The following is a 57,671-nucleotide window of genomic DNA, read 5'->3' on the forward strand; positions in this document are numbered from 1 at the left end:
CCCCGTGAACCTTTACTACAGCTTGGCATTGGTTTTTGAGGTAACATGTGTAGGATAGGTGGGAGACTTTGAAGTGGGCACGCCAGTGTCCATGGAGTCACCCTTGAAATACCACCCTTGTTATCTTAGGAATCTAACTGCGGTCCATTATCTGGATCCAGGACATTGTCTGGTGGGTAGTTTGACTGGGGCGGTCGCCTCCTAAAGAGTAACGGAGGCGCGCGATGGTTCCCTCAGGCTGATTGGAAACCAGCCGTAGAGTGTAAAGGCATAAGGGAGCTTGACTGCGAGAGAGACATCTCGAGCAGGTACGAAAGTAGGTCTTAGTGATCCGGCGATTCCGCATGGAAGGGTCGTCGCTCAACGGATAAAAGGTACTCCGGGGATAACAGGCTTATCTCCCCCAAGAGTCCATATCGACGGGGAGGTTTGGCACCTCGATGTCGGCTCATCACATCCTGGGGCTGAAGCAGGTCCCAAGGGTTTGGCTGTTCGCCAATTAAAGTGGTACGTGAGCTGGGTTTAAAACGTCGTGAGACAGTTTGGTCCTTATCTGTTGCGGGCGCAGGATATTTGAGGAGATCTTTCCCTAGTACGAGAGGACCGGGATGGACGAACCTATGGTGCACCAGTTGTTCCGCCAGGGGCATTGCTGGGTAGCTAAGTTCGGCAGGGATAACCGCTGAAAGCATCTAAGCGGGAAGCCCACTTCAAGATGAGATATCCCATGGCATTAGCCATCTGAAGGGTCGTGGTAGACCACCACGTTGATAGGTCAGGTGTGGAAGAGTAGTAATACTTGGAGCTAACTGATACTAATAACCCGTGTGGCTTATCCATATTTTTTGATTAAACTAACTACTGATTATTCTACTATTCGATTATTTAGATACTCTTAGTATTGCAAGAGCCTAGCTCTTGCAACGCTTAGAGAATCGTATCCCACGAGCCACAGGCGAGATGGGATTACATAGTAAAACAGTGCACGGTAGAATGGATACAATCCTCCCCTACCCCAGGCACAAAAAGTTTTACGGCGGTCATAGCAAAGAGGATCCACCCGTTCCCATTCCGAACACGGAAGTTAAGCTCTTTAGCGCCGATGGTACTGCACGGGCGACTGTGTGGGAGAGTAGGTCATCGCCGTATTTTTACACCAATCCCCAATCAGCATTTATGCTGGTTGGGGTTTTTTGTTTTATACAGGTGCAAGTATTGTTTATGCAAACAACCGCATAGCCTAGACAAGTGTCATGGTTACTTTCCTGTTAATTCCGCTCTAATTGAAGTTAAGCTCTCTCGGAGTCTCATTTCATTCGCTTACCGGCACCGAGGTACTGCACGGGCGACTGTGTGGGAGAGTAGGTCATCGCCGTATTTTTTACAAAATCCCCAATTAGCATTTATGCTGATTGGGGATTTTTTTGTTTTATTTATCAGCTTTAAAAGTCTCTTTTGTACTTACAGAGGACACTTCTCTTTCGTATTATTCCCTCGCCTTATAATATTCTTTTGTATTTCCATGTAATGATCCCCACTCTTAACTGTCCTGAGACTCCCCCGAGTTCATGTTATAATATTAAGGAATTCCAATGCTATTTGGTTTATATTAGAAATATTGGTATTATATAATATTGTAATTTTGTTATGAGCTCTTCCTCTAACTTTTTTAGATCATAATGGTGAGCGTATGTCATTTCCGAGTAAATCAGACCAATCGAGTTCAACTAAAACTGTTCTTTCTGTAACTGAGATAGATGATCTGTCAAACCAACTTCTCGAGTTAGATTTAGAGTTGAATTCAAATATCCCGACGACCCTATGGATCAGTGACCTCCACGGTGAGGGAGACCGATTCAAGTCGATTCTACGCGGGCGATTTGGCATGCTATATCAAACCTGCCGTGAAGCACTCCCCAGTACCTTTAGCGCAGAGAAAATTCAATATCTTACAAAGATCATCAGAAAAAAATCATATTTTCTCGATGTTCATATCAAAATGGATATGCAGGATGTTATCCTCTGCCTGGTTGACATACTCAAATACAAACTTGCCAATATAAGGCTTCATAACAATAAGGTTTTTCGTCCTGAATTTCATGATGTAATTAGCCGTCTTATGTCGGGACTTCCCGTTCCTGACCCCATTTTTGAAGAGAAGATCATAGCAGATCGACTTATTGCACACCTTTCTCACACCATACGACAAATACTTCTAGATCGTATTCAAGTTCTTGGAGACGTGTTTGACCGAGGAGATCAACCGGATAAAATATTACGAATACTCTCTTCCCACCACTACAAGAATGGAGTTGACTATGTGTACGGCAACCATGACATCCTATGGATGGGTGCAGCGGCCGGTTGCCCTTCTCTTGTAGCCGAGGCTTTACGCATCACCTGTAGATATGACCACTTCACATTTCTGGATCGTCTTGGCTTTAATACCGATGCCCTCGCTCAGTTTGCTGAAAAAACGTATCCGGTTGATAAGGTCACTGGAAACATAAAAGCTAAAACGGACAAAGGCCGGTCCATGGAGAAAGCTCTCGCTATAATTCAGTTTAAGCTAGAAGAGCAAACCATCCGTGATTTTCCTGAGTATCAGATGAGTAACCGTTTATGGCTTGATAGGCTTGCAGAAATGCTCAAATCTAAAAATGTCGAAGGATTAAACGATGTACACTTTCCAACAATTGATCTGGATGAGCCTGGTGAACTGACGAAAGATGAGGACAAGATTATAAAGGATCTTACCCGTCAGTTTACTACCAATCGAAGGCTCATGCGATTACTCAGCTTTCTCTACACCAGGGGTAAGACCTATCACATTCAAAATAACTTTCTCAACATACATGCTCTGGTACCTTCCACATCCCATGGAGATTTTGAAGAGTTCTTAGGCCGTAAAGGCAAAAATCTATTGAGCTATATTCAGGATACAATCAAAAAGGTTGGACGTAATTATATTGATGGTAAGCCGCAACATCCTGCTGATCAAGCCCTCTTCTTTTACCTCTGGTGCGGACCTAAATCTCCGTTTTTCGGCAAACATGCCATGAAAACATTTGAACGTTATTTTCTTTTGGATAAAGAGACACATGTTGAGAGGAGTCTTTTCTGGAAAGATAACATGCAAACTGACATGTTTAAGAAAAAAATGCAGCAGGAGTTTGGGGTTCAACGGGTAATCTTTGGTCACACTCCTGTTAACTATAAAAAGGGTATTCAGATGGCCAGTGAAGATGGAGTTGCCATTAATGTTGATGGTGGCTTTGCCGCAGCCTATTACAACCGTGGCCACTCCCTTGTTCATACGCCACATCAGCTATACGGAATAATTCTACCCACCCCGGAAGAAATAAAAGAGGCCGAGCAAAAACTTGAGTCGGCACCACTGGACATCGAACTCATTGATGAGTTTCGTGAGCCTATGAAAATTAAAGATACCATTGCTGGTAAAATACTCCAGGAAAAGAGAAATGAGATCATGGATAAACTCCGTGAATCAAGTGAACTCAATGACTACAATGTATCCCCTCTATAAAATAACCAGGTCTCTTTTATGAATACTAACTATGGAATGGAAATCGTCCGAGCAACTGAAATCGCAGCCCTCACTGCTGCTCGAATTCAGGGTCTTGGAGACCACATTGATATTCTCAATCAAACACGCAAAGCAATTGCTAAGACCCTCAATCGTCTTGCAGTTGAGGGGACTGTTATTAACGATCGTTTTCTCAACAGATCTGAAACGTATCAGCTTCCCACTGTCCTTGGTTCAGGTGGTCAAAAAACTGACTTAATGGCCATTGCCCTCGAAGCATATAGATCAGCAGCCGATGGAAAAAGCAATTCCAGTTCTTTTGCAGTAATTGGAAAGGCTGGATCCATTCAGTCTGTACCAAACCTTAATATGTATAAAATTGTAGTGGGACCTGATGTAGGTCAGGTCATTGATATTAATCAGCCACCTATCATCAACGTCAAGCGTGTTGCCAGAGCTCTTAAAAAGTACACAGAAAATGTTACCGTCTGCATACTCAATCAGACCAGACACAAGCAGCTCATCCATGAAATACGAAGCTGTGGAGCGCGGATAAAGCTCATTGATGAAGGCGAGGTGTCAGGATGTCTTTCCGCTATTACCGGTGAAAAAGCAGACATTTACATTGGTTACGGCTACGCACCGGAAGCGGTTCTTGTAGCGGCTGCCATTAGCTGTCTAGGTGGATATTTTGAAGGAAAGATATTCTATGAAAATGATCGTGACAAACAGGCCGCCACTCGACACAGCATCACCAATTTCGAGAAGATCTTTCGCGCCCAGGATCTCATAAAAAGTAAAGAGGTGGCCATAGCAGCCACAGGTATTACAGATGGTGAATTTTTAGACGGTGTTCGCTTTACCCCAAATGGTGCGATTACCCGCTCTTTTGTCGCCCGGGGTGAGTCCCGCACCTACCGTACTCTTGAGACGCGTCACTTTTTTGACTATAAACCTGTTTTCTAAACTATTCTCCATTAATTTCGAGCCAATAATTTTATTATGCCAGTTATTCCACCAAAGAATGCCATTCTTCAACGTGATAAAGAAACCTACGCTATCGTCCCCAGAATACCTGGAGGGTTACTCAAAAAAGAGCATTTAGCCGCAATTTCAAACGTTACTGAAAAATATGATATCCCAATTGTTAAAATAACCTCAGGTCAGCGCATTGCTCTTGTGGGAGTCAAGGAAAGCGATTTAGAAGCCATCTACGTTGACCTCGGTATGGAACCGGGACATGCATCAGAGCTTTGTTTACACTATGTTCAGGCCTGCCCTGGTACAGAGGTTTGTCAATTCGGCATTCAGGACTCCCTCGGTCTTGGAATTAAAATCGAGAACATCCTGTCTCATATTGATCTTCCCGCCAAGTTTAAAATAGGTGTGTCCGGATGTCAGTTCTGTTGCGCCGAATCTTTTGTCCGTGATATTGGTCTAATTGGCAAAAAGAATGGTTGGACCGTCATTTTCGGAGGTCACTCAGGTAACCGCGCTCGAATTGGCGACATTATTGGTACAAACCTTGCAAACGATGAAGCCATAGAGCTTCTTAAAAAGTGTATTGACTACTATTCTGCAAACGGAAAGAAAAAAGAAAGGGCTTCGCGCTTTATTGATCGTATTGGAGTTGAAGAATTTAAACAGCAGGTCCTTTAACTTAATACATCTTGTATAACCCTTCACTTTTTAAGCCGCTCTCAATTTAAGATACTTGCTTCTCTTACAGATTCAGGTGTTTTAGACCAACTCTACAAGCGGCTTATAATTTTGGACACCCAACACAAAGCTGAAACAATCATTGAGGAAAATACGCAGGAAGAATTCAAAACTCTACCTCCCGTACACTCAATCCTCAACAAAGGCAGATTTACCGCCAATGCTGTTTCAATCGAACGCCGAAGTACCAGTAATACTGTATTCCATGTAGATGATACTCCCTTCCAGTCTACTACCCCTGCAGCAACCCACTGGTCTGTAGCATGGTCCGATCTTATGATGACCATGTTTGTGCTTTTTCTCTCTATGTTTGTTTACCAAATGGCCCATGATGATTTTCTTGAGCCAATACGACAGGAAGTGATTGGTGGCGACACCACGGAAGCCTTGCAATCAACAGATGCAAGTGGTGCATCATTTCCATTTGCACCAATTAGCCCGAGCCTTCCCCTAATGACCGCCGGTACAATCAAGAAGGTGGAACGAGTTCCCATCGAAGAGTTTGAAGAGATAACTGTCCCTGTGGAAATCCCTGCTCCCACTGAAGTAGCCGAGCCTGAAAAAGAGATTTCTCTCAATCCGGCGATCCCCACAACTGTAACCAACAGTCTCGCTATTATCATTGAACAGGGTGAAGACATTCCCCCACCTTTGTCGCAGCAACCGCTTCCTATCCCGGGTGATACTATTCTCGAACCACGGCCGCTGATTACCGAAGCACCAGAACCTGTTCCCATGGCTCCCAGCACAGATCATATGCAAAACATTTTCAGACTCAGCCAGGAGGCCCTGGAACAAAATGATTTAAGTAAGTTTGCAACTGTTGATCTGGTACCAGACCAAACCATGAGAATTATCCTTACAGGAGATTTGCTTTTCTCCCTTGGCAACAGCGAACTATCAAAATCTGCTGAAAATTCACTCTACGCACTTGCCACTGTGCTACGTGATACACCATATATGATCAATGTAGTTGGTCACACGGATAATATCCCAATGGCTTCCAGCAGATACCCCAGTAATTGGGAACTCTCTGTTGCCAGGGCCAGTAGTGTTGCCCGCTTTTTAATACATGAAATAGACATGAACCCGGCTCAATTTGTTGTCAGTGGCTATTCCTCATACCGACCTGTGGCTCCTAACAGTTCTGCTGATAGTCGTGCTAAAAACAGAAGAGTTGAAATAATTATATCTAAACGGCTGCCAAAGCCTCTACCTGCAACTCCCGAAAACCTGGACTCTTTATAATGAAAAACAAAAATGTCATCGGTCTTATACTCTGTGGGGCCTTATTTATCGCAGGATTTCTTATCAACGGCAATCTCAGTCTCTATTTCAATATTTCCGGTTTATTTATTGTCATAGGCGGAACGGTATGTGCTTCTCTCATCAGCTTTAGATTTGAACAGATTCACATCGTATTTAAAGTACTGAAAGCTGCCTACAAGAAACCAATCAAAAAAGAGACTGATATTATCAACATCCTTATTGATCTGTCAATCAGATCAAGAATGGAGGGAATTCTCTCACTTCAGAGTCATGAAAATGAGACAACGATATTGTTTTTACGAAGAGCCCTTGGTTGTCTTGTGGATGGATATTCCATAGAACAGATACGCGACATCTTAAATACGGAAATGTACTTCTTTAAGCTACGAAGAGAGGATTCAGAGCGGGTCGTCAGAGCCATTGCAGACTATTTCCCGGCATTTGGTATTATGGGATCTGTAGTTGGTCTCATTACAATGTTAGGCGGCATAGGCGATACATCTGTGATTTTAAAATCCATCCCTATCGCCCTTACATCAACATTATATGGTCTGCTTTTCGCTAATTTCTTTTTTCTTCCCTTTGCTGCAACCATAAAGGAAAGAACTAATCAGGAACTGCTGTTACAGAAAATTATCCTGGAGGGCGTTGTCGCTATCAACTCAGAGATGAACCCAGTTATATTAAAAACAAAACTCGAGTCCTTCCTCACTCCTTCAGAACGGGCAACAGAACTTGTGTCATATGCAAAAATTAAAGATCGGTTTAATATTGCAAAGCAGCAGGAAGAAGAAATGAAGATAGAAGCGTAATTAAGAAGAGATAACTAACTCTGATCAGGCCCCATGGAGTTGTCCATTCGGACAATTCCTTCAAGCAAAAGATGATCGATACGTTCATTAATCAGTATTTCTTCTTTAGATGGATACTGATTACTATAAAAAAAGAACATACCTTCTTTCCAGCTCAGGGTTTCAAAAAAAGCCTCTCTTGCCTGATTTTGCAGCATATCTGAGAGATCTTCAAATGTTACAAAACCCTTCTTCACAAGAATATCACCGAGGCGACGACGTCTACCATGCTGTGCATGAAACTCAAGTCCTTGGGAAAGTTGATATGCACTAATAACACCGGAATCAACAAGCATATCACCAATCTTTTTCTGATTGACACTGAGGGCGCCAAAAATCAGAAGACCCTTCTGAAAAAAGAAGCTGGCATTATTGTCGTCACCTACAACGCGCAATTCTCCAGAAACAGTAGCATAATCGAAAAATTGAAAGATATTATTCAATTCAATGACTGCAATATTTCCCTGAAGAGAGACACCAGTTTTATGGCGGGAATCTAATATCATCTAATAAAATATTCTTAAGAAAACGTTAACAGTAGAAAAAAATCTTTCCACACTCTCAACTTGAAAACATCTATACAAAATGAGGATTATCTTAGTATAGTACGAGCATAAAGAAAACAGAAGGAAATAACATGGAAATCTAACAAATACAATATGAAGAGTGAGAAAGGCGGGTAAAAAATGCCTTTTAGCCGTTTTAATTGGTCAATATCTAAACAAATGGGTCAGGATGATACCCAGCAAACAACAAAAAATGATATCTCACTCACTACACTGGGTAACTATTTAAATACACACCACAAAATTCAACCAAACGAAAAAAAGCAGTATAACGTACCGTTTTTATTCAGCTAACCAAGTCAATCATCAGCCACGAAAATCCAGTGCAAATTGGCCTTGTCTATGCTAATAATCATCTATCCTGAGATTTATTCCTCTACAAAGTGTTCGATATACGTATCCGGTGAACGATAAAAGTGAAAACTTCTCTTCTCTTCATAATACAACTTTGTTGTGCTGTTGCCATCGTGGCCTGTGCTCCGGTATCTCAAAATTATTACGAAAAACAGGGACTGGAGCCACTTAGCACAGAACAGCTGGAGACTGAACTAACTGGTAAAACTCTTCATCTGGAATCCATTGACTTTGATGCACTGGTATCATTTAAAACGAAACACATACTAAAAGCAGAGAGCATTTCAGGCGGCGATGATAGTGGTCGCTGGTTTTTAGAAGGTGATGACACTATCTGTATGGAGTTCTCATCATGGTACTTTGGTGATAAACGATGTTACCGCCTTATAAAGAGTATAAAGGAAGAGAATCAATATATCTTTTTCACCCTCAATGGAGCTCATAGCTACACAGCAACTGCTGCTCCAAAACACAACTCTACAACGGTATCTGGTAAGCAGAAAACTTCACCAAACACCAGCCCGACAGTCGCCAAAAGTACTACAGAAACTACGCAACATGCAGAAACAGCAACGGAACGTAAACAACACTTTATCAGGCTTGCTAAAAATTGTCCCGGCTGCAACCTCAGTGGCCTTGACTTAAGTGGTGGTCAACTTACCCGAGCCAATCTTGCTGGTGCAAATCTTAGCGGGGCAAACCTATCCAATGCTGAACTACGGCAGGCAAATCTCGTAGGAGCTGATTTATCTGGTGCAATTCTGATACGGGCAAACATGCCAGGAGCCGACCTCAGCCGTGCAGATTTATCAGATGCTAACCTGAGTGACTGTAATCTGATACGGGCAAATATTGAAGGTGCGACAACCACCAACACCAATGTAACCGGGGCCCACCTCGAAAGTATACAAGGAACGTTTTAATAATATGAGTGCAGGATTTACCCATCTCCATGTCCATTCCCAGTACAGTCTTCTAGACGGTGCTATCCGAATAAATGACTTACTCGCTAAGTGTAAAGAATTTGAAATGGACAGTGTTGCCATCACTGACCACGGTGCCATGTATGGCTCGCTTGAGTTTTACGTCAAAGCCAAAAAAGCAGGAATCAAACCTATAGTTGGTTGTGAACTCTATATCGCGCCGGACGATATGAAGAAGAAAAAACCGGTTGATGGTCAGGTAGCATTTCACATAGTGCTGCTTGCCATGAACCATACCGGCTATAAAAATCTGATGAAAATGGCTTCCATTGCGCAATTTCAAGGCTTTTACTATAAGCCCAGAATTGATATGGAAGTACTTAAAGAACACAACGAAGGGGTTATTGCTCTCTCAGCATGCCTCCATGGTCAGATCCCCTACCTTATTCATAAAAACGACTTTTCTGCTGCAAGAAAAAAGGCCAAAGAACTCCATAATATTTTTGGAGATCGCCTCTACTTTGAGTTGCAGGAAAACGGCATTTCCGACCAGCAACCTGTCAATGACGGGATGAAAAAATTGGCGAAGGAAATGGGTGTTAAACTTGTGGCCACCAACGACTGTCACTACCTTAACCGTGAAGAGGCGCACGCCCACGAACTCCTGCTTTGTATTCAAACCGGAAAGACAATCAACGACCCGAAGAGGTTTCGATTCTCCACAGACGAGTTCTATTTTAAATCACCGGAGGTGATGAAGAAAAGCTTCGCCCACTGCCCGGAGTCAATTGCCACAACCCAGGAAATTGCTGATCGATGTAATCTTGAAATAAATTTCGATGACTACTACTTCCCCGACTTCCCCGTTGAAGAAGGTGAAACCCTTGACTCCATGTTCCAAAAGGCCTGTTGGGACGGCCTTGAAATTCGTTTTAACGAAATGCGCGCGGCTGGAACCTACAATGAAGATGTCGATAAAGCCTATAGGGACAGACTCAACATGGAGATTGAAGTAATCACCACCATGGGGTTTCCTGCCTATTTTCTTATAGTGGCCGATTTTATCGTCTGGGCCAAGGAAAACGAGATACCAGTCGGGCCCGGACGTGGATCGGGAGCCGGCAGCCTTGCAGCCTTTGCCATGTCCATTACAAATATCGATCCGATCCCCTACGGTCTTATCTTTGAACGTTTTCTCAACATCGAACGTAAGTCCATGCCGGATTTTGATATCGATTTTTGTCAGGAACGACGGGGTGAAGTTATTGATTATGTTCGGAGAAAGTATGGAGGTGCTGAATATGTCGCTCAGATAATCACCTACGGCTCCATGAAGGCAAAGGGTGTTATCCGCGATGTGGGTAGAGCTCTTGATATTCCGTTTGGTGATGTGGATAAGGTCGCTAAACTCGTTCCGGACGAGTTGAAAATGACCCTCAACAAGGCGCTCAAAGAGGAGCCGAAACTCCAGGAAGCCGCTGACTACGATCCACGTATTGAAGAATTACTTTCGGTCTCCAAAACCCTGGAGGGTCTTGCCCGTCATACCTCCACCCATGCTGCAGGTGTTGTGGTCTCCCCGACCCCAATGACCGATTATCTGCCCACCTGCAAGGGAAGCAACGATGAAACCATAACCCAGTATGATATGACCCATACTGAAATGACCGGGCTTATTAAATTTGACTTTCTGGGCCTAAAGACTCTTACGGTCATTGATAAAGCGGTTAAACATGTAAAACTGGATAATGGTGTTGATCTCAATATTGACACCATCCCCATGGATGATGCCAAGACCTTTGAGCTACTCTGCAGCGGAGATGCGCAAGGGGTCTTCCAACTTGAAAGTTCCGGTATGCGTGAGCTTCTCGTTAAAATGGCCCCGGAGGTTTTCAGTGACCTTATCGCCCTTGTTGCACTCTACAGACCTGGACCACTTGATTCCGGTATGGTTGATGATTTCGTTGAAACCAAACATGGAAGGAAAGAGGCATATTACCCTCTCATGGAGATCAAAGACGTTCTGGAAGAGACATACGGCGTTATTGTCTACCAGGAACAGGTAATGAAAATAGCCAACATCCTGGCAAGTTACTCTCTTGGTGATGCTGATATTCTCCGTAGAGCCATGGGAAAAAAGAAGCCTGAGGTTATGGAACAGGAGAAAATAAAATTTCTCGCAGGCGCCAAAAAAAATAATTTACCTTCTGACAAGGCAGAATATATTTTTGACCTGATGGCAAAGTTTGCAGGCTATGGTTTTAATAAATCCCACTCTGCAGCCTATGCCCTTGTCTCGTATCAGACAGCGTATCTCAAAGCCCATTTCATGCCTCAGTTTATGACTGCTCTTCTGTCCTGTGATATGAACAACACAGACAAGGTGGTCCTCTACATCAATGAGTGTAGTGAACATGATATTGAAGTGCTGCCACCTGATATCAATGAATCTGTCAAAGACTTTAGTGTAATTGATGACCGGATACGTTTTGGCCTTGCAGCTGTTAAGAATGTTGGTGAAAACGCACTGGATTCCATTGTTGAAGAGCGAGAAAAAAACGGCAAGTACACATCACTCAGTGATTTTTGTAACCGCGTCGATTCACGAAAAGTGAATAGTCGGGTTATAGAAAGTCTGATTAAATCCGGTTCTTTTGACTCTCTTGGATATAAGCGGTCCCAATATATGGCGGTACTCGACCAGGCGATGGAACAGGCAAAAGCCGTGCAACGGGATCTTCAAAGTGGTCAAATGTCACTTTTTTCAGTGGCCCCCGAAGCAGATAATCAGACAGAAATATCCCATATCCCCATGCCCGATATTCCCGAATGGGAAGAACGCAAAAAACTCATCCACGAAAAAGAGACCGTGGGGTTTTATATTACCGGCCACCCGCTCGACGAAGCAATCCATGAGATCAATACGGTTGTCGACTGTCCAATTCAGGGCCTTGCTGAATGGGGGGAGGAAAAGCCTGTACGCATTGGTGGACTCATCCGCAGTTGTAAGAAATTAAGAAGTAAACGGGGAGACCCAATGGCCTTTCTCTCCATAGAAGATCTTGCAGAAGCTGTTGAAGTAGTTGTTTTCCCAAATACCTATGCTGAATGCGAGGAAATTTTATCCTCACCTGATCCAATAATCATACAAGGAACAGTCCAGCAGGATGAGCGAGGCCCAAAAATCATCGCAGAGGCCATCGATTCGCTTCAGGATGCAAGAGAAAAGTATACCGATTCGGCTAAGATTAAACTGAACTCAGAGAGACTTTCCAGGCAAAAGCTGGAAAAGGTGAAAAAAACCCTCTACCAATTCCACGGGTCCTGCCCGGTTCGACTCACCCTGCACTTTGCTGATCGCGGTGATGTTGATATTGATGTGCTTAAAGACCTGACAATTCGTCCATGCCGTGGTCTTACCGACACCATGGAAGAGATTCTGGAATATAAGGCTATCACCTTTTCAAAAAAGCCAATCATTGTGCGCCAGAGGAAAAAACGCTGGGAAAATAAGGCAAAACCGAACTGATACGAGCCTAAGAACAATATCGTTTAACCTTATGGGGTTATTCAAGCCTCAAAAGAAGGCAACCTGCTGTGAGACTGCTAAGGACCAAGTACGAATAGACATGGTCCTTAGCTCACATTCTATTTATCCAACAACAGCTCTCTTAAGCTATTCTGGTTCTGAAATTTAATCGTCAAATAATACACCTGAGCCAAACACTCCTTCCGGGTCAAAGCATTTTCGAACCTCTCGCATAGTACCCAGAATTTCCTTGGAATATTGAATTGTAAGCATCTCTTTCTTCATCCTGCCAATACCATGCTCTGCTGCGACCGCGCCCCCCATTCGGACAACCTCTTTCGCCCAATGGCCATAGAGTTTCTTAGCCTCAACAAGCTCCTCCATATTTTTAGGTAGTAGATTCACATGGACATGGTTGTCGCCAATATGGCCGAAAATAACACTGTCGATACCAGATTGTTCTAAACCTTCACGGTACATAGTGAACACATCAAGAAGTTTATCATCCGGTACGGCCATATCTGTCCCAACCTTATGAAGACCGGGATGCTCACGTTTTCTTTGTCCTATTATTGAGTTAACTGCTTCAGGAACTGCGTGGCGAAATAAACGCTGGGCGGCCATTTCACTCGGCTCCATGGCAGCCCAAGTATCATCAAGACTCAAGCCAAAACCTTCCAACACCTCTTCTAGAGGCAAACATGCCTCTTCCGTTTCTTCTTCGGTGCCTGAAAATTCGAGATAGATTCCACAGCCATCCCAATTGGGGATATCTGGAATATGACTGCCAGCTCCATCCATTTCCTTTTTATCTTTTAATAATCGCAAGGCTGCAGAGTCGAAAAATTCGATGGCATCAAAACGTAAAGAATCATTGGTACGCAAGGCATCAACCAAGCTTAGGGCAGTCTGCTCTTTCGAAACAGTCACTAAAACCCCGATAACCGATGGGGATCTAGAAACAATTTTCAGCTCAACAGCTACAATGATACCAAGCGTTCCTTCGCTACCAATAAAGAGATCGATTAGATCCATATCCTGCTTTAATGGATACCCGAGGGTGGTCTTGGTCTTAGGCATGGAAAAATCGGTAACCGTTACTTCAGTCACTGAACCATCAGGTTGTTCAAGCTTAAAAAGCCCGTTTTCTGCAACTACTTCCCCACGGCGAACGGTGACCTTTCGGCCATCGGCAAGAATAATATTGATTGAACGAACCCAATCTCTGGTCGCTCCCCAGCGAAATGTTCTTGCACCGGAGGCATTGGTTGCTACAATTCCTCCAATATGAGCAGATGTTTCAGTGGGATTCACAGGAAACCAAAGCTGTAAAGAATCATCCCCAGTTACCTGCTCCACACATAATTGCTCAGCCTCTGAGAGATCACAGCATCTCTCAAAGTCTTTTTTCATCAAGATACCGGTTAGTGATGCCAGAGACATTCCAGGGTCGGCTCGAACATAATACTCTTCTCCGTCCTGACCGATCCCTAGAAACCGCGACAAACCAACGAGGGAAATGATCGAACCACCATCAACAGGAACAGCTCCTCCGGCTATTCCCGTTCTGCCTGCAGAAATCACACATTTCTTGCCTTTGCTCCGTATATCCTGTACTGCCCAGGCAACCTCTTCAGCCGTTTCAGGCAAATAGATCGCCTCAATACTTTCAGCGCGTAGTTTACTCTCATCACCAAGTAGATCATTATATCGTTCTGCGATGATCGACTGATCAGTAATTACAGAACATTCTGCAGCCTCACAAACGACTGGTTGAATCAAATTCATCTCCGCTCCTTGTAATATTTCCTTCATTGATAAACCCAATCAACGACAAATTATTCATTTTTTTCTTTATGTTAATCAGACTGAACAGTTACCTGTCAGCTCATGATGTCCGCTTATAATGTAAGCCAACACTAATTAAGGGCGATCTCCCATGGAGAATCGCCCTCAATACTACTGTTACAATTCATACTTCTATAGCTAATGTTACGCAGCCAAAAACATTTCCTTAATCTGGCAATTCAACTACTTTCCCGGGATTAAAGAGGTTTTCAGGATCAAGTGTTTTTTTAATCTGACGCATCAATTCCAGTTCAACTGAGCTTTTATATCGACTCATCTCACTCACCTTCAATTGACCAACACCATGCTCCGCAGCTATAGAACCCCCAAGTTTATCCACCAGATTATGAACAATTCGGTTAACATCGCTCCATAGGCCTAAGAACTCTTTAGGGTCCATGTCCTGGGGTTGAGTTATATTAAAATGAACATTTCCGTCCCCCGCATGGCCAAAACTGCAAACAATCACTCCAGGAACAGCTTCTTCCACTAAACGACTTCCCTCTTTAATAAAGTCAGCAAGTTTATTAAGTGGCAAGGAAACATCATGCTTTATGGACGCACCTTTTACCTTTTGGGCAGCAGATATCTGATCTCGAAGGTTCCATAATTTTTCAGATGTTTCCACGCTTTCTGCAACAATATGGGAAAATGGAGTTTTTTGAAGTAAGGTCTTTATAGGTTCGCTAAGATCAAGATTTGGATTGGTGGAGTTCAGTTCGATCAGACCATACCAGGCATGGGGCGCCGCAAAAGGATCTTCGGCATCCTTATCGTATTGCAAAACCACATCAATCGCATTTCTTGAGATTATCTCAAACCCGACCAGGTTTTCCGCAAATTGCCCTCTAACTGTTGCAAATATGTCCATCAGTTCCGCAATGGAATGTGTAGCCACCATTGCAGTCTGTTGAATCTTAGGCAACGGATAGAGTCGTACGGTCGCAGCAGTAATAACCCCCAGTGTCCCCTCCGCACCAATATAGAGATGCTTGAGATCATATCCGGCATTATCTTTTCTGAGCCCGCGAAGTCCATGCCAAATTTCTCCACTGGGAAGAACCACCTCAAGACCAAGAACAATGTCCCTTGTATTGCCGTATCGTAAAACGTTGGTTCCTCCAAGGTTTGTGGAAATATTTCCTCCAATCTGACACTCAGCCCTCGCTGGACAACTTAACGATAGTAACAGGTCAGCCTCCCGCGCTACATTTTGTAAATCACCCAGGATACACCCTGCCTCAACGGTCAGTGTGCCATTGAGCCTATCAAGATCTCGAACAGTGTTCATCCTGGCAAGATTTAAGATAATACCACCCTCAGGCACTGCCCCACCACAAAGACCAGTATTGCCGGACTGTGGGGTAATAGAAATACCATTTTCCTTACAATAGCGAACAACCTGAGAAACTTCTTCAGTTGACGCTGGTTGAACCACTGCAAGACAATTTCCTTCGTATAGCCCACGTCTTTCTTTTAAAAACGGCGCCATTTCGTCTATGCTGCTGGTTAGACCTTTATCACCGACGATCTTTTGTAATTCATCTACTACGGCTGTACTCATCTGTTTCCCTCCGCTACCACCCTTAACGAATGCCAGCAGATTTTACATTTACATCGTAACAATGGACGACTTTATGCTTAATTGCCGAAGAACTCTCATAACACTTAAGAGCAAATGCAGGCTAGGCAAAACAAAGCCCACACTCGGGACACGCCCCAACAGTGGGAGAGAATTTACACCCGCAGGCAGGACAAACTGTTTCAGCAGCCTGCTCGTCAAAGACCACATCTGCATGCTTTAGATCTTCAACGTTCAGGGCGGTACTTTTAACAAAATCCCGGGCAAGTACAGCAGTTGCCTCATCTATATCCGTAGATCTGATCTGTACAATCATCTCAGGGCCACAACATCCCTTACCACAGGTGTCATCATCTCCTGCTAAAATGGCTGGTATGCGTTCTTTTTTAAGAATACTCTGCAGAACCTTCATATCTTTTAATGGTCCTTTACGGATTGAAACCAGCTCATCTTCAGGTGAAATCTGCATGTTTCTTGAGTTAAAAGATGCATTTTCTTCACTCTGCTGCACAATCTTTTTTTTACCTGTAATAAGAGACACATTACAACTCGGGCATTTCTCAATATCAGAGCGAAACTCAACCTCACATTCGGGACAGTAATTCATCTCCGGGTCAATACCGTTTACAAGCTGCCCGACATCCTGTGCACTGTCCTCAGAGGACTTCTTCTTACCAAAAAACTTCAGAAACATTATTACTCTCCCTAACCCTATCAAATGGGACACCCATCGGCATACATACCTTCAATAAGTATATACCGAACCACTAACGATTCCTGCCTACAGGATATATCTGCTCAAATCCTGATCCTGCACAATCTCACTGAGTTGCTCTCTCACATATTCAGCAGTCACCTCAAAAGATTCACCGGATAGATCTGAGGCATCAAAGGATAAACTATCGAGCATCCTCTCCATTACAGTATGAAGTCTACGTGCCCCAATTTCTTCAGTTTTTTCATTGACTTCAACCGCAATAGCAGCGAGTTCTTCAATGGCATCATCCGTAATAACCAGCTCAACCCCTTCGGTCTTCATGAGGGCAATATACTGTTTTACCAGAGCGTTTTTTGGTTCAGTCAAAATCCGAACAAACTCATCTTTCCCAAGTGGATGCAACTCAACTCTAATTGGAAATCGTCCCTGGAGCTCAGGGATGAGATCAGACGGCTTACTCAGGTGGAAGGCTCCACTTGCAATAAAAAGTATATGGTCGGTCTTCACCATCCCATGCTTGGTATTAACAGTTGCCCCCTCAACGATTGGCAGTAAGTCACGCTGCACCCCTTCCCTTGAAACCTCAGGGCCGCTGCCGCCACTGCCACCTTTTGAGGCAATCTTATCGATCTCATCGAGGAAAACAATTCCTGACTGTTCAGTGCGCTTAACTGCTTCCTGAACAACCTTTTCATGGTCGATAAGCTTTGCTGTCTCTTCTTTGATTACAGCTTCCTTAGCGTCCTTCATTTTCATCTTTTGGGCTTTTTTCTTTTTAGGAAAAAGTTTACCAAAAGCGTCTTGAATATTTGACTGCATATCATCCATACCCGAAGAGGTCATAATCTCCACCATGGGCCCTGGCTTAGAATCAGTCACCTCAACTTCTACTTCTCGATCGTCAAGCTTACCATCACGAAGCATCTTGCGGAATTTTTCCCGGGTACTATTCTCAGTGCTCTCCTCCTGTTTCACAGGAAGATCGGGATTTTCAATGGTAAAGGAGCCAGTACCATCCGGGCCAACAGTTGAAACTGCCCCAGGAGTTGGCGGCAAAAGGATATCAAGAATTTTATCTTCAGCATTTGCTTCAGCAACGCCTTTAATCCTTTCCTCTTCCTCCTTTTTGACCATGTTAATGGCAAGATCAACAAGATCTCGGATCATGGACTCCACATCACGGCCCACATAACCAACCTCAGTATACTTAGAGGCCTCAACTTTTATAAAAGGTGATTGGGCAAGGGTCGCGAGACGTCTTGCAATCTCTGTTTTTCCTACCCCGGTGGGACCTATCATAATAATATTTTTCGGTGCAATTTCTTCCCTGAGAGGAGATGGCACCTGTCGTCTTCTCCAGCGATTACGTAGTGCAATTGCAACAGAGCGTTTCGCGTCAGCCTGGCCGACGATGTATTTATCAAGTTCAGTGAGGGTTTCTTTGGGTGTAAAAGACTGATTAGACATCATATTTTTTCAACTATTATAGAGTTGTTAGTATAAACACAGATATTACCTGCTATATTGAGTGCTGCTTCACAGATCTGTTTTGCATCAAGGTCACTATGCTCTACGAGCGCAAGAGCCGCCGCCTGTGCATAGGGGCCACCTGAACCAATGGCCAAAATACCCTCATCACCTTCAATCACATCTCCAGTGCCTGAAAGTAACAGTGAATGATCTTTATCCACGGCAATGAGCATTGCTTCCAGTTTTCTAAGATACTTATCCGTCCGCCAATCTTTAGCAAGTTCAACAGAGGCCCGTAAAAGATTTCCCTTATACTGTTCAAGCTTTTGTTCGAGTTTATCAAAGAGAGTGAAGGCATCGGCAGTAGCGCCTGCAAAACCAGTTATCACCTGATTGTGATATAGTCTTCTGACCTTACGGGCGTTATGTTTCATTACGGTGTTCCCTAAAGAAACCTGCCCGTCACCTGCAAGAGCCACCTCGCCCTTATGTCGTACTGCGACAATTGTTGTAGATCGTATTTTCATGCGTACACTAATAAATGAGCTTTATCTTTGCGAAAACCAGTTAAGATTTCCACCATATCTTTTTTACTACTGAGCCTTTTGCAAAACAGGATTTTCGTTCAAGATTGAGGCATGTGAAAAATTTTACCACAGGCTTATAACTAATATTCCGAGGATAAAATTTTGAACAAAACGAAAATATTGGGCGAAAAGACACTTTTGCAAGCGGCTCTACTGTTTTTTATTTTGAGCCATGGGGTGCGCCTTATCATACACATCCGCCAAATGGTCCAAGGTGAGATGGGTATATTTCTGGGTAGTGGATAAACTTGCATGACCAAGTAATTCCTGCACCGAGCGTAAATCGGCACCCATTTCAAGAAGATGTGTTGCAAACGAATGTCGTAATGCATGGGGAGTTACAATTTGCAGTATCCCGGCCCGTTCTCCATACATCTTAACCATCCTCTCTACGCTACGCACAGACAACCGTCCACCACGACCATTGAGAAAAAGGGCTTCTTTTTCAACCGGGCGACCACGCCCTGCTCTTTTTTCCATAAGCTGCAAGCGTTGACCCTGCCAAGCGGAAACAGCCTCAATGGCGGGGGCACCAACGGGTACCAACCGCTCCTTGTTACCTTTGCCCCGTACCGTAAGCATTTCCTCTTTAAAATCAAGATCTACGAGATCCCTTGTGACAAGTTCAGAAACCCGCATTCCCGTTGAGTAGAGTAACTCAAGAATAGCCCTGTCCCGTAACATATAGGTATCACGGGATGAAGGTGATTCGAGCAGGGCAAAGGTTTCATCTACTGTTAAAAAAACAGGAATATACCGTCCCACCTTTGGACCTGTAATAGAAGTCACCGGATCGACACTAATACGCTTTTCACGCAAACTAAAACGAAAAAACGTTCGAAGCGCTGATAGTTTTCTGGCAACGGTTGCCCCGCTGTTATGTCCGTGCAAACCTACAACAAAACGCCTGATATCTGAAGCTGCCACAGCATTCACAGAACAATTCTTAGAAAGAGTAGAAGTAAACTCAAGAATATCTCGCTTGTAACCACTTACAGTATGGGAAGAGTAGCCCTTTTCAATTTCAAGCCACCTTGTAAAAATCTCAATAGTTTTTATCATTAGTGTTGGTTTAGCTCCAATGAGAGAAGCAGAATGTCTTCTCTCTTTTGAAAAGCAGCTGGTTTATTCCTTTTCCACTCGACTTCTTGCTGCTTACATAATATATACGGTGATATTTTAACAAAAATAGTCCTTGTTGGTTATCTGACACAACACAGTACTAGCTCGATTAGAGGTTCCAGGCAACACTCTTTCGTACAAACAAGATAGAAATTATGGCAAAAAAAACGTTTGAATCAGCTCTTACCAAGTTAGAAAAAATAACAGAAGAACTTGAAGATGGTGAGTTGAGTCTTGAAAATAGTTTGAAAAAATTTGATGAAGGTATTCAACTCGCAGGATTCTGTTCCGAGCAGCTTTCTGAAGCAAAGGCGAAGGTTGAGCTACTGCTGGAAAAAGATGGAAAGTTAGAAACCTTACCTTTTGGCGAAGAAGAAAGTGGATATAAAGACTTATCTGAATAGACAAAAATTAGTCGTTGAAGAGGGATTAAGCACCTATATGCTTGAGGCAACGGGTCCTTTTGCAAAGCATATAGATGCCATGCGTTACAGTCTTTTTGCAGGTGGCAAAAGAGTGAGGCCTATACTGTGCCTCGCGGCAGCCCATGCAATTAACTCCTCTGACAATCATGATCAAAACCTGATGCCTGTGGCTGTGGCACTTGAGTGTATCCACACCTATTCCCTCATCCACGATGATCTCCCTGCAATGGATGACGATGACCTGCGTAGGGGAAAGCCAACGAACCATGTACTCTATGGTGAAGCAGAGGCAATTCTTGCAGGAGACGGCCTCTTAACTTGGGCTTTTGATCTTATTACCAATCAGGAACACAACACGCTTTCTGCCCAACAACGCCTTGATATCGTTCAGGTTATTGCAAGAGCAGCCGGCTCACTTGGAATGGTAGGTGGACAGAGTCTTGATATAGAGAGTGAAAACACAGAATTTCCATTTTCTACCCTTCAGACAATTCATAAAAGTAAGACCGGGGCGCTTATAACCTGCTCTGTTCATGCTGGAGCAATAGGAGCAGGAGCCAATAGCGAGCAAATCAACGCTCTTATAAACTATGGTGATCAAATCGGTCTTGCCTTCCAAATAGTGGATGATCTGCTGAACGTCACATCAACCACGGAAGAACTCGGCAAAGCAGCAGGTTCAGATGCCGACAGAGGTAAAGCAACATATCCAGCATTTTTTGGCGTTGAAGAAACCCGTAAAAAAGCTCAACATGCAGTAGCATCTGCAGTAGATGCGATAAAGGATTTTGGTGAACGTGCCGATCCCCTTCGAGCCCTTGCGGAATATATATTTATCAGAAGTAATTAACCCAGGTACGCATGACAACAAGCCGGAACTCAGTTCAGTACTCGCTTGACGGGTATACGTGTTTTGGCGGTAACAATTAACTTTACGATTTTAAGTAGTGTTGCTGAATTTCTTGATTTTTATGATAGAAGTTCAGGACTAAGGTACTAATAGCCCAATTTCGTGAGCATTTTTATGCATACGCTACTTGAGAATCACTACGAGAATTAAGCTCCAGATAGGCCTTATGTCAATACCACAGCCAACAACAGCCACAAGTCTACTCGAACAAGTTCAGAGCCCCGCAGATATGCGGGACTTTTCCATTGAGAGCCTTGAGGAACTCGCACAGGACATTCGGGATACCATTGTCAATACAGTTTCCAGAACTGGGGGACACCTGGCACCAAGTCTTGGTGTTGTTGAGTTAACCATCGCTCTCCACTATACATTCAATACTCCAGAAGATAAGATTATATGGGATGTTGGTCACCAGTCCTATGCCCATAAACTGCTCACAGGAAGACAAGATCAATTTGCAACTCTCAGGCAGTACAAAGGAATGAGCGGCTTCCCAAAGACAAAGGAATCCCCCTACGATTCATTTGAGACTGGACACAGTTCTACATCTATCTCAGCGGCAACGGGCATAACACTTGGCAACCTGCTTAAACACGAAGATCATAAGGCCATAGCAGTCATAGGTGACGGTTCAATGACAGCCGGGATGGCCTTTGAAGCCCTGAATCATGCAGGACACCTTGATAAGGATATGATCGTTATCTTAAACGACAATGAGATGTCCATATCCCCCAATGTCGGAGCAATCTCAAGCTTTCTCAGTCGAAAGCTTACCGGTAAAACCATGAACCGGGTTAAAAACCACCTGGTTGAAAAACTTGGTATTTCCGATGTTGGTGAAAACATCCTCAATATTCTTAGAAAAAGTGAGGAATCATTTAAGAGTTTTTTCACACCGGGCATGCTCTTTGAGGCCTTTAAGTTTAACTATGTCGGACCAATAGACGGTCACAATTTTGAAGACTTGCTTGAAACCCTTGAAACGGCAAGGGATACCTCTCAGGGGCCAGTCCTTGTTCATGTATTGACCCAGAAAGGTAAGGGCTATGAGCCTGCAGAGAAAAACCCTGATATATTCCACGGAATAGGCCCATTTGACATTCTAAGCGGCAAGCCCCACAGCTCCAAGGGACCCATTGCCTACACCAAGGTGTTTGGCAACACAATAAGTAAATTAGCGCGGCGAGATGACCGAATTGTTGCAATTTCTGCAGCTATGCCCTCAGGTACAGGCCTTGGTGAGTTTGCAAAGGAATTTCCCGATCGGTTCTTTGACGTTGGTATTGCTGAGCAGCATGCGGTCACCTTTGCAGCAGGTCTCGCATCTAAGGGGTTGCGCCCTGTTGTTGCTATCTACTCAACGTTTTTCCAACGAGCCCTCGATCAGATCATTCACGATATCTGTATCCCTAATCTTCCCGTTACCCTGGCCATTGATAGGGCAGGAGTTGTAGGTGACGATGGTCCGACCCATCATGGAACTTTTGACATTTCTTTTCTGAGTTTCATCCCCAACATGGTTATCATGGCCCCCAAGGATGAAATTGAGTTACAGCACATGCTCTACACGTCCATAGAATACAATGGCCCCTCTGCGGTTCGTTACCCGCGTGGTCCTGGAGAAAATAGGCCGATGGATGAATATGAAGAGTTACAGCTCATTCCAATCGGTTCAGGAGAACTCCTCCTCGAAGGAGATGATATTCTCCTCCTGCCTGTAGGAAACCGGGTGTATCCTGCACTTGCGGCGGCAAAAGAATTAAAAGAAATTGGAATACATGCAGCTGTTATCAATCCACGATTTATTAAACCTCTAGACGGCAGCCTCATAGCGAAATGGGCCAAGCACACCGGGAAACTTATTACGATTGAAGATAACAACAAATCAGGTGGTTTTGGTAGCTCTATCCTTGAATTGTTAAGCAGCCTTGGCATCTATCAGGTTCAGACCCAGATGCTCGGTCACCCGGACACCTTTATTGAACATGGGCCGCAGAAGACCCTATGGAAGAACAGCCTCATCGATACTCCAGCAATTGTACAAGCTGCAAAGTCTATGTTGAATAATTCCTGACAAATCCCAATATATCAGTATTAAAAAAGGGGGACTTCGCAATGCGAATTCCCCCTTTTCTCTTTTGTATCAAAATCTTGCGTACTAAGTTTCACTTATAAAACGAGGACGCTCAACCATCTATGGAAAGATTAGATGTTAAAATATCCCTTATACCAATCCACAAACTTACCAATTCCAAACTCTAGGGTTGTTGCAGGTTTATAGGAAAAGTCATCAACCAGATCATCAACATTAGCATAGGTGGCTGGTACGTCTCCCGGCTGCATCGGCATAAAATTCTTCTCAGCCTTTTTGCCAAGACAATCTTCCAAGACCTCAATATACCTGAGCAGTCTTTCCTTATTATTATTACCTATATTATACACCCTATACGGACAGTATGAGGTCGCAGGATCGGGACTATCACTACTCCAGTCAGGACTGGCTTCAGGAGTTTTGTGTATTACCCGGAACACCCCCTCAACGATATCGTCAATATACGTAAAATCACGCTCCATATTGCCGTTATTAAAAACATCTATTGGCTTATTCTCAAGAATTGCTTTTGTAAAAAGAAACAGCGCCATATCAGGACGCCCCCAAGGACCATAGACTGTAAAAAACCGAAGGCCTGTGGTGGGAAGATTGAAGAGATGACTATAGGTATGTGCCATCAACTCATTCGCTTTTTTAGAAGCGGCATAGAGTGAAACAGGATGGTCCACATTATCATGGACTGAAAAAGGCATATTTGTATTTGCCCCATAGACAGAACTTGATGAGGCATATACAAGGTGCTTCACTCCGGAATGTCGACACCCTTCCAGAATATTGACAAACCCCACAAGATTTGTGTCCACGTAGGAGTGGGGATTTATGAGTGAGTAACGCACCCCCGCCTGGGCCGCTAGATTAACAACTGCATCAAAACTGTGCTCCTGAAACAGTGCTTCAACCGCCCCCCGATCAGAAAGCTCAATATTTGCATGTTGAAATTTTTCACCTTCTCCAAGAGCTGCCATACGATCAATTTTCAACTGTGGATCGTAGTAATCATTAAGATTATCAAGAGCAACAACTTCGGTACCTATGGCAGTCAAACGCCGGGCCAAATGCGCGCCTATGAACCCAGCGCCACCTGTAATGAGTACTTTATTAATCCCGTTCATTCTTATTACATTTCCCTTACTGTTTTTGGGTTAATTATAGAGCCACTTATAAAAGTGTCCTTGCGCCCAATCTTTTCGTTTTGTTCAAAATATTATCCTCGCCATATTAATTATACGCCTGTCATAAAATTTATCACAAACCTCAATCTTAAACGAAATTCTTAGTTTTGCAAAAGGCTCCATGCATTGCAATTAGTCATCAAAATCGCCTTCTGGCCCCTTATCAACGACGAGGGTTTTGGCTCTTTCGATTATTTTTTCAGTGGTCCAGTCTGCCGGATCCTCAATCAGCTTTCCTTTAGCTCCAAGATCATAACTACCTGCCTTTTTGAGTAGCTCCTTACCTAGAGTTCCGGTGCCACCAGCATTGAATACGTTTACAAGCATGTTGTACACAAAATCATCAACCCGCTTGGTCATTCGGTCCCTGATCTGTTTTGGCTGAGCAAAAATCTTGGTTTCAAAGGGAAGATTCAATTTCTTGTAATCACCAGCCTTCCATCCCTGTTTATCAGCATACTCAACCATCTCTTCCCAAATTTCTTCAAGCAAGCCTTCACCAGCAACTTTTATAAAGTTACCATTGTCATCTTGCAGAGCGTTCCCATAATCATTGACCTCAAGGCCCCAGGACACCATCTGCAGAGCAGTTGCTACATTTGCTTTGGTTGTATTTGTCTTTGTACTAATTGCCCGCAATTTATCCGAATTATTTCCAGAGGTCCCATGCTGCGCCCCCGAAACTCCATAGGGCTCAAGATGTGCATGAATATCTGCTGTCAACTCAACCTGGATCCCTGTACCGCTTGCCTCAAGACCGTGGGAAGATCCATTATTAAGAGCAATCCAGTCCGCAAATATATTTCTGCTGTTCATCCCTTTGATGAGAAAGGTTGCATCATCAACTGTTGAAAGCCCTTGGTTTCCCTTTATTTCGCCAACCTCAGTCTCAAGACCCGCCCAGGTGGGAATAAAATCGGCGAGTTCAATATTTGCGAGTAGGTTTTTATCATCAGGCATATGTGATGCATCCACTGCAATTGAGGTAATCCCTGCTTCAAACATTGAAGGAATTTCCATCTTGGCAAAGGGTAGATCACCCTCATTTTTTATTCCATAGTGATCCGCATGGATTGCCACAGGAATTGTAATTTTAAGCTCATTGCATATGGCATCCACCTGACGAGCTATATTGTAAAAATTAGTCGGGCAATAATTACACTCTGATCGGGCGATTTCTATTAAAATAGCTGCATCAGCACGCTGTGCGGCCATTAGTGCACCACGTATTACAAGACCACTACGACCATTTGCAGCAATTGTCATGGCATTGCCCTTAGCAACCATTGCTTGATCAATTACCTTACCACTGACAATAAGTGCTTTAGAATGAGGGAATAATTTGGCAATGTTTGGTGGCCGGCCAGTTTGGATAAGTTTTTCATAATCTGAATCATACATAAATAGTACCTCCATATACGATAATTAACCGATCAGCAAAAGGTGAATCACCCTCCACATCCGGTGTATAAATAGTCACAATCAACACTCTCACTTATACTGCAAAGCGTATGATAAATCTAGTTAGGAAGACGGGCGTTTTTATATTACTCCAGAGCAGCAGGCTCATCAAAGCCACTAAAACCCTTTCGCCCAAATAATCGTACAGCAATTATACTTATTTCATACAACACCACGAGAGGACCACCCATCATCAACTGATTGACGATATCAGGTGTAGGTGTAAGAATAGCAGCAATAATAAAGTTAATAAGAACTGCATACTTCCTGTTTCTGGTGAGGAAACCTACGTCTATAATTCCAACTTTAGCAAGAAACACCATAAAAAGCGGCATTTCAAAAATCACCCCGAAGGCCAGGAGCAACCGAGTGGCCAGAGAGAAGTATTCACTCACCCCAGGCAGGGATGTGAGAAACTCATTATTATAGCCCACTAAAAATTTAAACGCCGGAGGGAAAACAACAAAATAGCCAAAGGCAGCACCTCCTATAAAACAGAGACTGGAAAGTGCCGTAAAGGGAACAAGTACTCTTTTTTCGTGTTTAAAAAGACCTGGTGAGATAAAGCGCCAGATTTGAGAAAATATTGCAGGACAACCGAGGAGAAGACCACACACTAACGCGAGCTTTAGATAAAAAAAAACCCTTCCTGGTACGAGGTAAAGATCAGGGACGTCCCCTCGGGGAGTACTTCTGTCAGCGGTTTAAAAAACCACGTACCAATAGGACGTATAACTGTATAGGAAAGACAAAAGCCTATGAATACAGCTATAAAAGATATAATCAAACAGGAACGCAGTTCACGTAAATGATCTGTGAGAGCCTGTTTTTCAAGATTTTCACTTCCACCTTCAACATTCATATGTCATATTTACTACTACGTGGCTTTCAATAGACAAAAACCTTTTACTCTTATATACAGGGCTCTTACCACTGTACCCAACGTTACAACAGATAAGGCAGTTCAATACCATTTGCACTCACTTTTGGCAAGAGAATCACCACATTTTACAACCATGGTTTTCAGTACACAATCTAACGAGAACAGAGAACAAACTGGAATGACAGCAAACACAACAGCCCCACAGCCACTAAATAGTGCTCAATGGTATATCTATATAGTTGAATGCTCTGATAAGACCTATTACACGGGAGTAACCACTGATATACCCAGGAGGCTTCATGAGCACAACAACACAATAAAAGGAGCAAAGTATACCCGCTGCCGGCGCCCTGTCAGATTAATCTATTTCGAAGAATCAGATTCAAGACAAAACGCCTGCAAACGAGAATACGTCATTAAAAAGATGCAAACCAGCCAGAAAAAAACTCTGGTACAACTCTTTAATAAGAGCGATCAATCAGCCAAGTGCTGTTCTGATCTTTTCTGAAACACCCTTTGTCAATTCAAGAACCCTCTTGGCCTGTTCAAAAGAAACAGCACCAGTACCACAGCTTGGTGTAATAAATGTCTGTTTATAGACAACATCTTCTGTAATTCCAAGGGCCACAAGTTCTTTGGTCTGTGCAAACCATTTTTCAACCAGTCCGTCCACCGTCTCTATTTCTATAAACTCGGGGCTGGTGGGCACAATACCTGTTGCAAGCATTCCTCCACGGCCAAAAAACTTAACGAGTTGATCTGCATAGAGAACCAGACGATCAAAATATGAATAGGCGTCATAACTAATGATATCTACACCCGCATCAAAGAGTACCGGCCACTCCGTATTAGCACAGACATGCACCCCGGTAAGACCCTGTTCTTCTTTTACTCCAGCAAACACCTCGGATAGACAGGCAACAATTTCTTCCTGGGTTATTGTGATAAATGCTGAAGTCCCAAGCCCTGCAAGACCAGGCTCATCAAAAAACATAATGGGTGTCCCGCCCATCTCTGCCATTTTTTTGGTCTGCCACCTTGCTTTTAGCGAAAGATGTTTAATGGCAATGTCCCGCAACTGATCATCATAGTAGATGGCCCTATTGTCCTGATCCACAAGTCCTGTGCAAAATGTTACCGGCCCGGTTGTCTGTCCTTTCAGACTGACAAAACTATCCTTTCGCGTTTTAGCAGCATCTAAAAAGCTAAAAAAGCCCTTTGCAGTCTTGTCAGTCAGCTCAAATCTCGATCCATCAAGAGGAGCTCCACCTTCTGCAATCATGAGATACTCTTCATAAAACGCCAGTATTTCAGCATCAAAACTAGAACTCGTACCGTCAATAAAGAGCTTTCCATCGCACTCATCCACTGCTGGAAACCCTTCCAGGTACTGGAGAATCATTCCTTCTTCATTATACTTGGGTAACTGGGGCCAAAGCGGAAATTCAGGGGTGTAATTAAAGATAAGTTCTGTTGCTTCACCATGATCAGACATGGGTAAACTACCAATCAACAAGGGACGACATTGGGGAGAAATCTGTGACATACGAGGCTACCTTTTAGAAAAAGTTACGGATTTAATAAGTTCTAACAGTAGCAAGAGAGTAAGAATAAAGTGAATTTTGTCACCTTTTTTTCCAAAATTCGTTTGAAATATCAACCACCCATCAGATGATTCACAGCTCCTTCAAGGCCATCGAGGGATAATTCATACATAGGGAAAATAGAACTGATAACCTTAATAGTATGTGTATAGGGCCAGTGTTTAGCAGGAATTGGATTGAGCCAGACTGAATGGGGGAAACGTTCAGTTACAAACTTTAACTGCTCAACGGATGGCTTACCGCTTCTCTCAAAGGCGTAGATAGAGCCATCGGTAGACATCAGTTCATAGGGAGCCATACTGGCATCACCCACCACTATACACCTGGTATCCGGGTCATTTTTTATAAAATCCGCAATTGGCAGAGCCTTTTTATATCTACCGGGATCCTCCCAGACCAGATCATACACAGTGTTGTGAAAATAATATATCTGCAGGTCCTTAAACTCTGATTTGGCATAGTTAAAAAGTGTCTGGACCAGCTGCACGTGCGGGTCCATCGACCAGCCACCATTATCTATGAGAAGAATGACTTTGAGGCGATCAACCACCCCCCGTTCAAAAACAAGGTCAATCTCCCCGCCCTTACGGATGGTTTCACGAATAGTTTCATCTATATTAAGACTATCTTTTGGACCTCTTGGAACAAGATTACGCAGTTTCTTTAAGGCCTCCCCCATTCGACTTACAGTAAGGGGGGTGGATGATGAGTAGTTCTTATATCTTCTCTCACCAGCAACTTTTAATGCAGATTTATTGCGTGATGTTCCACCAACCCGGAGACCACCAGGATGGTTGCCGCCATGACCCACAGGGGAAACACCCCCTGTACCAATCCATTTGGAACCGCCATCATGCCTGCCCTCCTGATCCTTTAAACGCTTTTTAAAATACTCCAGCACCTCTTCAGGGCTCATCTCTGAGAGCTTATCACGGTCAACTCCCAGAGCATCGGCTAGTTCTTTTGGGTTTTTCAGCCATTCATTCACCATACTCCCGGCAAGAAGTTCCAGCGCCTCTTCATCGATATCAACAAGCTCAGTTCCAGCAAAAATATGGGAAAAGACCTGATCATACAGATCAAAATACTTTTCACTTTTTACAAGCACCGTTCTAGCCGTACTATAGAGGTCATCGAGGGATGTGACCAGCCCCATGGCAAGGGCTTTGTGCAGGGTGAGAAATGATGTAGGACTAACCGGAACACCAGCATCACGAAGTGTATAGAAAAACTGAACAAACATTTCCGCACCTCTTTAATAGAGTCTTAATAGAGTCGTTTTCTCATAAGGTTCGCAGTTGCCTTCGCATAATCACCACTCTTTTTAAAGAGTACTCCGAGATAGGGAATCTCTTTTTTCAACTTATCGCCACTCTGGAAATCCGGGTCCGCCTGGAGGGCTCTCACCCAATTGATAAGTTCTCTCGTGGCTGGCTTCTTCTCAATACCATCTAGTTCCCGTAAACCAAAAAAAGTCTTCACGGCATTATCCACAAGAGTCCCCGAGATGTCTGTAAAATGAACAGCGAGTATTTTTCGCATCATCTTAGGGTCGGGAAAGGCGATATGATGGAAGTTACACCGCCCTAAAAAAGGATCAGATAAATCCTTCTTGGCATTTGAGGTAATTATAATCACAGGACGATTTTTGGCGGTAACCACTGCATCTGTCTCTATGATATCAAATTGCATCTGATCGAGCACATCCAGCATGTCATCCTGAAACTCAGTCTCCGCTTTGTCAATTTCATCGATCAGCAGCACACAACGTTTACCCGCAACAAAGGCCTGCCCGATCTTGCCCATTTTAATATAATCATCAATATTACCCACATTGCGTTCCGAGTCGCCAAAGCGACTATCGTTAAGCCGTGTCAGGGTGTCATATTGATAGAGTGCCTCAATGAGCTTCATGCTCGATTTCACATTGAGGGTGATCAATTCCATTCTAAGGGTTTCTGCGATGGCGTGGGCAAGCATCGTTTTTCCGGTCCCGGGTTCGCCCTTTAACAGAAGTGGCATTTCCAGAGCCATCGAAATATTGACAATTTTCGCAAGTTCCTGATCAAGAACATATTTTTCAGATCCACTAAACGCTGAAAGCTCCATGTATTCTCCTTAAAACTTTTGTCTAATATAAAAAGATCTTTTCCCCATCATCGATGATGCATTACAAATAAAAGTTCCATTGCAGTGTTACATTTTATAACCAAACCGCTGATCAATAAAACTAATAAATATCCCAGATATTATTGATAAATTTGAATTACATATCACCATCGTACTTCTCCACATCACAAAAACAACGTTATTACAATATTTTTAGTACCATACGAGCTTTATCCTTTTAACGTAAAAGTAAAGATAACACATTCACTATTTCTGTCAATTTTCTATGTGTTTTCATTAGGATTGACTTTTATTTTCTCTCTCTGTACAGTGATAACCGCTAGAGTGTTGCAGATTAGGATTAAACGGCAAAGTACCGGTTAAAATAAGCTGAACCTTTGCTACTACATTTCGTCTGAATTCTTGAGGGGCCTTAGGAGTGCGACAGTTAACTTCACCCATTCTCATGTTATTTATCGTTGGTGTAGTATTTCCTTTTTTTGCCTCCCTCAATCTGGCATACAAAAAGCCACAAGCCTGTTCCTGGCATACCCACTTGTCCCGCCCCCCCTCTCCAAAAAGTTTTATTTTCCAGCACTTATACAAACTAGTTTTTTTCATATATAGCTCCATCTTCACACACAAAATTCGGGAAAAGGACAGAACTATTATCGGCCCTTTAATCCCTGATATTTTATAACGATTTTGAGACAAGCGACAATACATTACGTTGAAATACAACTGAACTGAGGAGGATATTTTAGCACGCTGGCGTAATTCATTTTAACCCCACAATTTCGATTGGTTGACTGTTTGCTTTACGTGTTCAACTTCCGCTAATTGGATAGGAAAAAAGGAACAACATCAATGTCAGAAAGTACCATCAAAATCAAAGGAAAAAAACAAAGCTCCTTTCTTGATAAGTGCAAGGAGATAATCCCCGATGGAGGTAACCTCAACCTCTGTCTCACATGTGGAGCCTGCGCATCTGGATGCCCTGCAACCGGACTTGCGGATATGGACCCACGTAAATTCCTTCGCATGTGCGCCATGGGCATGGACGAAGAAGCCACCAAATCAGACTGGGTATGGATGTGCACAATGTGTCAGCGATGCATCTATGTCTGCCCAATGAAAATAGACATCCCCCAACTTGTATTTAACGCCCGGGCAACCTGGCCAAGGGAAGAACGCCCCTCAGGTATTATGAAGTCGTGCGATATGGCACTTCGCAATGATTCCAACAGTGCCATGGGTACTGCCCCGGATGATTTTGTTTTTGTGGTCGAAGATGTTTTAGAAGAATACAAGGAGTCCCAACCTGAATTTAAAGATATGGAAGCACCCGTTGATAAGGAAGGTGCCTTCTTTTTTCTTAACCAGAATTCAAGGGAGCCGGTGACCGAGCCAGACGAGATGGTCCCCTTATGGAAGATACTCAACCTCGCCGGAGTCGATTGGACATACGGTAGCAGGGGTTGGGCGGCCGAGAACTACTGTCTCTTTCTTGCTGATAATGAATGCTGGGAGAGGGTTACCAGGGTTTCCGCGGAGCAGGCCGATTCACTCGGCTGCAAGGTGTTTCTCAATACCGAATGAGGACACATAACATTCTCAGTCCGGGCCGGACTGAAAAAATTCGGTATCGATCACAAGTTCGAAGTTGCTTCAATTTACACCTATTATGCCAAGTGGATACGTGAAGGCAGACTCAAGGTAAGTTCCGACTGGAACAAAGACAGGAAGATCAAATTCACCATACAGGACCCTTGCCAGATAATTCGTAAGGGAGAAGGTGACATTGTAGCAGATGACCTGCGCTTTGTTGTTCAATCTGTTGTCGGTGAAGAAAATGTAATCGAGATGACCCCAAACAAGTCGAACAACTACTGTTGTGGTGGCGGTGGTGGGTTTCTGCAATCAGGTTTTACCGAAGAGCGTCGTGCCTATGGAAAGATTAAATACGATCAGATCATAGAAACAGGTGCTGATTACTGCATCACCGGCTGCCATAACTGTCACGCCCAGGTGCATGATATTGGGCATCACTTCGGCGGCACCTACGGTACTGTTCACATGTGGACACTCATCTGTCTTTCACTGGGGATCTTAGGGCCTAATGAAAGAGCATATCTTGGAGATGACTTAAAAGATGTAGATGTATTTCACCCTGAAAGCGCCCTGTTCTAGACAGGGCAGGTGTATCCAGAAACACTAACGAGCTGGTATACTCAGATTTTGGAGGGAAAGAAATTTATGGGTTTTCAAAAAAGATTAGCTTCAAACGAATTTGCCGTCCTTGCGGAAATACACACTCCAAAAGGAATCAACATATCCAGAATAGTCACTGACGCCAAACGACTCAAAGGCAGAATTGACGCAGTAGTCATTCCGGATATGGATAACGGAATTATGCGCATGAGTGCACTGGCTGGAGGAGCATTACTCCAGCAACAGGGACTTGAGGCGATTATTCACATGTACTGCCGGGACAGAAACAGGATGGCCTTGCAGGGTGACGCCCTGGCGGCCCATGTTCTGGGCATTCAAAACATCATTGTCGCAGATAGTGCGGATATTGGAGAGAGCGATCACAGTGACGCCAAGGTAGTCAATGATCTCGACGAGGTACAACTCATAGAGACCCTAATGACTTTACAAAATGGCAAAGATCTGAGCGGCTTTGATCTGGATGGAAATCCAGATTACGTTATCGGCTGCTCACTTCCCAGTTTTGCAAACGACGAAGAACTGACAGCCGCACTTAATGTTGCCAGAAAAAAAGTGGCCGCAGGTGCCCGTTATGTCATTACCCCACCAGTTTTTGATGTGGAGAGCTGGGGGCCAACCCTTGAAAAGATCAAAACTCTTGATGTTCCTGTCATCGCTTCAGTCTTTCTGATTAAGTCATTGGCCATTGCCCAGTACATCGCAAACAGCGATCCTGGTGCTCATATCAGCCCTGAGCTGATAAGTCGAATCAGAAAGTCATCGAACCGTGACCAGGAAGGAGTTGTCATAGCCGGAGAAACGATTTCAGCCCTTAAAGAAAGTTGTCAGGGAGTACTTATCCAGACGCTTGGTTGGGAGTCTAAACTACCGGGGATTCTTGATATTGCTGGACTATAAGCACTGAATCCATTGAAGCAGACGATCCAAGGATTGACCGAATAGCTCGATTAACCCTGCTAATTTTGTGACTAGAAAGGTAACAATGCAGAATTCAAAAAGAAACCAAAATAACAAGGTGCTCGTTGTCGGCGGCGGACTTGGTGGGATACGGACTTCTCTTGATTTAGCGGAAGCTAAAAAAGACGTTGTTCTTATAGACAAGGATTACACTGTTGGTGGGTTGATGACCCAGCTTGACCGAACCTTCCCAACAAACAACTGCGATCTTTGTACTATTGCTCCCCACCTGTCTGAAAGCAACAGAATGGAGCATATTGAACTCCTACCCATGACTACGGTTACGAACGTCAGTGGAGAAAAGGGGAATTTCACCGTCTCTCTCACCTCGAAGCCGCGTTATATTAACCTTGAAAAATGTACCGCCTGCGGGGATTGTCTCACCAAATTCCCGGAGTGTGTCAGATTTAACCCAGGGCTTGATCACAGGGCTCCTACCTGTATGCGTTACCCCCAGGCAACGCCCCAGGCCTACTCCATAGATCTTGACAAGTGCAACGATGTTCAGGCACTGGTTAATGTCTGCCCCGCAGGTGCCATCAACCCTGATGACATGCCGATTAATAGAACCATCCAGTGTTCTTCAATTGTGCTTACACCTGGCGCTGATGTGTTTGATCCAAGTCATCTCGATTATCTTGGATACAAAAATCTTCCAGATGTCGTTACAAGTCTTGAATATGAGAGGATTCTTTCAGCTTCAGGACCAACCGGCGGCCAACTCCTCTGTCCATCCACCGGCAAGCAGCCTAAAAAAGTTGCCTGGATCCAGTGTATTGGTTCAAGGGGCCTGCAAAAAGGCGCTGGAGCGTATTGCTCCAATGCCTGCTGTATGTTTGCCCTCAAAGAGGCCATGGTCACCAAGGAACGTTTCCAGGAAGATATTGAAACCACCATATTTTATATGGACATGCGCACCTTTGGTAAAGATTATGAGCTCTACCTGAACCGTGCTAAAGATGAATACGGAGTACGCTTTTTACGAAGCAGACCCCACTCCATCCTTCAACCTGAAGGCTCAACCGACCTGACACTCAGCTACACCAGGGAAGACAGCACTAAGCAGCTTGAAGAACAGTTTGACATGGTGGTACTTTCCACAGGTTTTAAAACCTCTGAAGAGACAAGACTTCTAGCAGATAGAGTCGGAATCGCCATGAACGACGACTTCTTTCCCATCACTGAAGAATTTAATCCGGTGGTCACGTCAAAACCAGGTGTCTATGTCGCTGGAACCTTTGAAGGCCCTAAGGATATTCCGGAGACTATGGTTCAGGCAAGTGCTGCTGCATGTATGGCAGCCGCTGATCTGCCTGCACGGGTCGTTCTGGAAGAAAAAGTTGCAGAAGAACCACTGGAAAGAGATGTCACAGAGGAAGAACCTAAGGTTGGCGTTTTTGTCTGTGACTGTGGCGTTAATATAGGTAGTGTTGTTAATGTGGACAATCTTGTTGCCCATGCTGCGACTCTGCCCCATGTTGCTGTTGCTAAGGCCGAGGGCCATGGTTGCAGTAGGATTTCCATGGAAAATATCCGCCAGACCATCGTTGAAGAAGGGCTCAACAGGGTCGTTATTGGTGGCTGTTCTCCTAGAACCCATCAGGAAAAATTCCAGGATCTTTTACAAAAAGCCGGTCTCAACAAGTATCTTGTAGATATTGCAAACATCAGGGATCAAGCCACCTGGGTGCATAGTGGTAAACCTCAAGAGGCCGAAAATAAGGCCAAAGAGCTCATCGCCATGTCCGTTGCATCAGTGGTACGAGCCCAGCCTCTTGTAGATCAGACACTGCCGATGAACAAAAATGTTCTTGTGGTTGGTGGCGGTATTACTGGCATGACCGCGGCTCTGAATCTTGCAGATCGTGGCTATCAGATATATCTCGCCGAAAAAAGTGACAAACTTGGTGGACTTTCTAACCATCTGATCAAAACTCTAGAAGGCGGAGATGTTCGGGCACTGCTCTCAGATATGTCTGAAAAGGTTAAGAACCATAAAAATATTCAGGTTATGACCAGATCACTCATTGTTGACCACTCCGGAATGCCAGGGATGTTCACAACGGGTATGCAGAGCGGTCCTCAGATGTTCTACAAGCAGATTGAACACGGCATTACCATACTGGCCACAGGCGCACAACCAAATCGCCCCAACCAGTATCTGCTTGATAGCTCGCCCCTCGTCAAAACACAACTGGAAACCCAGCGATACCTGTTTGAACAACCAGACAAGGTAAAAGAATGGGATAATGTTGTAATGATTCAGTGTGTTGGTTCCAGAACCAAGGAGAACCCCAACTGCTCCAGAATCTGCTGCCAAAATGCCATTAAAAACTCTCTTGCTATTCTCGATATCAATCCGGATGCAAGGATTTTTGTACTCTACCGTGATATGCGTACCTACGCTTTCCAGGAAGAGTATTATCAGAAGGCACGAGCGCGCGGTGTTATTTTTGTCAGATATGAGCAGGAAAAACCACCTGTTGTTGAGGAAGTTGACGGTAAAATTGACGTTACCTACTATGACACCATCCTGAGCATGAATGTCACTGTTAGTGCTGACAACCTCTGCCTCAGTACGGGTATAATTGCAGATCATGATTCCAACGAGGAATTATCCATGATCTTCAAACTACCCCGTACAGAAGATGGTTATTTCTTAGAAGATCACGTCAAACTTCGCCCTGTTGATATGCCTGTTCCCGGTTTCTTTGTAGCGGGAACTGCCCACTCACCTAAGCTGATCAGGGAATGTGTAACCCAGGCCAATGCAGTGGCTGCAAGAGCACAGACCATGCTCGCTCTAGATGAGATCAGCCTTGGTGCTGCAGCTGCCAAGGTAGATGGGAAAATGTGTGCTGCCTGTCTTATCTGTGTCAGGGAGTGTCCATTTGATGTTCCATTTATTAATGCGGATGGCTATTCAGAGATTGATCCAGCCAAATGTCATGGTTGTGGTATGTGTGTATCAGAGTGTCCGGCCAAAGCAATTCAACTGATGCAGTTCGAAGATGACAGGATACTTGCAAAGGTAGAACAATTATTTGAAAGGATAACTGCATAATGGAAAATTTTGAACCGGTAATTGTGGCCTTCTGCTGTCACTACTGCGCCTATACGGCTGCTGACATGGCGGGCAGTCAACGCCTTCCATACCCATCTAATGTTAAAATCATTCGGGTTCCCTGCTCTGGCAAGGTAGATTCGCTACACATTATGAAGGCCTTTGAAAAAGGTGCTGACGGTGTCTATGTCGCCGGCTGCCTTGAGGGTGACTGTCACTTTAAAAATGGCAATGAAAAGGCTGCTAAACGCGTAAAGTATGTACAACAACACTTAGAAGAAATCGGCCTTGAAAGCGAACGGCTTGAGATGGTGAGCATCTCTGCTGGTATGGGGCACCGATTTGCAGAAGTAGCTTCTACAATAACAGACAAAATCAGAAAATTAGGGCCTAGCCCTGTAAAGGCGGCTGCAGCCCTGTAATCGGCAGCGTAGAGAGTTGACTGTAAATTTATAAGGAGAGTGAAACACCATGATCACTGCTGAACGAAAACCTTTAGAAGAAATCATAGAGTATATTAAGCCCTTTAAGCGCGTACTCCTTCTAGGCTGTAATGAGTGTGTCACCGTCTGTGCTGCCGGTGGACGAAAAGAAGTTGGCCTGCTCGCATCGGGCCTGCAAATGGCCAGATTAAAATCAGGTACTGACATTGATATTCAACAACACACTCTGGAGAGACAGTGTGACCCAGAATATGTTGAAGAACTGGTTTCAATGATTGACGGCGCCGATGCTGTTCTTTCTATGGCCTGTGGCTGTGGCGTGCAGCAGCTTGCCATGCGCTACAAAGATACCCCCGTATTTCCTGCGGTTAATACCAAATTTATGGGAGCTTCCGAGCGTCAGGGCGTCTGGGCTGAGCGTTGTCAAGGCTGCGGCGATTGCCTTCTTGGTATCACTGGTGGAATTTGTCCAATTTCCAGATGTGCAAAACAGTTAATGAATGGCCCATGTGGTGGATCTACCACTGGAAAATGTGAAATCAGTGAAGATGTCGACTGTGCATGGCAACTCATCTGGGATCGGCTCAAGGCCCTTGGTCTCACTGAGAGATATTTAGATATCATGCCGGCAAAGGATTGGAGAACTGGTGGGGGAAGTGGACCTAGAAAGATTATCAGAGAGGATTTGGCAGAATGAAAACTGAAAGCAATTTAGAAAAAGTTTTGGCAGCAGGACATCTGGCAGTTACCTCTGAGTGTGGTCCCCCACGGGGATGTAAGCCGGATGAGGTGATTGAAAAGTCAAAATATCTTGATGGAATCGTTGATGCTGTCAACGTCACTGATAACCAAACCGCAATGGTAAGAATGTCAAGTCTTGCCGCATCTGTTATAGTAAAACAACAGGGACTTAATCCTCTGTTTCAGGTAACATGCAGAGACCGTAACAGACTTGCCATGCAGGCTGACATCATTGGTGCCTATTCCCTTGGAATTGATACCATGCTCTGTCTTTCAGGTGATCATACCAAATTTGGTGATCACCCACAGGCTGCAAATGTCCACGATATTGACTCCATCCAGATGATTCAGATGGTCAAAGACATGCGTGACAAAGAGATTTTTCAGGGTGGTGCTGATTTAAAGGGTGCTCCAAAAATGTTCATCGGTGCTGCTGCAAATCCATTTGCAGATCCATTTGAACTGCGAGTCATGCGTCTTGCTAAAAAGATTGCCGCCGGTGCCGACTTTATCCAGACTCAATGTATTTTCAATGTTGAAAAATTTGAGAAATGGATGGAGGGAGTACGGGAGCTTGGACTGCATAAGAAGTGTTATATTCTCGCGGGTGTAACGCCTTGTAAATCACTTGGAGCTGCTAAGTATATGTCAAAAAGAGTTCCTGGAATGGATGTTCCCCAGGAAATTGTTGACCGTATGGCCTCTGTACCTAAGGAAAAGCAGGCAGACGAAGGTGTGGCAATCTGTGTCGAGACAATTGAACGGCTCAAAAAAGTTGAGGGAGTAGCCGGTTTTCATATTATGGCTATTGAATGGGAAGAAAAGGTCGAAGAAATCTGTGAAAGAGCGGGCCTTCTACCCCGTCCTCAAGTATAAACCTATTGATTGAGGGAGATCAAAGTATGAGCGACAATAAACTGATTCTCGTGGTTGATGATGATACAGATCTCGTGGAAATGGTTTCCATGAAGCTGGAAAGTGAAAAATTCCGTGTCACCAAGGCTTATGACGGCATCGAAGCGATGGACCGGATTAAAGAGGAACAGCCCGATCTTATCGTGCTTGATGTTATGATGCCCCGTAAAGATGGCTACACCCTCTGTGATGAATTGAAAAATTCAGCTGAGTACAAGAACATAGTAGTCGTTCTACTCACGGCGGTAACAGAAGCCATTAAATCAACAAACTACACGCATATGGGCGGTAAAACTACCCTTGCAGACGACTTTGTTCCAAAACCAATTGATCTGGATAAGCTCGTTGAAATTGTAAAAGATAATCTTTAATATAAGGCAGTGCTCTTTGTATTCTAGTCCCGATAAACGGGATAAGTACCTTGAAAATACTTTTAAGTTCGCAATGTTAAAAGGTTCTCCAGTTTTCTTGTTTTTTATGACAGCTTTTCTGGAGTAAGGTACTCAGGGAGCACTGCTTTTTCAGATGGGACGTTTCATTGACTTTTAAAGAAAAGATCCCCATAGGTGGAATAAAGTTCAGCGAAGAACGGATCCACTACGCCGTTTCTTGTCTAGGCGACACCCAGGCGACGATCAAAAATTTTCTGCAGCATATTCACAACAAGCAGATCAATATTCCTTTTTTAGCCCATACAAGCTTTGGAGATTCAACTAAGACCTGCTTTTGCGTTTCAAAAAAGGATGCCCCTTTAATTACAAAAATAATAGAAAGCTCACCTGATATCCCACTTGATATTACAACGCAGCAACAGGTAACATCCGTTACAATCTTCCCCCATAAAAAGGATCTAACCTTTGTCGCTATTATCATGAGCCTGCTCGAGAGCTTACAGTTACCAGTCTATTCGTCATGCACTTCTATTTCCGCATACGTCTTCAACACAGAAAGTGATGCACTGCAGACAATAGCCTCCGAATTCACCGACATTTTTTCCCTGCCTGAAAATCACTCTCCGTTTCATCAGGAATTTAAGCTGCATCAGCCCCGTACTCCAATAGCACCCTGAGGTATTCAAATGGAATCTATTGCAATATATTGGGAGAAGCAGGTTAAGGTATATGGCATTATTTTAAAACACGATCTAACGCTTATGGGTATAGAGTTTAGTCAAACTAAGACCTTTCCCTGGCATAATTTGCTCACCCATACAGAAACGTCTCCCATTGCATTTGAACTGCTTGCATCAGTCCCCTGCAAGAGTAATGGTAGTATATTATCAGTTATTTTGGATCAAGAGCAACTCTGTTCATTTCAAACAAGCCTTGAAGAAAAAAGGGAGCTCCAGCAAACATCATTTACTCTTTCATACAAAAATGTAGAAATGATATATCTTCATGGTCCTCATTTCCAGGAGAGATTTGGTATTCTTGCACGTACCCTTGAACCCTTATACAAAAAGGGAATTGAACCTGTCGTAACGGGATGCGCCGGTAATAGTATGTATATTGTAGTCGATGAGGGCCTTGGTATACAGAGTACTGAAATTCTGCAAAATACTTTTCAAATACCATCTTCTCTGTAAAATTACGCATCCAATACTTTTACATACCCATTTTTAAAGAACGATCTCAAAAAAATCATCGATTCAGCAGGTACTGATTTATAACCCATATGAACCCATATAATTACTTCTCCACAACAGAAGCGGACTGGCGATTGAGGGTATTTGACTCCCTTTCGTTTCCAACACTGGTATTAAAGCCTGACAGAACCATTATTGCGGCCAATCTAAAATTCCACGAGCGCAACGAAACCACAGAAGCTGAAATTCTTGGTAAGCGATGTAAGGATATTTTCAACGCAAGCAGTAGTATGAACCACCTGGTCTGCCATGGCAAGAGTTGTCCTCTCAACCGTGTTCTTCATTTTAAGAAATCACAATCCGTCATTCAACAAAGCAAAGATAAAGAAGGTAATGAGCTCTGGGAGGAACGACTCTTTTCCCCGATTTTTGATGAAAATAAGGAAGTAAAATATATCATGGAAAGTCTCCGTGATATCACCGCTGTAAAAAAGTTAGAAAAGCAGTACAGCGACATGCAGCAGTTGATCGACAAGGTGGTTCAATCATCGGTCAGCGGAATCATGGCAGCGGATCGGAAGGGTGAAATTATACTTATGAACAAGGCTGCTGAAAAGCTCTTTGGTTATTCGGTGATAGATGCAAATCAGGTAAACATCGCTGATTTTTACCCCCCAGGTGTAGCTAAAGATATCATGCGACAGCTCCGTGATGAAACTATCGGTGATCGTGGCAAACTGCCAATCACCCAGGTTAATATTGTCACAAAAGAAGCTGAAGAGATTCCTGTAGAGATGACCGCAGCAATTATTTATGAGGGTGAACGTGAGGCCGCAACAGCTGCCATCTTCAACGATTTAAGAGAAAAACAGGCGGTACAAAAGAAACTGGAAGAAGCTGAGAACCAACTCTATCAATCGGAAAAACTTGCGTCCCTTGGCCGTCTTTCTGCCGGAGTCGCCCATGAAATTAATAATCCTCTCACGAGTATCCTCCTGTACGGCAACCTGATGAAGGAAAAACTCGAAGAGGAGCATCCCCTTGCCAATAACCTCAATTACATTCTAGAAGATGCTGAAAGATGCAAGGAAATCGTTAAAAACCTGCTGGCATATAGTAGGCAAACTCGTCCAAGCAGAGACATTTTTTATCTGAATACTCTTATCAGTGAGAGTTTACGACTGATACGTGACCAGAAACTCTTTATGAATGTGGAAGTCATAAAAGATCTCGAAGATCAGCAGATTCTTATTAATGCTGATAAAAACCAGCTGTGTCAGGTGCTCATTAACCTTGTGATAAATGCCATTGATGCGATGGATGGCAGAGGAGTACTTACCTTAAGAACATATCGAAATCGTGACCTGTGTAAGGCCTATATTGAGGTTTCAGATACTGGAACAGGAATTGCGGAGGAAAACCTCACCAAGGTCTTTGACCCATTTTTCACAACTAAGGAGGTCGGTAAAGGAACAGGACTTGGTCTGAGCATGGCCTATGGTATCTTAGAAGAGAATCATGGTAAAATCAGTATTGAAAAGACCGATAACACCGGCACTGTGATACTCCTTGAACTCCCTGAGGAAGAGGTCACCGACCAGTTTCAATTTATGTCCATAGGCTGAAATTATGCTACAGCCTGTTTTTTGTTCTTTTTTAAGATGGTATAGATCAATATTTTTTATATATTTTAAATCAAAACTCGACGTGTCTTATAAAAAACGGTATATTTCCTGATAATATCAGTCTTTCATGTAGTTGCATAATCTTCGTTTCATGTACAGATCATATTAGGAGGAAGATCAATCAGAGAACCAGCTCTGCCCGTAAAAGAGCAATCTCAGATCTGATAACCAGATTAATATTCCAAACTCTGGAACAAAACTGAAGGTGTAAAAAAACAATCATGAATTTTAACATCCTATTATCCTTCTCTGTTATTGTTTGTCTCCTTGGGTTAGCTTTACAATTTTCTCAATGGTTCTCCCGAGGCCTATCACCTCTTTCCTCCCCTTCCCCCAGTTCACGGGTTATCAGTGGTATAAAAGCAGTTTTCACCACACTGTTCAGCACTAAAATTATTTCTGTTGTCCAGGCTTTTTTCGTTGATATCATTTTCCAAAAACGGATCTTCGATAAGAGTAAATTACGTTGGGCAGCCCACACATTAATCTTCTCTGGCTTTATTCTACTTTTTTTGTTTCACGCACTCAGTGCAACAGTAAGCGAATCTCTTTTTGCTGACTTTCAACCAACCCTCAATCCTTTTCTCTTTTTACGAAATGTATTTGGCCTCATGGTCCTAGTAGGACTTGGTCTTGCTATATATCGACGAATAACCTTAAAAACCCAACGCCTGAAATCGGCGTCTTCAGATTGGGATGCCATTATATTTATAAGTCTCATAATACTGTCAGGTGTATTTCTTGAGGCCAGCAAAATGTCCTCTTACAATACCTACCAGAACATGGTTGAAGAATATGCCTCTCTAGACGAAGAAGAGGAATTGGCTCTGGAGGCTTTCTGGATTTCTAAAAACGGTCTTATCTCCCCTCACTTTGAATCGGCCCCTTCTGCTGCAATGGTTGAAGCTGGAATTGAGGTAAATGCTGACAGCTGTATTGACTGTCACGCTTCGAACAAAAATGGTTTTGTCAGTTACTCCGTAGCAACAATCATCGGCCCTGTTTTGGGCGCAGGTGGTGGTGCTTTTCAGGTCAACTTTTTCTACATGTTACATATCGGTGCCTGTCTGGGTTTTCTTTGCTGGATTCCATTTAGTAAAATGTTTCATATGTTTTCCGCTCCCATGAGCCTAGTTGTGAAAAATGTAAGCGAAGATAGTTATTCAGGACTTGCCACCTCCCTAAACAGCCAGATGATCGGCTTATCTGCCTGTACACACTGCGGATCATGCTCAGTAGAATGTTCATCGAGCATGTTTTATGAATCATTTGACAATGATTTTATCCTGCCTTCTGAAAAGGTTCAGTTCCTCAAAAAGATTGCAACCAACCAGATAACAGACCCGGACGTCATTAAAGAAGTTCAGGAAGGACTCTACGTCTGTACAAGCTGCGATAGATGCACAACCATCTGCCCTTCCGGAATTAATTTAAAAGAATTGTTCGTCAACGCTCGCTACACCCTCCTTAAAGACGGGGCGCCAGAACCGACGCTCCTGAGCCATTTTTCATTCCCACTGGCACTTGCTCAAAATTTTGTGGACGACCACCTGGCTGCTCTAAAAAAAGTTACAGAACTCTTTAAGGCAACTTTCACTCCTCTTTCTGAAAAAAACAGTCCGCTCACCCTGGGAACAAGTTTTTTCAAAGACAACAGTTCCTTTACCAGTTGTTACTCATGCCAGCGCTGTACTAATATTTGTCCTGTGGTACGCAGCTATGATGAGCCATCCAAGGAACTTGGACTCCTGCCCCACCAGATTATGTACAGTTTAGGTATTGGTGATCTTGATCTGGCGCTCAGCTCACAAATGATCTGGAACTGCTCCACCTGTTATCTCTGTCAGGAGCATTGTCCAAATCAAGTTGAATTATGTGATATCTTCTACGGTCTCAAGAACAAGGCTGTTCAATCAATCAAAGCAGGAGCGAACTCATGAAATATGCTTTTTTTGAAGGTTGCAACATCCCCATACGCATCCAGCAGTATAGTCAGGCCATGATTGCAGTAGTAGAAAAATTTGGAATCAGTCTGGAAAAAATAGATGAGTTCAACTGCTGCGGGTACCCCGTTCGTAATGTTGACGAAACAGCCTATATCCTCCCGTCCATGAGAAATATGGCCATTGCTGAAAGCCGTGGCCAGGATATTTTTGTTATCTGTAATTGTTGTTTTGCAAGTTTGCAAAAAACCAAGAACATGCTCGCAGTAAATACTGCATTAAGAGCTGATCTTAACAAGATACTTGCCAAGGAAGGCTTAGAATATACCGGCAAGGCCCAGATAAAGCATTTCCTTACCATACTACATCAGGATATTGGCCTTGATAAGATTAAGGCCCAGCTCACTAAAAAGTTCACTGAGCTCAACATAGCAGTTATTCAAGGATGCCATATTCTGCGGCCACGGGAAATTACTCTTTTTGACGATTCTTTTGTCCCGCGTATCACCGATGAGCTCCTTCAGGTCATCGGAGTAAGCAGCCTGGACTGGCAAGGTAAACTTGAGTGTTGCGGGGCGGCACTTGCGGGAATCAATAATGAGCTATCGACCAAACTCTTACAAGAAAAAATCAGTGGAGCGCTTACCGCCGGTGCAAACTATATCGTTCCCATATGTTCCTACTGTTATCTGCAATTTGACACAGCACAAAAAGAGATTGCCAAAAGGCAGAGCCAGCACACCACACTTCCGGTCCTTCTCTACCCGCAACTTCTTGGTCTTTGCCTTGGTATAGACCCTGAACAACTCGGAATAGAAACAAATCAGACCATTGCTTCTCCACATGTTGAAGAACTGGTTTCCCTCTTAGGACCACCTGTTGAAGAAAAGAAGAAAAGAAAGAAAAAAGCGGTTTCTGCATAGTCCTTTTCCAACTGATTGCCCCAACCACCCTGATTAATCACAATCTGGGTGGTTTTTTCTTTTATTTTCCCCCACAATGTTTACTATTCTGCTATCGTAATTCTAGAAAGGGAGGATAGTTAACTCCTTGTATTTTTCTTTATTATTTTGTTTCAGTGCACATTAAATACGGAGATTTGTATGAGCAAAGTTATTGCGTTTGCAGGAAAAGGTGGAGTAGGTAAAACCACAGTTGCATCACTTGTCCTTCGTCATCTGGCAAATAAAGATAAAGGGCCGGTACTGGCTGTTGATGCCGACCCGAACAGTAATCTTGGAGAAACCCTGGGCCTTGATGTGCCGAGTACCATAGGAGACATCCGAGAGACCTATATGAAAGATCCCCAATCCATTCCTTCGGGTATGGACAAAATCAATTATCTTGAACTTCTGGTAGAACAGGCCATTATCGAAAAGCCGGCCTTTGATCTCATCGTCATGGGGCGCCAGGAAGGCCAGGGATGTTACTGCATGGTCAATAATATCTTAAACAATTTCACCGATAAACTCAGCACCCAATATAAGTACATGGTGGTCGATAATGAAGCTGGAATGGAACATCTCAGCCGACGCACCAGCGGTGAAGTTGATATGCTATTTTTGGTAACAGACTATTCTCTGCGTGGATTACGTGCGGTCCGGCGCATCAACTCAATGCTGGATCGTTTAAAACTCAAAGTCAAAAATCTCGCCATTATCGTCACCCGTGGCCCGAAAGATTTAAGCGAACCATTCTTAAAGGAAGTTGCTGAAATTGGTTTACCAATAGCCGGTGTAATTCCTGATGACCCTCAGCTACTTACCTTCGATATGGAGTGTAAGTCACTACTTGAACTCCCAGATGATTCTTCATCCGTTCAAGCCTTGGGGCAAATCATTGATGAGTACCTACCATAATAGCACCTCCGCTCCCCATTACCGGGTCAGTTCCTACCACCTGCAGCGATACCCTGAGATATCAGCGCCTGTGCAGGTGGTTCTCCATAACTTCTGTCAATTTGACTTATATCAAACCAAGCCAGCCTTTACTCCTGTATAGTTGTACATAGGTTATTGTTTATGGGACTTCATCCCCAATATGTATGTATACCTATTACTCCAAGGAGAACTACTATGAAATGCCCGGGCCAGGATATGAAATACTGGAAAGATGACGCAATTTTTGATGTCAATTGTCCTGAGTGTGATGGAGTTGTAGAATTTTATAAGGATGACACCTCAAGAAAATGTCATACATGCGGACATCGCTTTGTTAACCCCAAGCTCGATTTTGGATGCGCCTCCTACTGCCAATTTGCAGAACAGTGTCTTGGCACTCTTCCCGAAAACTTTTTAGGTAGTCGTGAAGACCTACTGAAAGACAAGGTGGCTGTACTACTTAAGAGACACCTGAAAACCGATTTTAAACGTATCCGTGAGGCAACAGAACTTGCCCAACTCGGAGAGAACATATGTAAACAGGAAGGTGGTAACCTTGCTGTGGTTCTCTGTGCGTCCTACCTGCATGGGGTTGAAAAACCTGCGGCTGATGGGATTTTAAATGAAGCTGGTGCCAGCGAACCTCTCGTGGAGATAATATACGAAACTCTTACTCCTGATACCTTAGCAGCCAGTAGTCCTATTGAGACACTAATCGTTGCCGATGCAATGAAACTCTATGCACTTATGACAGCTCTCAAGCAGCAACCAACTGTCTCCCCTGTCATACTCTCTGAACATCAACTACATACAGCTACTGCAAAAAAAATTCTTTCAGAACTAACGCAGTAAGGTCTAATCGTGTTAGAGCTCTTTTTTCTGCATCCTTCACTGCCTGAAAATACTCATGAATCAGTACTGTTTTCCTGAGTTTACTATCCATTGCTTGATAGCTTGTGTACTATAAGATATTATCTAGAAACAGGTGTACGTTTCTCACTTGAACTTATCAGTAAGTAATAGTTCGTCCTGATCTCTAGGAAATAAGTAAAGATCCGTACCTAAGCGGTATACATTCGTAACATCCCAACAGATTGAATGCATTACTAAGGTACAATGAATCAGATATCCAACCACAAGCGAAGGTTCGTATGGCATTAGTACTCATCGTTGACGACGAACGGGGGATGAGAGATTTCCTCAAGATTCTTCTCGAAAAAGAAGGCCATAAGGTCCTCACAGCAAACAGAGGGGCAAAAGCTCTTGAAATTCTTGAGACGAAGGTTGTTGATCTGGTTGTCAGCGATATCCGCATGCCTGAGCTTACAGGGATCGAACTTCTTGAAATAATAAAAGAAAAAACACCAGAACTGCCCGTTATTATGATTACGGCCTTTGCCTCTCCTGATGACGCGGTAATGGCCATGAAAAATGGTGCTTTTGATTATATAAGTAAACCGTTTAACGTGGAAGAAATCATCTCTGTTATCAGATCTGCCACTAGTCGTACTACCTCCAATGCCCAGGCCCAGCAGCTTGGCGACTCATTTCCCGAAATAATTGGTCAAAGCCGGGAAATGCTTAAAATATTTGACATGATTCGTAGGGTCGCGCCAACACCTGCCAATGTACTTATCTATGGAGAGTCCGGAACCGGAAAAGAGCTCGTTGCCCAGGCAATTCATAATCACAGTAACGTCGCATCAGAGAATTTTGTTCCCATAACCTGTAGTGCCATTCCTGAAGACTTAATGGAGAGTGAGCTTTTTGGCCACGTCAAAGGGTCCTTTACCGGAGCAATTGGTGATAAAGCTGGTCTCTTTAATGAAGCAGACAAGGGCACGGCCTTTCTCGACGAGATTGGTGAGCTTACGCCAATCATCCAAACTAAACTCCTCAGGGTTCTGCAGGAACGTGAAATTAAGCCTGTAGGTGGTAACAAGGTACAAAATATTAATGTGCGCATCATAGCGGCCACCAATAAAATCCTTGAAGATGAAATAAATGAGGGAAGGTTTCGGGAAGATCTCTTTTACCGGCTTGCAGTTGTCCCCCTACGTGTACCACCTCTTCGAGAAAGAAAAGGTGATGTCCCCCTTCTTGTTGAATTTTTCCTCCAGAAATATTCAAAACTTCTCGGGAAAGAGGTGCAGGAAATCTCATCCTATGCTTTACAGGTCTTAATGAACTACGATTTCCCCGGCAATGTCAGAGAACTTGAAAACATTATAGAGAGGGGTGTTGCTCTTGAGAGCTCCAATATAATCCTACCCGAAAGTCTCACCTTTGGAGGCTCTACCAGGTCCAAATCAACAGATACAGGAGCCGAGGTAACTAATCCCTTGCTTCATGCCGCTTCCAGTGAGGAGGAGCTCTACGATCTTGGAATCGAAAAAGTAATTGAGAATCTTGAAAAACGCCTTATTTCCCATGCCCTTGAAAAAACCAATGGTTCAAAAATGAAGGCAGCGGACCTCCTTAAAATCAGTTTTCGCTCCTTTAGGTACAAGGTCAAAAAATATAATATTACCTAATACATGTTTCTTAGAAAACTAATCCGCCGGGCAAGGGCCACCACTACCACAGAACATGTGCTGCGCAATCAGCTGCTCTCATTGCTGATGTTACGCATTATTCTATATACGTTACTACTGTTGATGAGCTTTATTTTCCACGGCTCACAATTTCAGTTCATATTTGTACCACCAGCCCTGTTACTTTTTTTAGTCTTTGCCATTTATACAGCCTCCCTGTTTTCAGCTTTTTTTCTTCTGGTATTTCAAGGTAATCTCCGTGCATTCGGCTTTGGCCAATGCTTTCTTGACACATGTTTTGTAGCGATCCTGATCTTCTTCTCAGGATCATCCAATTCCACCTTCACATCAGTGTTTTTCTTCCCTATTGTGGCAGGAGGCCTCATTCTTCCTAAACGGGGCGGTATCCTTGCAGCAAGTTCTGCAACCCTGCTCTATGGTTGCCTGCTCTTTCTTGAAAGCAATGGTCTATATCCCTCCTATTTTAGAGGGATGCTCGATTTTAATCCCATTATCAGTCTGAATCATTTTGCCATAAACGGCCTTTCGTTTTTTCTGGCGGCTCTCATTAGCACATTTTTTGGCATTCGCCTTCAAAAGACTGAGACTGCACTTACAGCTTCCATAGAAAAATATGACCGACTGGCAATTCTTTACAAGCGTATCTTTGAGAATATCACTACCGGTATTATTACTATTGACTCTAAAGGGATTATCACTTCGGCCAATAACGCAGTGCAACATATTACAGGTCTATCTCCTACTCAACTCATGGGGAGTAAACTGGACCAGGAACTATCCTGTCTCAACCTCTCTTTTGAGAACCAACGCCTTACCACTGATTTTACAAAGCATAATGGTCTCACTGTTCGAATAGGATATGCTTTCATGGATATTGTACAGGACACAAATTCACAGACAGTGACGAATGATAAAATCATAACCCTTCAAGATATCAGTGAAATTGAAAAATTAGAACGGCAGGTGAGGCAAACTGAAAAATTAGCTGCGATCGGTATGATGAGTGCATCCATCGCCCACGATTTCAGGAACCCACTCACGGCCATATCAGGTTCCGCGCAGGTATTATCTGCAGAATTTTCCAGCAATGGAAACAATAACTATACCAACTACGAACTTGCCAACATAATCATTAGGGAATCAGACAGACTCATTGATACCATTGCTGATTTTCTGCGATTTTCCAGACCAGAGCATGCAAATTGTAATTGGTTTTCCCTAAAGGCTTGTTTTGAGGAAGCCATAGAGGTTCTTGAAGCTGCTCCAACCTGGTCAAGCTCCATAGATATTTCTCTCAATCTAAGCGATACTATTGCTATCTGGGCCGATCGAAAACAGATGTTTACCGTATTCATTCACCTTATTCAAAATGGTCTGGCATTCTGTCCGGAAAGTGATGAACACATTTCAGTTACAGCTGTAGAGATAGATGCGCAAGATGCTGAAAATGGTAATGACGTTATCAAAATCACAATCGCTGATAATGGTACCGGAATAAAGGAAGAGCAGATGGATATAATATTTGAGCCCTTTTACACAACAAGGGCTGAGGGAACAGGCTTGGGACTCGCCATTGTACAACAGACAATAGAAGAACACCATGGTAAGATTACCGTTACTAACTCCGAAAATTCAGGAGCCATCTTTACTATTCTACTGCCAATCCCACGTCAGGATTACTAGAATTCTTTATTCTTCTACAGGCTTTTCTACCTGAGCTGAGGGAGGACCATCTTCCGAAAAATCAAGAAGCTCAATATTAAGATATACAGTACCTGTTCCAGAAGGGTCTACGGCCGCAATCTCACCTGCAACCCATATTTTATTACCTGCCATCATCTCAGCCAACTGAGGGTAGTCCTCACGCTGTATGCTGCCCTGAACGACGATTCCAAAACCGTCCTCTGAAATATCGAGAACAATGGTTTCACCACCACCCTCAAGGGATTCAAGACTAAAAAAGTATACAGGCCATAAGACCCTCAAATACTGTAGTTTTTCCTGGGCAACGCTCTCCTGGAGATTTTCCATGCTTGCCAGTTGTTCAAGTAATTCAGTAGGAGATGGACGTAAGTAAAATGAATTAGTTTTTTTGGAATCTCCCTGCTGACCGGAAGCAGCGCTCTGATCTTTAACCCGTAATTCCACCTTGATTGGGTCTTTTTTGGGCGGTGCTTCCTTGTGCTGGTTATTACTTTTCTGCAGGTAAAGCCCCAAACCTACAAAAACAAAGAGGCCCAGGCCAAGACCAATAATAGTTGCCCTTTCTTGATGTGTTTTTAGAAAACTCAGAACTTTTTCTAACATGTATCTCCCTGGCACCAATAAGCGAAGACGTGAAATGAGTTAATAAGGCCTCAAAACGTGAATCCCAGAACACGTTGTTAGTACTATCACAAAGAGAATCCTACTCAATCAAAGTCTATCCTATTATTCATCTTCTTTCCAGACCCTGGCACCAAGTTTTGTGAGTTTGTCCACTAGATTTTCATAGCCACGTTCCAGATGGTATATCCGTGAGATATCCGTGCGTCCACTGGCAGATAATCCAGCAATAACCAGCGAAGAACTTGCTCGTAGATCCGTTGCCATAACAGGAGCTCCTTTTAACCCTCCCATTCCACGCCCTTCAACCCTCGCAGAATTACCGTCAATACGAATGTGAGCTCCCATTCTATGGAGTTCGGCCACGTGCATGAATCGATTTTCAAATATAGTCTCATTGACTACACAACTTCCGCTACACTGTGTCATCAGCGCCATAAACTGAGCCTGCAGATCTGTTGGATAACCAGGATATGGCATAGTTTTAATATCCACACCATTGAGCTGCTTATCACTGCTGACACCATCCTTCCAGGACACAGTTATGGTATCTTCTGTTTCGCTTACCACAACGCCAGCAATACGAAGTTTTTCAAGCAGAGATGGCAAATGTTCCGGTCTGCAATGAGTTACCGTCCCAGTACCACCCGATGCAACAATCGCTATAAGATATGTTCCTGCTTCAATTCGATCTGGAATAACAGCACAATCAGCAGGAGCCAACTCCCTTACACCATGGATAATGAGATTATCAGTTCCCCGCCCCTCAATACGTGCTCCCATCCCGACCAACATATCCACAAGATTTCCAATCTCAGGCTCCTTCGCTGCATTTTTTAGAACAGTCGTACCATCTGCTAAGGTTGCAGCCATCAGAAGATTTTCAGTCCCGGTAACAGATGGAATATCAAAGTAAATGACTTCACCTTTGAGTGATCCTTCACTTCTTGCATCAACATAGCCGCCTTCAAGATCACAATGGGCCCCAAGTCGCTCAAGCCCCATAATATGAAAATCAATGGGTCGAGCCCCAATGGCACAACCTCCGGGAAGCGAAACCTTAGCACCACCAAGCCGTGCAACCAGAGGTCCTAGAACAAGAACAGATGCCCGCATGGTTTTAACAAGCTCGTATGGAGCTTCCGCACTTGTGAGTGTTGTGGTATCAAGGTACAGAACATCCCCTGCACGCTCACTTTTCACCCCTAGATGTTCAAGCAGTCTGATAAAGGTCCTGGTATCCCGGAGGTCAGGTACATTCCTCAGACAGTGTTTTCCGGGAGCGAGCAGGGTCGCCGCCATAAGTGGAAGGGCCGCATTTTTGGCTCCACTAATTCTCACCTCTCCCTTGAGAGGAATTCCACCTTCTATTACCAGCTTTTCCATACCCCTACTCCCCTTCTATATTTCAGTTTTTATAGCGTGAAGAACGCGGTCACGCCCCGCATAATCTTTTAATATTTCAACTTTTGAAAAGCCGCTGAAAACTTCTACATTCGTCTCAAACAGTGTCTGAATCTCACCCGCCTGATCGGCACCAAACTCCATAAAAAATTGTCCACCAGGCAAAAGTACATTTTCGAGCTGTTGTCGAATTATGTAAATAAGCTCCATCCCCCTTTTTCCACCGTCTAAAGCAAGATGTGGCTCAAACTCAGCAACTTCCGGCTCTAAATTACCATTCACATCAAGGTGACTCACATAGGGCGGATTGGATACAATAAGGGAAAAATCGGAATGTGTGGAAAAGGCAGAAAGTAGGTCACCTTGCACAAGATGAACTTTATCCATGAGATGGTGACGAGCCAGATTTACCAGACTCACCTGTAGTGCCTTATATGATACATCTATCCCATAGACTTTTTGACCAGTTTCATGGGCAAGAACGGTCGCTATCACACCACTCCCACAACACAGATCGGCTATCTTGCCCCTGAGATAATTTTCTTTTTTAGTTTTTAAGAGTACTTGTTCGAGTAAAAACTCTGTTTCAGGTCTTGGGATAAGGACATCGGGGGTAACGGTGAAGGTGAAAGACCAGAATTCCTGCTCCCCTATTATATAGGCAACAGGTTCTCTCTTAGATCTACGACCTATCAGTTGGTGATAATGAGATATTTCATTTTCGGTAGGAATATCGCGAGCAGCAAGAAAAAGCTCAGTTCTGTTCTTACCAAGGACAAATTCGAGAAGCAGTCTGGCATCAAGTTCAGACTCTTCAACTCCTGCAATGTCGAGAGATTCGGTTCCTTGACGCAGGAGATCATTTACTCGCATACTATCCGACCCCATGGATCATGTAAGAGAAGATTTCAACGGCAAACGCTATCTATTGCAGGTCCTTGAGCTTTTCAGCCTGATCGTGACTGATAAGAGGAAAAATAACTTCTTCAAGTTTACCACTCATAATTGCGTCGAGTTTATATAGAGTGAGATTAATCCTATGATCGGTCATTCTTCCCTGCGGAAAGTTATAGGTTCTTATCCTCTCACTTCTATCCCCAGTTCCCACCTGGCTTTTCCGCTCCTTACTTATCTTGTCATGGTGAGCCTGTTCCACCTGATCAAGTAGACGTGCACGTAGTACAGTAAGGGCCTTGGCCTTATTCTTATGCTGTGACTTCTCGTCCTGACAGGTTACAACCAGGCCGGTTGGGAGATGTGTGATACGAACAGCTGAATCTGTAGTATTTACAGACTGGCCACCCGGGCCAGATGAGCGAAACACATCGAATTTCAATTCACTCATATTGATATTAAGCTCAACCTCATCCGCCTCAGGTAGAATAGCAACGGTTACAGCAGAGGTGTGTATACGACCCTGGGTCTCGGTTTCTGGAACACGCTGAACCCTGTGAGCCCCGCTTTCATACTTGAGTTTAGAAAACACCTGCGTACCGCTGATAAGACCAATAATCTCTTTAAAACCGCCTACGCCTATGGGACTGGAACTCATCACCTCGACCTTCCATCCCTGACTTTCAGCAAAACGAGTATACATTCGAAATAAGTCTCCGGCAAAAAGAGCAGCCTCATCGCCACCGGTACCAGCACGAATCTCCAGGAATGTGTTTTTATCATCGTTGGGATCTTTTGGCAGAAGAATAATTTTTAGATCCTGATCCAGTTTTTTCTCCAACTCACTTAGCTCTTCAAGCTCAGCTTTAGCGAGTTCTTTCAGGTCCGGATCTTCATTGTCATCGAGAAGAATAGCTTTATTTTCTTCTATATCATTCTTAACTTTTTCTAATTCTCCGAATTTATCATTGAGTTTAGTCAGATGCGCATGTTCACATACAACCTTCTGATACTCCTTCTGGTTACTCACCAGTGCGGGGTCGGACAGGCGTCCTTCTAGATCAGAAATTTTGTCTTCGAGATCTGCAAACTTCTCAAACATAGTGGTTACCGGAGGCTAAATAAAGAAAAAGTCCACAACCATGACAAGCATCGTTGTGGACATTATCGCTAAAGCGAGTAGGCAGACTCAACCTACTGTACAAAAAGAGGGTATCAGTCTTTTTTCTCGTCTTTTTGTGCGTAGTGCTTTGCATAACGTTGCTTGAACTTCTCAATTCTACCGGCGGTATCAATAAGTTTTTGCTTACCGGTGAAAAATGGATGACATGAAGAACAAATTTCAACTTTCATTTCGCTCATAACTGAACCGAGTTCAACTTCAGCGCCACAAGCACATGTTGCATTAAACTTATGGTATTCTGGGTGTATTCCTTCTTTCATAATAACTATTCCTCCAACGCATGATTCATGTCATGCTATATTTAATAGAACTATCTATATATTAATAAAACACAAGAGCGTTATAATAACTAAAACAAAATTATTTTCAACTAAAAATAATAATGCCATCAACTCTTATTTTTAATTTAGCCATTCATCGAGTCAAGAAAGTCTTCATTGCTCTTCTGGTGTTTCAATTTATCAACTAAGAAGTCCATACAATCTGCAGGGTTCATAGAACTCAGCAGTTTTCTTAAAATCCAGATACGATTGAGAGCCTTTGGTTTAATGAGCAGATCTTCTTTTCTCGTTCCACTGCGTTTGAGGTCAATAGCTGGGAAGATTCTTTTCTCTGACATCTTTCTATCAAGTACCAACTCCATATTACCGGTACCTTTAAACTCTTCGAAGATAACCTCATCCATCTTACTACCGGTTTCAACAAGAGCAGTCGCAAGGATCGTAAGGCTTCCTCCTTCTTCAATATTTCTTGCAGCACCGAAAAATCTCTTTGGCCTGTGCAGAGCGTTTGCCTCAACACCACCGGAGAGGATCTTACCACTGGCTGGAGTCACAGTATTGTATGCTCTTGCAAGACGGGTAATACTATCGAGAAGAATAACAACATCCTTTTTGTGCTCAACGAGTCTCTTGGCCTTCTCAATGACCATTTCAGCAACTTGAATATGTCGCTGTGGAGGTTCGTCAAAAGTTGAACTTACAACCTCTGCCGTCTTCACACTACGAGACATTTCAGTAACCTCTTCCGGTCGCTCATCGATCAGCAGTACAATAAGATACACTTCCTTATGATTACGAACGATAGAGTTAGCAATCTTCTGCATCAATACGGTCTTACCGGTACGGGGAGGTGCCACAATGAGACCACGTTGGCCTTTTCCTATGGGAGCAAAAAGATCCATGATACGCATGGACATGTTATCCGGTTGCCACTCAAGGCTGAATGTTTCGTTAGGATGAAGAGGTGTCAGATTACCAAACAGTGTTTTTTGCTTTGCTGCATCAGGCGGATCGAAGTTAACACTGTCAACTTTCAAAAGTGCAAAATATCTTTCACCCTCTTTTGGCGCACGAACCAAGCCTTCTACAGTATCGCCAGTTCTGAGATTAAGGCGACGTATCTGAGAGGGGGACACATATATATCATCAGGACCGGGAAGATAGTTATAATCAGGAGCTCGCAAAAAACCAAACCCATCGGGAAGGATCTCAAGTACACCACTACCGCGCATCTTTCCGTCTTTCACAGACTGCGCCTTCAAGATTGCAAAAATAAGCTCTTGCTTTCTTAGTGAACTATAACCTTCGACTTTGAGGGTTCGAGCCAGTTGTACCAGCTCACCAATTTTCATCAGTTTGAGTTCCGCCAGGTTCATTAATCTACTTCTCCTTTGATAGATATTCGGCAGGATAATGGGAGATATAACAAATAACATAACAGCTACAGCTGAATGTTATATGGATAATCTCTTTGAATGTATACACTGGGTATTACAGGCGAGTAACTTGTACGCAGTAATCTGGTAGCCAGTGATTCTAAATTATATTGTTCTTTATGATTTGTTTGAGCGACTCGTATTTTTGATTTACAAAAATGCAGAATGGAATCGACGACCACGTCAATAGAGAATATCTATTAGCAGATTTCGCTGGCACAAATAATAATCAGGAATGATGCAAAATATCGAGCGAAAAGAGTTAGTAAATTCTGTATAGACAGGATTAGAATTTCAACGATCAACGTTATTCTTATACGGTTATAAACCTAAGCTGTCAAGCATTTTAGTGCCTTATTTCTGAACTTCTACCATAAAATCCGGGAACCCTGTGAACACACCCTGAAACAGTGCTGTTTTATCTTGCCAACAAGTCACTTACCTCAATTTTTTTCAGTTAACCAGGCCCACAAGGATACTGATCTTTTTTTTCACACATTTCATTTTTTAGAGAAGTCGCAAGCCAGGCAGTCTGTTGAGCAGTACTTACAAATGTACTTCCATTATCAATTATATAATCAACAAGGGGCTCTTTGCAAGCCATGGAAAGCTGTAAATCTATTATTCTTTTAGCCTCTTCTTTTTCAATACCATCACGGTTTACTGTTCGAGCAATACTGGTCTGGGTATCTACTCTAACAAGAACGACGATATCAAAATCGTCCTGCCAGCCTACCTCGAATAAAAGCGGTACTTCCGTCACGAAAATTGACGAACTACCAAGACTGGCCTTGCCCAATAGACGAACCCTTTCACGAACCAGAGGATGAAGTATCCCCTCCAACTTCTCTTTGACTGTATTATCAGAAAAAGTCGCCTCTCTTAAAAGAGATCTGTTAATTTGACCACCAGGGCTTATAAAGCGAGAACCAAATTCACGTATCAGGCCCATATAACCATCTTCATCAGGTTCGAGTAATTCCTTACAGATGAGATCAGTGTTGACGAGTGTTGCACCCAGATAATCTGCAAGCAGTCTGCTCACACTGCTCTTTCCTGAACCGTAACAACCGGTGATAGCGATCTTCACCAACTCCCCTCCTCAACGGGATCAAGTCCTTCGAGAACAGCAGCAAAATCATCCCATAGGGGAGCTTTAATATCCATTTTTCGACCTGTTACAGGGTGGGGCAGGATGAGACGGGAAGCATGCAGCATCTGCCGCGGATAGATTCCTTTATGTTTTGCTTTTCCGTAGACGACATCACCTAATACAGGAAAACCGAGATATTCCATGTGCACACGAATCTGATGTGTCCTGCCTGTTTCAATTCTCACCTGCAAAAGAGAAATACCGCCGACATAGGTTTCAAGCAACTCCCAGTT

General features: G+C 43.5%; 48 protein-coding genes, 2 rRNA genes and 1 pseudogene (2 of these 51 only partly in view). 29 read left to right on the forward strand and 22 right to left on the reverse strand.

All coding sequences use genetic code 11. From position 1 onward, the window contains the following. From ACX6CI_RS10705 to ACX6CI_RS10735, 7 genes are all read left to right on the forward strand, one after another. Positions 1 to 840: ribosomal RNA gene (locus ACX6CI_RS10705) — 23S ribosomal RNA — on the forward strand; it begins 2,189 nt to the left of the window's first position. Positions 841 to 1,032: 192 nt separating this feature from the next. Beyond that, positions 1,033 to 1,149 (forward strand): 5S ribosomal RNA (gene rrf, locus ACX6CI_RS10710). 541 nt (positions 1,150 to 1,690) lie between these two features. Continuing rightward, positions 1,691 to 3,547, forward strand: coding sequence for a fructose-bisphosphatase class III (locus tag ACX6CI_RS10715; protein ID WP_458778147.1), 1,857 nt, complete (start codon positions 1,691 to 1,693; stop codon positions 3,545 to 3,547). Positions 3,548 to 3,565: 18 nt separating this feature from the next. Further along, on the forward strand, positions 3,566 to 4,513 hold the full coding sequence (locus tag ACX6CI_RS10720; RefSeq protein WP_458778148.1) for a fructose-bisphosphatase class II family protein: 948 nt from the start codon (positions 3,566 to 3,568) through the stop codon (positions 4,511 to 4,513). 36 nt (positions 4,514 to 4,549) lie between these two features. Further along, complete coding sequence (locus tag ACX6CI_RS10725; RefSeq protein WP_458778149.1) at positions 4,550 to 5,206, forward strand: NAD(P)/FAD-dependent oxidoreductase; 657 nt, start codon at positions 4,550 to 4,552, stop codon at positions 5,204 to 5,206. A 111-nt stretch (positions 5,207 to 5,317) separates the two neighbouring features. Beyond that, positions 5,318 to 6,514, forward strand: a complete 1,197-nt coding sequence (locus tag ACX6CI_RS10730; protein WP_458778150.1) for an OmpA family protein — start codon at positions 5,318 to 5,320, stop codon at positions 6,512 to 6,514. Continuing rightward, entirely contained in the window at positions 6,514 to 7,347 is an 834-nt protein-coding gene (locus ACX6CI_RS10735) for a motility protein A (RefSeq protein ID WP_458778151.1), read from the forward strand. The genes ACX6CI_RS10730 and ACX6CI_RS10735 overlap by 1 nt, the downstream gene beginning before the upstream one ends. 14 nt (positions 7,348 to 7,361) lie before the next feature. Here the strand turns inward: ACX6CI_RS10735 and ACX6CI_RS10740 are convergent, their stop codons facing one another. Then, complete coding sequence (locus tag ACX6CI_RS10740; protein ID WP_458778152.1) at positions 7,362 to 7,892, reverse strand: DUF4388 domain-containing protein; 531 nt, start codon at positions 7,890 to 7,892, stop codon at positions 7,362 to 7,364. Between the two features lie 476 nt (positions 7,893 to 8,368). Between ACX6CI_RS10740 and ACX6CI_RS10745 the strand changes: the two genes are divergently transcribed. Together ACX6CI_RS10745 and dnaE are read left to right on the forward strand one after the other, a co-directional pair. Beyond that, a complete protein-coding gene (locus ACX6CI_RS10745) occupies positions 8,369 to 9,229 on the forward strand; it encodes a pentapeptide repeat-containing protein (RefSeq protein ID WP_458778153.1) in 861 nt (286 codons plus the stop codon). 4 nt (positions 9,230 to 9,233) lie between these two features. After that, positions 9,234 to 12,758, forward strand: a complete 3,525-nt coding sequence (gene dnaE / locus ACX6CI_RS10750; protein ID WP_458778154.1) for a DNA polymerase III subunit alpha — start codon at positions 9,234 to 9,236, stop codon at positions 12,756 to 12,758. 165 nt (positions 12,759 to 12,923) lie between these two features. Here dnaE and ACX6CI_RS10755 read toward each other — a convergent pair whose 3' ends face one another. The 6 genes from ACX6CI_RS10755 to xerA all read right to left on the reverse strand — a co-directional run bounded on the left by ACX6CI_RS10755 (position 12,924) and on the right by xerA (position 20,025). Continuing rightward, complete coding sequence (locus tag ACX6CI_RS10755; protein WP_458778155.1) at positions 12,924 to 14,546, reverse strand: FAD-binding oxidoreductase; 1,623 nt, start codon at positions 14,544 to 14,546, stop codon at positions 12,924 to 12,926. A 226-nt stretch (positions 14,547 to 14,772) separates the two neighbouring features. After that, the gene (locus ACX6CI_RS10760) at positions 14,773 to 16,170 is read right to left on the reverse strand and encodes an FAD-binding oxidoreductase (RefSeq protein WP_458778156.1); all 1,398 of its coding nucleotides are present in this window, start codon (positions 16,168 to 16,170) and stop codon (positions 14,773 to 14,775) included. Between the two features lie 121 nt (positions 16,171 to 16,291). Beyond that, entirely contained in the window at positions 16,292 to 16,882 is a 591-nt protein-coding gene (locus ACX6CI_RS10765) for a zinc ribbon-containing (seleno)protein DG (protein ID WP_458778157.1), read from the reverse strand. Between the two features lie 87 nt (positions 16,883 to 16,969). Further along, positions 16,970 to 18,376 carry an ATP-dependent protease ATPase subunit HslU gene (hslU, locus tag ACX6CI_RS10770; protein WP_458778158.1) on the reverse strand — a complete coding sequence of 469 codons (1,407 nt, stop codon included), beginning with the start codon at positions 18,374 to 18,376 and terminating at the stop codon, positions 16,970 to 16,972. Then, entirely contained in the window at positions 18,373 to 18,903 is a 531-nt protein-coding gene (gene hslV / locus ACX6CI_RS10775; protein WP_458778159.1) for an ATP-dependent protease subunit HslV, read from the reverse strand. Before hslV ends, hslU begins: the two co-directional genes overlap by 4 nt. 210 nt (positions 18,904 to 19,113) lie before the next feature. After that, on the reverse strand, positions 19,114 to 20,025 hold the full coding sequence (gene xerA, locus ACX6CI_RS10780; RefSeq protein ID WP_458778160.1) for a site-specific tyrosine recombinase/integron integrase: 912 nt from the start codon (positions 20,023 to 20,025) through the stop codon (positions 19,114 to 19,116). 206 nt (positions 20,026 to 20,231) lie between these two features. Between xerA and ACX6CI_RS10785 the strand changes: the two genes are divergently transcribed. The 3 genes from ACX6CI_RS10785 to dxs all read left to right on the forward strand — a co-directional run bounded on the left by ACX6CI_RS10785 (position 20,232) and on the right by dxs (position 23,494). Beyond that, a complete protein-coding gene (locus tag ACX6CI_RS10785) occupies positions 20,232 to 20,489 on the forward strand; it encodes an exodeoxyribonuclease VII small subunit (RefSeq protein ID WP_458778463.1) in 258 nt (85 codons plus the stop codon). After that, positions 20,464 to 21,360 carry a polyprenyl synthetase family protein gene (locus ACX6CI_RS10790; RefSeq protein WP_458778161.1) on the forward strand — a complete coding sequence of 299 codons (897 nt, stop codon included), beginning with the start codon at positions 20,464 to 20,466 and terminating at the stop codon, positions 21,358 to 21,360. Before ACX6CI_RS10785 ends, ACX6CI_RS10790 begins: the two co-directional genes overlap by 26 nt. A 226-nt stretch (positions 21,361 to 21,586) precedes the next feature. Then, a complete protein-coding gene (gene dxs, locus ACX6CI_RS10795) occupies positions 21,587 to 23,494 on the forward strand; it encodes a 1-deoxy-D-xylulose-5-phosphate synthase (RefSeq protein ID WP_458778162.1) in 1,908 nt (635 codons plus the stop codon). 131 nt (positions 23,495 to 23,625) lie between these two features. On the opposite strand, the gene ACX6CI_RS10800 is transcribed toward dxs, so the two are convergent. From ACX6CI_RS10800 to tatC, 3 genes and pseudogenes are all read right to left on the reverse strand, one after another. Then, on the reverse strand, positions 23,626 to 24,645 hold the full coding sequence (locus ACX6CI_RS10800; RefSeq protein ID WP_458778163.1) for an NAD-dependent epimerase: 1,020 nt from the start codon (positions 24,643 to 24,645) through the stop codon (positions 23,626 to 23,628). 192 nt (positions 24,646 to 24,837) lie between these two features. Continuing rightward, positions 24,838 to 26,106 (reverse strand): class II fructose-bisphosphate aldolase, encoded by a 1,269-nt coding sequence (locus ACX6CI_RS10805; RefSeq protein WP_458778164.1) that lies wholly within the window; start codon positions 26,104 to 26,106, stop codon positions 24,838 to 24,840. Positions 26,107 to 26,252: 146 nt separating this feature from the next. Next, a pseudogene (gene tatC / locus ACX6CI_RS10810) lies at positions 26,253 to 27,028 on the reverse strand (twin-arginine translocase subunit TatC). A gap of 199 nt (positions 27,029 to 27,227) precedes the next feature. Between tatC and ACX6CI_RS10815 the strand changes: the two are divergent. Beyond that, a complete protein-coding gene (locus ACX6CI_RS10815; protein WP_458778165.1) occupies positions 27,228 to 27,557 on the forward strand; it encodes a GIY-YIG nuclease family protein in 330 nt (109 codons plus the stop codon). On the opposite strand, the gene ACX6CI_RS10820 is transcribed toward ACX6CI_RS10815, so the two are convergent. From ACX6CI_RS10820 to ACX6CI_RS10835, 4 genes are all read right to left on the reverse strand, one after another. Continuing rightward, positions 27,528 to 28,595, reverse strand: coding sequence for a uroporphyrinogen decarboxylase/cobalamine-independent methonine synthase family protein (locus ACX6CI_RS10820; RefSeq protein ID WP_458778166.1), 1,068 nt, complete (start codon positions 28,593 to 28,595; stop codon positions 27,528 to 27,530). The two genes, ACX6CI_RS10815 and ACX6CI_RS10820, sit on opposite strands and share 30 nt — an antisense overlap. 110 nt (positions 28,596 to 28,705) lie before the next feature. Continuing rightward, a complete protein-coding gene (locus ACX6CI_RS10825) occupies positions 28,706 to 29,896 on the reverse strand; it encodes a vWA domain-containing protein (RefSeq protein WP_458778167.1) in 1,191 nt (396 codons plus the stop codon). 23 nt (positions 29,897 to 29,919) lie between these two features. Further along, complete coding sequence (locus ACX6CI_RS10830) at positions 29,920 to 30,762, reverse strand: AAA family ATPase (RefSeq protein ID WP_458778168.1); 843 nt, start codon at positions 30,760 to 30,762, stop codon at positions 29,920 to 29,922. 297 nt (positions 30,763 to 31,059) lie between these two features. Beyond that, complete coding sequence (locus tag ACX6CI_RS10835; protein WP_458778169.1) at positions 31,060 to 31,383, reverse strand: hypothetical protein; 324 nt, start codon at positions 31,381 to 31,383, stop codon at positions 31,060 to 31,062. A gap of 246 nt (positions 31,384 to 31,629) precedes the next feature. Here ACX6CI_RS10835 and ACX6CI_RS10840 point away from each other — a divergent pair, with 246 nt between their 5' ends. The 16 genes from ACX6CI_RS10840 to ACX6CI_RS10915 all read left to right on the forward strand — a co-directional run bounded on the left by ACX6CI_RS10840 (position 31,630) and on the right by ACX6CI_RS10915 (position 50,445). Next, positions 31,630 to 32,952, forward strand: coding sequence for a (Fe-S)-binding protein (locus ACX6CI_RS10840; protein WP_458778170.1), 1,323 nt, complete (start codon positions 31,630 to 31,632; stop codon positions 32,950 to 32,952). Positions 32,953 to 33,018: 66 nt separating this feature from the next. Further along, positions 33,019 to 33,891: a methylenetetrahydrofolate reductase gene (locus ACX6CI_RS10845; RefSeq protein ID WP_458778171.1), complete on the forward strand. Its 873-nt coding sequence runs from the start codon at positions 33,019 to 33,021 to the stop codon at positions 33,889 to 33,891. Between the two features lie 85 nt (positions 33,892 to 33,976). Then, the gene (locus ACX6CI_RS10850) at positions 33,977 to 37,015 is read left to right on the forward strand and encodes an FAD-dependent oxidoreductase (protein WP_458778172.1); all 3,039 of its coding nucleotides are present in this window, start codon (positions 33,977 to 33,979) and stop codon (positions 37,013 to 37,015) included. Next, positions 37,015 to 37,437 (forward strand): hydrogenase iron-sulfur subunit, encoded by a 423-nt coding sequence (locus tag ACX6CI_RS10855; RefSeq protein ID WP_458778173.1) that lies wholly within the window; start codon positions 37,015 to 37,017, stop codon positions 37,435 to 37,437. The genes ACX6CI_RS10850 and ACX6CI_RS10855 overlap by 1 nt, the downstream gene beginning before the upstream one ends. Before the next feature lie 49 nt (positions 37,438 to 37,486). After that, complete coding sequence (locus ACX6CI_RS10860; RefSeq protein ID WP_458778174.1) at positions 37,487 to 38,155, forward strand: methylenetetrahydrofolate reductase C-terminal domain-containing protein; 669 nt, start codon at positions 37,487 to 37,489, stop codon at positions 38,153 to 38,155. After that, positions 38,152 to 39,075 carry a methylenetetrahydrofolate reductase gene (locus tag ACX6CI_RS10865; protein WP_458778175.1) on the forward strand — a complete coding sequence of 308 codons (924 nt, stop codon included), beginning with the start codon at positions 38,152 to 38,154 and terminating at the stop codon, positions 39,073 to 39,075. Before ACX6CI_RS10860 ends, ACX6CI_RS10865 begins: the two co-directional genes overlap by 4 nt. Before the next feature lie 26 nt (positions 39,076 to 39,101). Continuing rightward, positions 39,102 to 39,485, forward strand: coding sequence for a response regulator (locus tag ACX6CI_RS10870; RefSeq protein ID WP_458778176.1), 384 nt, complete (start codon positions 39,102 to 39,104; stop codon positions 39,483 to 39,485). A gap of 167 nt (positions 39,486 to 39,652) precedes the next feature. After that, positions 39,653 to 40,183: a hypothetical protein gene (locus ACX6CI_RS10875; RefSeq protein ID WP_458778177.1), complete on the forward strand. Its 531-nt coding sequence runs from the start codon at positions 39,653 to 39,655 to the stop codon at positions 40,181 to 40,183. Positions 40,184 to 40,192: 9 nt separating this feature from the next. Further along, entirely contained in the window at positions 40,193 to 40,699 is a 507-nt protein-coding gene (locus ACX6CI_RS10880; RefSeq protein ID WP_458778178.1) for a hypothetical protein, read from the forward strand. 89 nt (positions 40,700 to 40,788) lie between these two features. After that, entirely contained in the window at positions 40,789 to 42,324 is a 1,536-nt protein-coding gene (locus ACX6CI_RS10885) for a PAS domain-containing sensor histidine kinase (RefSeq protein ID WP_458778179.1), read from the forward strand. Between the two features lie 281 nt (positions 42,325 to 42,605). After that, complete coding sequence (locus ACX6CI_RS10890) at positions 42,606 to 44,324, forward strand: 4Fe-4S dicluster domain-containing protein (protein WP_458778180.1); 1,719 nt, start codon at positions 42,606 to 42,608, stop codon at positions 44,322 to 44,324. Next, the gene (locus tag ACX6CI_RS10895; RefSeq protein ID WP_458778181.1) at positions 44,321 to 45,250 is read left to right on the forward strand and encodes a CoB--CoM heterodisulfide reductase iron-sulfur subunit B family protein; all 930 of its coding nucleotides are present in this window, start codon (positions 44,321 to 44,323) and stop codon (positions 45,248 to 45,250) included. The genes ACX6CI_RS10890 and ACX6CI_RS10895 overlap by 4 nt, the downstream gene beginning before the upstream one ends. 180 nt (positions 45,251 to 45,430) lie before the next feature. Then, positions 45,431 to 46,186, forward strand: coding sequence for an ATP-binding protein (locus tag ACX6CI_RS10900; protein ID WP_458778182.1), 756 nt, complete (start codon positions 45,431 to 45,433; stop codon positions 46,184 to 46,186). A 216-nt stretch (positions 46,187 to 46,402) separates the two neighbouring features. Beyond that, a complete protein-coding gene (locus ACX6CI_RS10905; RefSeq protein ID WP_458778183.1) occupies positions 46,403 to 47,059 on the forward strand; it encodes a phosphohydrolase in 657 nt (218 codons plus the stop codon). Positions 47,060 to 47,358: 299 nt separating this feature from the next. Beyond that, positions 47,359 to 48,741 (forward strand): sigma-54-dependent transcriptional regulator, encoded by a 1,383-nt coding sequence (locus ACX6CI_RS10910; protein WP_458778184.1) that lies wholly within the window; start codon positions 47,359 to 47,361, stop codon positions 48,739 to 48,741. A gap of 3 nt (positions 48,742 to 48,744) precedes the next feature. Further along, the gene (locus tag ACX6CI_RS10915; RefSeq protein ID WP_458778185.1) at positions 48,745 to 50,445 is read left to right on the forward strand and encodes a two-component system sensor histidine kinase NtrB; all 1,701 of its coding nucleotides are present in this window, start codon (positions 48,745 to 48,747) and stop codon (positions 50,443 to 50,445) included. A 6-nt stretch (positions 50,446 to 50,451) separates the two neighbouring features. On the opposite strand, the gene ACX6CI_RS10920 is transcribed toward ACX6CI_RS10915, so the two are convergent. The 8 genes from ACX6CI_RS10920 to ACX6CI_RS10955 all read right to left on the reverse strand — a co-directional run. Beyond that, entirely contained in the window at positions 50,452 to 51,069 is a 618-nt protein-coding gene (locus ACX6CI_RS10920) for a hypothetical protein (RefSeq protein ID WP_458778186.1), read from the reverse strand. Positions 51,070 to 51,192: 123 nt separating this feature from the next. Then, positions 51,193 to 52,473, reverse strand: coding sequence for a UDP-N-acetylglucosamine 1-carboxyvinyltransferase (gene murA, locus ACX6CI_RS10925; protein WP_458778187.1), 1,281 nt, complete (start codon positions 52,471 to 52,473; stop codon positions 51,193 to 51,195). A gap of 15 nt (positions 52,474 to 52,488) precedes the next feature. Beyond that, positions 52,489 to 53,364 (reverse strand): peptide chain release factor N(5)-glutamine methyltransferase, encoded by an 876-nt coding sequence (gene prmC / locus ACX6CI_RS10930; protein WP_458778188.1) that lies wholly within the window; start codon positions 53,362 to 53,364, stop codon positions 52,489 to 52,491. Positions 53,365 to 53,416: 52 nt separating this feature from the next. Continuing rightward, positions 53,417 to 54,487: a peptide chain release factor 1 gene (gene prfA, locus ACX6CI_RS10935; RefSeq protein ID WP_458778189.1), complete on the reverse strand. Its 1,071-nt coding sequence runs from the start codon at positions 54,485 to 54,487 to the stop codon at positions 53,417 to 53,419. Between the two features lie 113 nt (positions 54,488 to 54,600). Continuing rightward, entirely contained in the window at positions 54,601 to 54,828 is a 228-nt protein-coding gene (gene rpmE, locus ACX6CI_RS10940; protein WP_458778190.1) for a 50S ribosomal protein L31, read from the reverse strand. A 146-nt stretch (positions 54,829 to 54,974) separates the two neighbouring features. Continuing rightward, positions 54,975 to 56,225 (reverse strand): transcription termination factor Rho, encoded by a 1,251-nt coding sequence (rho, locus tag ACX6CI_RS10945; protein ID WP_458778191.1) that lies wholly within the window; start codon positions 56,223 to 56,225, stop codon positions 54,975 to 54,977. Positions 56,226 to 56,742: 517 nt separating this feature from the next. Beyond that, positions 56,743 to 57,375 (reverse strand): dephospho-CoA kinase, encoded by a 633-nt coding sequence (gene coaE / locus ACX6CI_RS10950; protein ID WP_458778192.1) that lies wholly within the window; start codon positions 57,373 to 57,375, stop codon positions 56,743 to 56,745. Further along, on the reverse strand, positions 57,372 to 57,671 hold the 3' portion of the coding sequence (locus ACX6CI_RS10955; protein ID WP_458778193.1) for an RluA family pseudouridine synthase. It continues 657 nt past the right edge of the window; 300 of the gene's 957 nt are visible here — the last part of the coding sequence; its start codon lies beyond the right edge, outside the window; its stop codon occupies positions 57,372 to 57,374. The genes coaE and ACX6CI_RS10955 overlap by 4 nt, the downstream gene beginning before the upstream one ends.

The sequence above is a fragment of the Desulforhopalus glucosivorans genome (assembly GCF_054397165.1).

What these genes read in the sequence shown, in the direction of transcription:
- ACX6CI_RS10895 (WP_458778181.1), top strand. Translation starts at nt 44,321, where the DNA reads ATGAAATATGCTTTTTTTGAAGGTTGCAACATCCCCATACGCATCCAG.
- ACX6CI_RS10850 (WP_458778172.1), top strand. Translation starts at nt 33,977, where the DNA reads ATGCAGAATTCAAAAAGAAACCAAAATAACAAGGTGCTCGTTGTCGGC.
- dxs (WP_458778162.1), top strand. Translation starts at nt 21,587, where the DNA reads ATGTCAATACCACAGCCAACAACAGCCACAAGTCTACTCGAACAAGTT.
- ACX6CI_RS10860 (WP_458778174.1), top strand. Translation starts at nt 37,487, where the DNA reads ATGATCACTGCTGAACGAAAACCTTTAGAAGAAATCATAGAGTATATT.
- ACX6CI_RS10920 (WP_458778186.1), bottom strand. Translation starts at nt 51,069, where the DNA reads ATGTTAGAAAAAGTTCTGAGTTTTCTAAAAACACATCAAGAAAGGGCA.
- hslV (WP_458778159.1), bottom strand. Translation starts at nt 18,903, where the DNA reads ATGAAAATACGATCTACAACAATTGTCGCAGTACGACATAAGGGCGAG.
- ACX6CI_RS10900 (WP_458778182.1), top strand. Translation starts at nt 45,431, where the DNA reads ATGAGCAAAGTTATTGCGTTTGCAGGAAAAGGTGGAGTAGGTAAAACC.
- ACX6CI_RS10720 (WP_458778148.1), top strand. Translation starts at nt 3,566, where the DNA reads ATGAATACTAACTATGGAATGGAAATCGTCCGAGCAACTGAAATCGCA.
- prfA (WP_458778189.1), bottom strand. Translation starts at nt 54,487, where the DNA reads ATGTTTGAGAAGTTTGCAGATCTCGAAGACAAAATTTCTGATCTAGAA.
- hslU (WP_458778158.1), bottom strand. Translation starts at nt 18,376, where the DNA reads ATGATGTCTAATCAGTCTTTTACACCCAAAGAAACCCTCACTGAACTT.
- ACX6CI_RS10845 (WP_458778171.1), top strand. Translation starts at nt 33,019, where the DNA reads ATGGGTTTTCAAAAAAGATTAGCTTCAAACGAATTTGCCGTCCTTGCG.
- ACX6CI_RS10880 (WP_458778178.1), top strand. Translation starts at nt 40,193, where the DNA reads ATGGAATCTATTGCAATATATTGGGAGAAGCAGGTTAAGGTATATGGC.
- ACX6CI_RS10855 (WP_458778173.1), top strand. Translation starts at nt 37,015, where the DNA reads ATGGAAAATTTTGAACCGGTAATTGTGGCCTTCTGCTGTCACTACTGC.
- ACX6CI_RS10760 (WP_458778156.1), bottom strand. Translation starts at nt 16,170, where the DNA reads ATGAGTACAGCCGTAGTAGATGAATTACAAAAGATCGTCGGTGATAAA.
- ACX6CI_RS10830 (WP_458778168.1), bottom strand. Translation starts at nt 30,762, where the DNA reads ATGGAGCTTTCAGCGTTTAGTGGATCTGAAAAATATGTTCTTGATCAG.
- ACX6CI_RS10865 (WP_458778175.1), top strand. Translation starts at nt 38,152, where the DNA reads ATGAAAACTGAAAGCAATTTAGAAAAAGTTTTGGCAGCAGGACATCTG.
- ACX6CI_RS10800 (WP_458778163.1), bottom strand. Translation starts at nt 24,645, where the DNA reads ATGAACGGGATTAATAAAGTACTCATTACAGGTGGCGCTGGGTTCATA.
- murA (WP_458778187.1), bottom strand. Translation starts at nt 52,473, where the DNA reads ATGGAAAAGCTGGTAATAGAAGGTGGAATTCCTCTCAAGGGAGAGGTG.
- ACX6CI_RS10820 (WP_458778166.1), bottom strand. Translation starts at nt 28,595, where the DNA reads ATGTCACAGATTTCTCCCCAATGTCGTCCCTTGTTGATTGGTAGTTTA.
- ACX6CI_RS10835 (WP_458778169.1), bottom strand. Translation starts at nt 31,383, where the DNA reads ATGAAAAAAACTAGTTTGTATAAGTGCTGGAAAATAAAACTTTTTGGA.
- ACX6CI_RS10885 (WP_458778179.1), top strand. Translation starts at nt 40,789, where the DNA reads ATGAACCCATATAATTACTTCTCCACAACAGAAGCGGACTGGCGATTG.
- xerA (WP_458778160.1), bottom strand. Translation starts at nt 20,025, where the DNA reads ATGATAAAAACTATTGAGATTTTTACAAGGTGGCTTGAAATTGAAAAG.
- dnaE (WP_458778154.1), top strand. Translation starts at nt 9,234, where the DNA reads ATGAGTGCAGGATTTACCCATCTCCATGTCCATTCCCAGTACAGTCTT.
- prmC (WP_458778188.1), bottom strand. Translation starts at nt 53,364, where the DNA reads ATGCGAGTAAATGATCTCCTGCGTCAAGGAACCGAATCTCTCGACATT.
- ACX6CI_RS10915 (WP_458778185.1), top strand. Translation starts at nt 48,745, where the DNA reads ATGTTTCTTAGAAAACTAATCCGCCGGGCAAGGGCCACCACTACCACA.
- ACX6CI_RS10870 (WP_458778176.1), top strand. Translation starts at nt 39,102, where the DNA reads ATGAGCGACAATAAACTGATTCTCGTGGTTGATGATGATACAGATCTC.
- ACX6CI_RS10890 (WP_458778180.1), top strand. Translation starts at nt 42,606, where the DNA reads ATGAATTTTAACATCCTATTATCCTTCTCTGTTATTGTTTGTCTCCTT.
- ACX6CI_RS10735 (WP_458778151.1), top strand. Translation starts at nt 6,514, where the DNA reads ATGAAAAACAAAAATGTCATCGGTCTTATACTCTGTGGGGCCTTATTT.
- ACX6CI_RS10740 (WP_458778152.1), bottom strand. Translation starts at nt 7,892, where the DNA reads ATGATATTAGATTCCCGCCATAAAACTGGTGTCTCTCTTCAGGGAAAT.
- ACX6CI_RS10715 (WP_458778147.1), top strand. Translation starts at nt 1,691, where the DNA reads ATGTCATTTCCGAGTAAATCAGACCAATCGAGTTCAACTAAAACTGTT.
- rpmE (WP_458778190.1), bottom strand. Translation starts at nt 54,828, where the DNA reads ATGAAAGAAGGAATACACCCAGAATACCATAAGTTTAATGCAACATGT.
- ACX6CI_RS10815 (WP_458778165.1), top strand. Translation starts at nt 27,228, where the DNA reads ATGACAGCAAACACAACAGCCCCACAGCCACTAAATAGTGCTCAATGG.
- ACX6CI_RS10725 (WP_458778149.1), top strand. Translation starts at nt 4,550, where the DNA reads ATGCCAGTTATTCCACCAAAGAATGCCATTCTTCAACGTGATAAAGAA.
- ACX6CI_RS10805 (WP_458778164.1), bottom strand. Translation starts at nt 26,106, where the DNA reads ATGTATGATTCAGATTATGAAAAACTTATCCAAACTGGCCGGCCACCA.
- rho (WP_458778191.1), bottom strand. Translation starts at nt 56,225, where the DNA reads ATGAACCTGGCGGAACTCAAACTGATGAAAATTGGTGAGCTGGTACAA.
- ACX6CI_RS10755 (WP_458778155.1), bottom strand. Translation starts at nt 14,546, where the DNA reads ATGAATTTGATTCAACCAGTCGTTTGTGAGGCTGCAGAATGTTCTGTA.
- ACX6CI_RS10910 (WP_458778184.1), top strand. Translation starts at nt 47,359, where the DNA reads ATGGCATTAGTACTCATCGTTGACGACGAACGGGGGATGAGAGATTTC.
- ACX6CI_RS10905 (WP_458778183.1), top strand. Translation starts at nt 46,403, where the DNA reads ATGAAATGCCCGGGCCAGGATATGAAATACTGGAAAGATGACGCAATT.
- ACX6CI_RS10765 (WP_458778157.1), bottom strand. Translation starts at nt 16,882, where the DNA reads ATGTTTCTGAAGTTTTTTGGTAAGAAGAAGTCCTCTGAGGACAGTGCA.
- ACX6CI_RS10825 (WP_458778167.1), bottom strand. Translation starts at nt 29,896, where the DNA reads ATGTTTGTTCAGTTTTTCTATACACTTCGTGATGCTGGTGTTCCGGTT.